This window comes from Prodigiosinella confusarubida (assembly GCF_002847015.1).
Lineage (GTDB): Bacteria > Pseudomonadota > Gammaproteobacteria > Enterobacterales > Enterobacteriaceae > Prodigiosinella > Prodigiosinella aquatilis.
In genome coordinates, this window is sequence record NZ_CP025085.1 from 1,614,646 (window position 1) to 1,672,316 (window position 57,671).

Here is a 57,671-nt window from a genome sequence, read left to right on the forward strand (position 1 = left end):
GGAAAGCAGATTGAAGTGTTGGAAAATCATGCCAATCTGGCGACGAGCTCGCGTTAGCTGGCTTTCTGACAATTGAGTCAGATCCTGCCCATCAACCAATACCTTTCCCTGAGTCGGACGCTCCAGCAAATTTACACAGCGAATCAATGTGCTTTTACCCGCTCCGGAAGCACCAATTACACCATATATTTGCCCAGCAGGAACGCGAAGACTCACGTCGTCGAGTGCGGTAATCGTTCGTCCGTTCTGCGGGAACGTCTTGGTAATATTAGAAATTTCTATCATAAATTTTATCGATAATAACGGTGGCCGGATAAATATCATTATATACAGGCCAGAATGTGGACGGGATGTTAAGGCGTCTAGACGTCTAAGTCAATGGAGATTGTCATGGCCGTCATTCTCTCTGAAGATGAAAACATGCGATACTACGCGGTAATTTACGTTATCAGGAGCAAATTTAAGTGGCACAAAGCGTTCCAGCAATCTTTCTTGACCGTGACGGTACCATAAATGTTGATCATGGGTATGTGCATGAAATCGACCAATTCCAGTTTATTGATGGTGTCATTGATGCCATGTCTGAATTAAAGCGGATGGGGTTTGCTTTGGTTCTGGTGACGAATCAATCTGGTATTGCACGAGGTAAATTCACTGAAGATCAGTTTATGCGGTTGACCGAGTGGATGGATTGGTCTTTGGTTGATCGTGGTGTTGATTTGGATGGCATCTATTTTTGTCCTCATCATCCTGATGTTGGCAGTGATGAGTATCGCCAGCAATGTGATTGTCGTAAACCTAAGCCAGGAATGTTGGAAGCGGCACAGCATCATTTAGATATCGATATGGCGGCTTCCTATATGGTGGGGGATAAAGCAGAAGATATGCAGGCGGCAATTTCTGCGGGTGTAGGCACCAAAGTTTTAGTTCGCACCGGAAAACCGATTACGGAAGAGAGTGAAAAACTGGCTGACTGGATAATTGATAGTCTTGCCGACCTGCCAAACGCGATAAAACAGCGCAGTAAATAAACGATGGGGTGAAAAAAAACGCACTTGTGATTTTTTTTGCAATTACCCCTTGTCAGGCCAGGAGAAGTGCCTATAATGCGCCTCCACTGACCCGGCGCTGGTGAACAACACAACGCAGAGTCAGGCCGGGAAAAACGAATTATTCGTTGACTCTGCAAGAGGATGGCGTAGTATACGCGACCTCACGTCGGCGGCAGCGCCGCGACGAACGCTCTTTAACAATATAATCAGACAATCTGTGTGGGCACTCACAGGACCCTATCGTAATCAATACGAAAAGACTTGAAGAGTGACTGACAGTAAATTCATTACGAATAAACAGTTATAAATTCTTTGAGCATCGCTTCTTCGGAAGCACATCAAACAAATCTTAAATTGAAGAGTTTGATCATGGCTCAGATTGAACGCTGGCGGCAGGCCTAACACATGCAAGTCGAGCGGCAGCGGGGGGAAGCTTGCTTCCCCGCCGGCGAGCGGCGGACGGGTGAGTAATGTCTGGGGATCTGCCTGATGGAGGGGGATAACTACTGGAAACGGTAGCTAATACCGCATGACGTCGCAAGACCAAAGTGGGGGACCTTAGGGCCTCACGCCATTGGATGAACCCAGATGGGATTAGCTGGTAGGTGAGGTAATGGCTCACCTAGGCGACGATCTCTAGCTGGTCTGAGAGGATGACCAGCCACACTGGAACTGAGACACGGTCCAGACTCCTACGGGAGGCAGCAGTGGGGAATATTGCACAATGGGGGAAACCCTGATGCAGCCATGCCGCGTGTATGAAGAAGGCCTTCGGGTTGTAAAGTACTTTCAGCGGGGAGGAAGGGGAGCACTTTAACAGAGTGTTTCATTGACGTTACCCGCAGAAGAAGCACCGGCTAACTCCGTGCCAGCAGCCGCGGTAATACGGAGGGTGCAAGCGTTAATCGGAATGACTGGGCGTAAAGCGCACGCAGGCGGTCTGTTAAGTTGGATGTGAAATCCCCGGGCTTAACCTGGGAACTGCATTCAAAACTGACAGACTAGAGTCTCGTAGAGGGGGGTAGAATTCCAGGTGTAGCGGTGAAATGCGTAGAGATCTGGAGGAATACCGGTGGCGAAGGCGGCCCCCTGGACGAAGACTGACGCTCAGGTGCGAAAGCGTGGGGAGCAAACAGGATTAGATACCCTGGTAGTCCACGCTGTAAACGATGTCGACTTGAAGGTTGTGGCCTTGAGCCGTGGCTTTCGGAGCTAACGCGTTAAGTCGACCGCCTGGGGAGTACGGCCGCAAGGTTAAAACTCAAATGAATTGACGGGGGCCCGCACAAGCGGTGGAGCATGTGGTTTAATTCGATGCAACGCGAAGAACCTTACCTACTCTTGACATCCTCAGAAGAGACTGGAGACAGTTTTGTGCCTTCGGGAACTGAGAGACAGGTGCTGCATGGCTGTCGTCAGCTCGTGTTGTGAAATGTTGGGTTAAGTCCCGCAACGAGCGCAACCCTTATCCTTTGTTGCCAGCGCGTAATGGCGGGAACTCAAGGGAGACTGCCGGTGATAAACCGGAGGAAGGTGGGGATGACGTCAAGTCATCATGGCCCTTACGAGTAGGGCTACACACGTGCTACAATGGCGCATACAAAGAGAAGCGAACTCGCGAGGGCAAGCGGACCTCATAAAGTGCGTCGTAGTCCGGATTGGAGTCTGCAACTCGACTCCATGAAGTCGGAATCGCTAGTAATCGTAGATCAGAATGCTACGGTGAATACGTTCCCGGGCCTTGTACACACCGCCCGTCACACCATGGGAGTGGGTTGCAAAAGAAGTAGGTAGCTTAACCTTCGGGAGGGCGCTTACCACTTTGTGATTCATGACTGGGGTGAAGTCGTAACAAGGTAACCGTAGGGGAACCTGCGGTTGGATCACCTCCTTACCAAAGATAGCCGTTGTGTGAAGTGCTCACACAGATTGTCTGATGAAAACAGAGCGCGCGTCAGCGAAGCCGACATGATGTGTCCCCTTCGTCTAGAGGCCTAGGACACCGCCCTTTCACGGCGGTAACAGGGGTTCGAATCCCCTAGGGGACGCCAAAAATGACAGTGGGTGAAAGGCACGGTCGACGATAACCTAAAGCTGATTAGCGATAGTCAGGTTTATGTTATTTGCTCTTTAACAATCTGGAACAAGCTGAAAATTGAAACGATACAGCGAAACCTGCCTTGATGGCGGGAGTTGGCTGTATCAGAGTCTCTCAAATAATCGCATCCCGGATATTCCGAATCGATGAATGAGCGAGCCCGATGAAGACAAGGCGTACCGCACGGAGGAAGCGCAGTGGACGTGATGTCCATGAGCATACCGAGTACGGCACAACGCAGTATTCATGAGGCGCAGCCATTCAGAAAAGAAGAAACACCTTCGGGTTGTGAGGTTAAGCGACTAAGCGTACACGGTGGATGCCTAGGCAGTCAGAGGCGATGAAGGGCGTGCTAATCTGCGAAAAGCGTCGGCAAGGTGATATGAACCGTTATACCCGACGATACCCGAATGGGGAAACCCAGTGTGTTTCGACACACTATCATGTCATGAATCCATAGTGACATGAGGCGAACCGGGGGAACTGAAACATCTCAGTACCCCGAGGAAAAGAAATCAACCGAGATTCCCCCAGTAGCGGCGAGCGAACGGGGAAGAGCCCAGAACCAGAATCAGTTTGTGCATCAGTGGAAGCGTCTGGAAAGTCGCACGGTACAGGGTGATAGTCCCGTACACAAAGATGCGCTTGCTGTGAGTTCGACGAGTAGGGCGGGACACGAGATATCCTGTCTGAAGATGGGGGGACCATCCTCCAAGGCTAAATACTCCTGACTGACCGATAGTGAACCAGTACCGTGAGGGAAAGGCGAAAAGAACCCCGGCGAGGGGAGTGAAACAGAACCTGAAACCGTGTACGTACAAGCAGTGGGAGCCCCACCACCAAAGCATTCTCTGGTGATGAAGGCACCGCAACAGCAGCATCGCGGTGGCGGCGCGTCTTTTGCGACGCCCAACACACAAGACAAGCGGTGAGTGCTTTGGGGTGGGGTGACTGCGTACCTTTTGTATAATGGGTCAGCGACTTATATTTTGTAGCAAGGTTAACCGAATAGGGGAGCCGCAGGGAAACCGAGTCTTAACTGGGCGTCAAGTTGCAAGGTATAGACCCGAAACCCGGTGATCTAGCCATGGGCAGGTTGAAGGTTGGGTAACACTAACTGGAGGACCGAACCGACTAATGTTGAAAAATTAGCGGATGACTTGTGGCTGGGGGTGAAAGGCCAATCAAACCGGGAGATAGCTGGTTCTCCCCGAAAGCTATTTAGGTAGCGCCTCGTGAAGTCATCTTCGGGGGTAGAGCACTGTTTCGACTAGGGGGCCATCCCGGCTTACCAACTCGATGCAAACTACGAATACCGAAGAATGTTATCACGGGAGACACACGGCGGGTGCTAACGTCCGTCGTGAAGAGGGAAACAACCCAGACCGCCAGCTAAGGTCCCAAAGTCATGGTTAAGTGGGAAACGATGTGGGAAGGCCCAGACAGCCAGGATGTTGGCTTAGAAGCAGCCATCATTTAAAGAAAGCGTAATAGCTCACTGGTCGAGTCGGCCTGCGCGGAAGATGTAACGGGGCTAAACCATGCACCGAAGCTGCGGCAGCGACGCTTAGGCGTTGTTGGGTAGGGGAGCGTTCTGTAAGCCGTTGAAGGTGGTCTGTGAGGATTGCTGGAGGTATCAGAAGTGCGAATGCTGACATAAGTAACGATAATGCGGGTGAAAAACCCGCACGCCGGAAGACCAAGGGTTCCTGTCCAACGTTAATCGGGGCAGGGTGAGTCGACCCCTAAGGCGAGGCCGAAAGGCGTAGTCGATGGGAAACAGGTTAATATTCCTGTACTGGGTGTTACTGCGAAGGGGGGACGGAGAAGGCTATGTTGGCCGGGCGACGGTTGTCCCGGTTTAAGCGTGTAGGTGGGTGCTCCAGGCAAATCCGGAGCGCTATTAACGCCGAGGCGTGATGACGAGGCACTACGGTGTCGAAGTGACAAATGCCACGCTTCCAGGAAAAGCCCCTAAGCATCAGGTAACATCGAATCGTACCCCAAACCGACACAGGTGGTCAGGTAGAGAATACTCAGGCGCTTGAGAGAACTCGGGTGAAGGAACTAGGCAAAATGGTGCCGTAACTTCGGGAGAAGGCACGCTGTGCGAGGTGAAGTCCCTGGCGGACGGAGCGTTGCGCAGTCGCAGATACCAGCTGGCTGCAACTGTTTACTAAAAACACAGCACTGTGCAAACACGAAAGTGGACGTATACGGTGTGACGCCTGCCCGGTGCCGGAAGGTTAATTGATGGGGTAAGCCGCAAGGCGAAGCTCTTGATCGAAGCCCCGGTAAACGGCGGCCGTAACTATAACGGTCCTAAGGTAGCGAAATTCCTTGTCGGGTAAGTTCCGACCTGCACGAATGGCGTAATGATGGCCAGGCTGTCTCCACCCGAGACTCAGTGAAATTGAACTCGCTGTGAAGATGCAGTGTACCCGCGGCAAGACGGAAAGACCCCGTGAACCTTTACTATAGCTTGACACTGAACCTTGAGCCTTGATGTGTAGGATAGGTGGGAGGCTTTGAAGCGTGGACGCCAGTCTGCGTGGAGCCAACCTTGAAATACCACCCTTTGATGTTTGATGTTCTAACGTGGGCCCGTGAACCGGGTTGCGGACAGTGTCTGGTGGGTAGTTTGACTGGGGCGGTCTCCTCCCAAAGAGTAACGGAGGAGTACGAAGGTTAGCTAATCCTGGTCGGACATCAGGAGGTTAGTGCAAAGGCATAAGCTAGCTTGACTGCGAGAGTGACGGCTCGAGCAGGTGCGAAAGCAGGTCTTAGTGATCCGGTGGTTCTGAATGGAAGGGCCATCGCTCAACGGATAAAAGGTACTCCGGGGATAACAGGCTGATACCGCCCAAGAGTTCATATCGACGGCGGTGTTTGGCACCTCGATGTCGGCTCATCACATCCTGGGGCTGAAGTAGGTCCCAAGGGTATGGCTGTTCGCCATTTAAAGTGGTACGCGAGCTGGGTTTAGAACGTCGTGAGACAGTTCGGTCCCTATCTGCCGTGGGCGTTGGAAGATTGAGGGGGGTTGCTCCTAGTACGAGAGGACCGGAGTGAACGCACCACTGGTGTACGGGTTGTGATGCCAATTGCATTGCCCGGTAGCTACGTGCGGAAGAGATAACCGCTGAAAGCATCTAAGCGGGAAACTTGCCCCGAGATGAGTCTTCCCTGGGCCTTAGAGGCCCCTGAAGGGACGTTTAAGACGAAGACGTTGATAGGCTGGGTGTGTAAGCGCAGCGATGCGTTGAGCTGACCAGTACTAATGACCCGAGAGGCTTAACCTTACAACACCGAAGGTGTTTTGGACGAGAGACGCAAAGATATTTTCAGCGATGTTCCGAGATTGGTTCTGATGGTTGCGCGGAAGTGTGACGGTCGGGATGAAACAGAATTTGCCTGGCGGCGATAGCGCGGTGGTCCCACCTGACCCCATGCCGAACTCAGCAGTGAAACGCCGTAGCGCCGATGGTAGTGTGGGGTCTCCCCATGTGAGAGTAGGGAACTGCCAGGCATTCAACAAGACGAAGCCCTCTGTGAAAGCAGAGGGCTTTTTCACGTCGGTAGTGTTGATGCAGCCGGCATGCGCGGTGGGATAACTGCCCAGCATGCTGCATGCTGTCGCCGGGTCAGTATCAAATAACGGCAAACCTTCAGTGGATATTGTGGGTTTTTGCTTTCAAATTTAGTACCTAGTCTACAGACGGCAAACAGTCAGAGATAAAAAATTAAAACCATTAACGTAATTTGGGATTTTTTCTCATGATTTTTAATATTTGCGAGACTTATAAATTAGATGCTATCTGGATTTATCCAAAATATTAAAGTGACACGGCAAAAATACGGGGAAGTTTGATTTCGTTTCTTTGTATATAAATAAACCCCGTAGATACGAGGTTTATTTATGGGCTAAAGGAGACGGCTAATCAGCTTGTCTATACGAACCCGGCGCAATCGCCGAATTAGTTTACGTACTTTAACCGGATATTGTGCAATGCCTTCGAGTTCTTGATAATGACGAACAATAGTCGAGTGAGAGCGAATACATTCCAGTTCCTGCATTCGTTGTTCTGACAGTAATTGGCAGGGATCATGAATAAGGATGGCATTCTCAAGATCAAGATGCCAAGCTCGGGGATTAAGGTTATTACCCGTCAGTAGTTGCCATTCATCATCGACCCACATACCTTTCAAGTGAAAACTGTTGTCCGCGTCTGTCCACAGGCGAACGACCAACTGCGAACTATCAATATATTTCTGCAGGCGGCTGAGGAAACGTCGCAAGTTGATTTCATACAGATATGGCAAGGCACCGATAATTTTAAAGGGTTGGTCTTCTGGAATAAAAAAATCGTTTGCGGTTTTGTCACCGATGATGATTTCTACCTTCTTACCATCACGCAGCAGCCGAATGATGTTTCTGACTAGCAGCGTTGGCAGATTAAAGTAAGGCGTACACATCACCAGATGCTGTTCACAACAGTACATCAAATGATGAATTGTTTTATTTAATGGACTGTTTTTCCCCAATCCTACCAGTGGTGTGACCGTTAGCGTATCGCCAGTATCGTTATAGGCTGGAATCCGATAAAACGCGGTGCGTAATGATTGACGGAATTGGCGGATTTCATTTTTGATTTCAATCGTTTTAGGTCGAGTTTCGTAATCAAGCCGTTGTATTGCCGGTGCCATCAGTAAATCGTTTACATAGTGGCTCATAGTGTCAGCAAGCGCAGGATTACAGATAAGCTGATAGCGGTCATAACGATATTTATCATGACTGTTCAGATAAACGTCGTTCAGACTAGCTCCGCTATAAAGTACGGTGTCGTCAATGATGAAACCTTTAAGATGGAGCACACCTAACGCTTCTCGAGTGTTCACCGGAACGCCATAAACCGGGAAGCTGGCATCAGTATTTTGCTGTGCCATCTCACAGTACCAATCGGCGTTGGTGTTAACTGCTTTGGCACCAATGCGCCCGCGTTGTGCGCGGTGCCAGTCAACCAGCACTCGAATGTCCAGTTCAGGACATTGCCGCTTTGCCTGATAGAGTGCAGAAAGAATTGCTTTACCACCATCATCATGTTCCAGATAGAGCGCCACTAAATAAACACGTTTCTTGGCGGCAAGAATCGTGTTTATGAGCGTGGTGCGAAAAAGTGCTGGACTATGAAGCGTCTGTACATTGTCAGCTGACTGGGGGATTTTAGGCAGTTGTGCAAGGTGTTGTTGGTATTGATTACGCTTTAATTTTGACAACATCACAGTGCGGTTCTTCTCTCATCGTGTTATGACCATGCCTGGTCATGGTGAACATTAACGTATAGTTGAATCGGGCGATAATACCATTACTTTCCGGCTGTTGTGAGCAAGTTTTACCATTGATAGCATATCGTTTGCTATACAAGGGGCTATATCACATTTGATGTGGTGTATTTAACAGCAATTCTAAAGAAACGATCCCTTCTTCCAACTGGACATCGAGAGAAAAACCCAGTTTCTTTGCCAGTGTCAACATGCCCTGATTATGGGGCATGGTAATGCCGGTAAGTTTCTCCAGCCCATGAACATCAGCATAGTGAATTAGCTTTTCCATCAGGTGTCTGCCTAATCCCAGTCCTTTTAAATCAGAACGAACCAAAACCGCAAACTCTGCGTCAGTATTATCGGGATCGGAAATGGCACGGCTAACACCGATAATTTCTGGTCCTGCATCAGTTGGCCGGAGAGCGACAAATGCCATTTCTCGATCGTAGTCAATTTGGGTCATATTGGCTAGGTCTTCATGGCTAAACTCATTGATTTCACTGAAATACCGGTAGTAAAGATCCTCTTTGGTCACTTTGCTGATAAAATTTTTCAGCAGCGGTTCATCTTCAGGCAGAATAGGGCGGAACAGGCAGGTCGTCTCATTTTTTAATGTGACGATTTCCTCTAGTTGCTGCGGATAAGGTCTGATTGATAGTCTTGATTGTGGATCGCCGCTAAAGGGCGAGATGTGTAGTGTCACGTCCAGTAACGTGAATTCGTCCCCTGAGGCCAACAAGGGATGGATATCAAGACGGGAAATTTCCGGACAGTCAAGAATAAGGTTGGATACCTGTACCAGCAGGCGACTCAATGAGGGAATATCTAACGGTTTGAGGGCGCTGTGCCCGCGTATTTTACCATTTTTCAGTGCCTGCATGATCAGGTAGCGGGCCAGTGTCATGTTTAATGGGGGCAATGCCACTGCAGCCTGTGTCTCATTGTGCCATTCCACACCACCTTCACCCAGCATGATCAGAGGGCCGAAAACGGCGTCTTGTACTACCGCGACCCTCAATTCCTGCGCACCGGCACGATTTGCCATTCTCTGCACTAGCAGACCGTATATTCGGGCCTGTGGATAGGTACGCTTAACCCGTTCCAACATTGCATCGGCAGCCTGCTGTACCTCGCGGGCAGTGCCTAAATAGAGCATGACTCCCTGTACTTCTGATTTGTGCGCAATGTCTGGGGATCTCAGCTTGATTGCGACCGGATAACCAATTTTTTCCGCGATGTAGACGGCTTCAGTACTGTCGCCAGCGATCCAGGTAGGCAGTGTATTCAGTCCATAGGATTTCAGTATAGGCTGTACTTCATGCGTATCGAGCTGTGTGGCTCCCTCTTTCAGAGCTTGGCAGATAAGCTTATGGGCTTCACCAGTATTGGCCGTGAGATCTTGTGGCAATACCGGTGTTTCCATCAGTTGTTTCTGGTTCCGCCGGTATTCGACAATATGCATAAATGCTGTCACTGCACCTTCGGGTGTCCGATAAGTAGGAATACCTGCCCTATTGAACAAACGACGTGCTTCCTGCGAGGAGAACTCGCCACACCAGTTGGTTAAAATTGTCATCCGTTTGCCGCGTGGATGCTGCTGGAGCAAATGAATCATTTTTTCTGCGCTTTCGGTACCTGGCGCGGCAGCACTTGGGGCATGAATGATCAGTAAGGCATCATAGTCATCATTATCCAACAGGATCGTCAATGCGGCCAGATAGCGTTCGGCAGTAGCATCATCACGTAGATCAAGCGGATTACCGACAGACACGGAATCAGGCAGCGCTTCTTGCAATGCCTGTTGTGTGGCTTCGTTTATCAGCGCCAGTTTTCCCTGTCGGCTGAGAAGTTGGTCAAGTGCTTGAGCCGCCGGAGAGGCTCCATTACTGATCAGTAGTAAACGCTCACCTCGTAGTGGTCGCAAGTGACTGAGGGTTTCTACTGCGGAAAATAGCTCATGTGTATCCCTGACGCGTAGTAACCCTGCACGTTGAATGGCTGCATCATAGGCAGCATCCAATCCTTGACGGGTACCGTGGAGAAGTTGTTGTGCCTGCTGACTACGCCCACTTTTGATCACCAAAATGGGCTTGTTGCGTGAAGCGCTGCGGGCAGCAGAAAGAAAACGCCGCGCATCGCTGATCTGTTCCAGATGTAGCAAAATAGCGCTGGTTTTGCTGTCACGGGCTAGAAAATCCAGCAAGTCATCTACGTCGATGTCGATGCTGTCACCTAGCGCGATGAAGTAAGAGAAGCCGATACCCCTCTGTTGTGCCCAGTCAAGAATGGTATTGGATACTGCCGCTGATTGCGAAATAAATGCCAGCTTTCCTTTTATTATCGGAACGGGTGAAAAACTGGCGTTAAGTCCCTGCCAGGGGGCCAGTAGCCCGAGACTGTTGGGGCCCAACAGTCGCATATGATACAGGGTGGCGCAGGCCTTGAGTTCACTGAATTGTACCGGAGGTGCCGACAGTATGATGACAGTTTTACAACCGTGTTTTCCCAAATCTTCCAACAAGAGCAGATTACGGTCGGCACGGGTACAAATGACAGCGAGATCCGGTGTCATGGGAAGACTGGCAACATCAGGATAAGCCAGTACGCCACAGACAGCGCGATATTTTGGTGTAACCGGTAACACCGGTCCGCTGAAATTACCATCCAGCAAATTGCGCATCATAAGAAACCCTGCCCGCCCCGGTTTTTCTGATGCGCCAAGAACGGCTATTGATTTGGGACGTAATAGTGCTTCTAACCCGCGCTGGCTCATAAATCGCTCCTGTCAGGATAAAGACCGGGCAGTGTTTCACGATGGCGAGTGATCTGGTGAGTTGTACATTCATTGTGATCACGTACTGCCTAATTAATAGATATTAAACGCTTTCTGTCGGTATTGCTGTGACAACTGGTGGAATTTCCCGTGGGGCATGATTGGCTTTACCGGCCAGATAATGTTTTCTGAAACGATCAAAATGTTCTGCCAACGCACTGGATGCCAGTGTATCGTCAGCTTGCTGCAACAATGCGATCGCGATTTCGGCGGTACAGTGCTGTCCGGCGCTGCTGGCCTCCCGTAGTTGATAGCGTGAGATTGCATCAACGTCCAATGACAATATCGGTAATGGATCCAGATAAGGGCTTTTACGAAACATCTTTCGCGCTTCTGGCCAGGTGGCATCCAATAGGATAAATAACGGTGGTTTACCTTGCGCCGGTAATTGATGAAGCACCTGTCTCCCTGTTTCATTTTTATCAGCCAGAAACACCAGATAAGGCTGATAGTCGGGGTTCTTGATTGCGTTTAGCAGAAGGGGATCCGGATCGGTACGCGACCAGAGAAAAGCCTGGGTATCTGGCAGAATATCGGCAATCAGGCGGCCGGTATTACTGGGTTTCAGCGGTTCGGTATCAAACATGACCAGACAAAAGCGGCTGCGGGATGATTGAGAATGAATGGTATGGCACAAACAGTTGGCTACGGGTAACAGACAGCGCTGACAGCGTATTACCCGACAACCACGCGCGCGGAAAGGGCGCGTGGCTTGCTCAAGACGTTGCTGGCGTAAACGAAGAACGGCATTCTCGGTCATAGTATCCCGCTTAAAAGCGTCATTCTAAACCACTGGCGAATGGACCAAAAGGCCCGGCATACCGAATGCACCGGGTTTACGGGAGAATCAGAGCGATTCACTCAGCCATTTTTCAAAAGGGGCTTTAGGCATAGCGCCATTCACCATGTCCACCAGCTTGCCTTGCTTGAAGAGCATGATTGTAGGAATACTGCGAATACGAAAACGGGCACCGAGTGCTGGCTCGGCTTCGGTATTTATCTTGACGAAGCGAACCTTGCTGCCATTTTCCTGGGCTACGCTTGTAAATACGGGCGCAAAGCTGACACAAGGACCGCACCAAGGAGCCCAGAAATCTACGACTATCGGTAGGTCGTCCTGCAATAATTTATCCAGTGTTTTTTCGGTTGCATTGATCACTTCGCCGCTGAACAACGGCATACCACATCGACCACATTTGGCATGATCGTCAATACGTTCTTCAGGTAGCCGGTTTGTTGTGTGACAAGATGCACATACCGTATTCATAACAAGGCCTCAAATGATAAAGGGCTGATTAAGCGAGCTGTTGATAAAAGTATGCGGTGGAGCAATAGAAGATCAACAACAGGTAACTTGGAGTAGGATAAGTATGGATAGTGGTCGCGGTATGAACAAGGTGGTTTATTCAATGGCTACAATAGTTGTTGGCTTTTATGACAAGCAGGTAGCTAAGCCGGTGTACATAAGGTAATCTTCGCGCCCAGCGCGTAGGTGGAGAAAGACATGAGTGATTCATTCAGTGGGAAAAACGGCAAAGTCCGTGTGATGTACGTCCGTAGCGATGATGGGGACGAAAAAAACAATAAAAACAAACGTCCGACAGACAACCGTCGTAATGATAGCGGATCGCGGGATAAAAATCCGCGTTCGTCGCGTGACAATGGACCGCGTGGTGCAAGTCAGGATAAAGGGCGTGAAAAGTGGCCTAGCGAGAAGAGCAGTGATCGCGAACGTCCGGCGCGTCGTGATGACAATACGGGTTATGATTCACCGTGGAAGACCGTCTCCCGTGCACCAGATGAAACACCGGATCATGGCGGTATTGGTGGTAAAAGCCAGATTGACCATGAGCAGATTCGTCGTCAACGGGCGGAAGAAACCCGCGTATATGGTGAAAATGCTTGTCAGGCGTTATTTAAAAGTCGCCCAGAAGCGATTATCCGGGCCTGGTTCCTGCAGGAAGTCACACCGCGCTTCCGTGATGCGCTGCGTTGGATGGCGGCGAATCGTAAAGCTTATCATGTAGTTGAAGAAGACGAGCTAACTAAAGCATCAGGTACTGAACATCACGGTGGCGTGTGTTTTCTGATCAAGAAACGTAATGGTATGGATGTAAGTGAATACTTGCACAGTGTGAGTGAGACCGATTGCGTACTGGCATTGGAAGATGTAGGTAATCCACATAATCTGGGTGGTATCATACGTAGTTGTGCGCACTTTGGTGTGAACGGTGTACTGGTTCAGGATGCGGCGCAGCTGGAGTCCGGTGCGGCGGTACGTACTGCGGAAGGTGGTGCGGAACATGTGAAAGCCATCAATGCCGATGATTTTATTGATGTGCTGTCTCAGTTTCGTCAAGCTGGCTATACCATTGTAACGACATCTAGCCATAAAGGGACGGCATTATCCCAAACAACGCTGCCGGCCAAAATGGTCATCGTGTTAGGGCAGGAAGGTGATGGTCTTTCTGACAGTGCCTGGCAGCAAGGAGACATGAAAGTCTCTATCGACGGTACCGGAAAAGTGGAAAGCCTGAATATTTCTGTCGCAACGGGTATTCTGCTGGCGGAATGGTGGCGTCAGAACCACCATTAGTTTGCTGGCAAAGCAGATAATAGCCAGGACACTGGAGTTAGCATCATTCACCTACCGCAGTAGATGACGCATGAGGATAGGCTCCCCCGAAGGAATGCCTTTCCTCATGCCAGATACTCGGAGTGCAACCTTGACTGATATCAAAGGAAGATATCGCTGTCAGTGCGCGCCTCCACCAGCTCCGACTCCACTGCTAAAGGGAGGACGGGAAAACCATACCAATACCGTTAGGGTCAGGAATACACCAGCAGCGGCCCAGAAAACTTCATTGGCGGCAATAATCAATCCTTGTCCTGTAATCTGATTGGCAATGTAGGCTGAAACCTGCTCCTTGGTTAATCCCATTGCTTCCAATTGCCGATAGGTTTCCTGTGCGATTGGATTGTAAGCGGTTATTGACTCGGTCAACTGAACGTGATGTAGCGACTCACGTCGTGCCCACAGAGTGGTCGTCACCGAAGTGCCAATGGAACCAGCCAGCGTCCTGCTGAAGTTAAAAAGACTGGAGGCGGACGCCATCCGTTCCGGCGGCAAACCTGACAAGGTAATGGTTGTCAACGGCATAAAAAAGCACGCGACAGCAAACCCCTGGAAGAATTGTGGCCAGGCGGAAGCGCCAAAATCCATGCCGGGCTCAAACGTATAGGCTCGCCAGTAAAAACAGACGGCATACATGATGAAGCTGAAAGTGACCAGCTTGCGCATGTCCAACTGCGACGAGAACCGGCCAATAAGCGGCGCTAGCAACACCGGCATTAGTCCTACTGGTGCGGATGCCAGCCCAGCCCAGGTGGCGGTATAGCCATACACTTCCTGCAATAGTAGCGGTAACAAAACAATTGCACCGAAGTAGAACATGAAGGCCAGACTGGTACATAGACAACCGATGGTAAAGTTACGTGATTTGAACAGTGACAAATCGACCACCGGGTTGTCATCTGTCAGTTCCCACACAATCAGGAACAGCAGCGCTATCACCGCGATTATTGCCAGTATGATAATTTCGGTGGAGTTAAACCAGTCTAGCTCTTTCCCTCTGTCCATCATCATCTGTAGGCTACCAACGCCTAATGCCAGCAGTACCAGTCCAATGGTATCAATAGGGCGGATCTCCGTTTTGGTTTCCCGACCACGTAGTACCTGCAATGTAATCAGTACGACGACAACGCCCAAAGGAACGTTGATGAAAAATATCCAGCCCCAATGGTAGTTATCACTGATCCAGCCGCCAAGGATCGGGCCAAAAATTGGTGCAACCACCACCGTCATAGCCCACAGCGACAGTGCTATACCACGTTTAGCTGGGGGATAATTATTGAGCAGCAGACTCTGGGACAGCGGAATAATAGGGCCGGCGACCAACCCTTGTAATATGCGGGCGAAGATCAGCATCTCCAGGCTGGTAGAAACTCCGCACATCCATGACATTAGTGCGAATAGTCCCGTCGACCAGACAAACAGCCTGACTTCTCCCAGGCGTTTAGCCAGCCAGCCGGTGAGTGGAATAGAAATGGCGTTTGCTACCCCGAATGAGGTAATAACCCACGTTCCTTGTGAATCAGAGGCACCAAGATTACCCGAGATAGTTGGGATGGCTACATTGGCAATTGTGGAGTCCAGTACTTGCATGAAGGTCGCCATGGCTAGCGCGAACGTCATGAAGGCCAGACTTATGCCTTCAAGCGGTTTTTTCTGCACACTCATCTCCTTATGCTTAACTGGCATTGTCCCTGATAATGTCATCGATCAGCTTGTTGACGGGGGCGAGGTTCAACTCCAATGCGTCACTTTGATAGGCTGGTTTACTGCGTCGCGTGTCAGACAACATTTTCCCTTCATCATTGGCCGTGTCCACAGTCACTTGTGTGGATAACCCAATCCGTAAAGGATGCTCGGCGATCTGCTTAGGATCCAGTTCGATACGCACTGGAAGGCGCTGTACCACTTTGATCCAGTTGCCGGTGGCATTTTGAGCCGGTAATAATGAGAAGGCGCTACCTGTTCCCATATCCAGGCCAACAACTTTGCCTTTATAGATAACATCATCACCGTAGATGTCACTGGTGACAGACGCAGGCTGACCAATACGCATATTGGCGAGTTGAGTTTCCTTGAAGTTGGCATCGATCCATAGCTGATCGGCTGGGACGACTGCCATCAGCGAGGAAGTGGTTGAAATGCGGGCACCTACCTGCACATTGCGGCGGGAAACGTAACCGTCGACTGGGCTGACAATGTGTGTACGTTTCAGCGCCAACCAGGCATCACGCAAATCAAGCGCCGCCTGCTGTACCACCGGCTGTTTTTCCAGTGAGGTATCCAGGATCATGGCCTGGTTGGCCGCGTATTGTTGCTTGGCAACTTCCAGTGAGTCTTTGGCGCTGGAAGCAGCATCACGGGCGTGCTGTACATCTTCTCGCCCAATGGCATTTACTTTACCGAGCGCTTCCCGGCGGTTTAAATCGCTGACGGCCTGATCCAGTGCGGTTTGTTTCAATGATATATTGGCCTGGTATTGCCTGCTATTGATAATGAGCTGGTGGGTTTGACGTACATTGGTGGCAAGCACGGCTTGTGCTCGTTCAAAAGCTTGTTGGGCATCCGTGGCATCCAACTCCACCAGTACATCACCTTTCTTCACTAAATCGGTGTTATCAACGTTGACTTGCGTTACGCTGCCGGTAACTTGCGCCATGATTTGGACTTGATTGCCTGCTACATAGGCATCATCAGTTTCTTGGTGATGTCTCAATACCAGATACCAATAAGCAAACCATACACAACCTAGAAAGATAAAGATGATGCTGAGCAGTGTTAAGATCCGTCTACGCTGCCTTTTTTTGTTTTTATGTGTTGATTGTGGAGCTTGATTTTCCACGTTGGTACTCATGATATTCTCCCTTTGATTATCTTTATTTTCCGTGTGTTGGCTAACCTGGTTGGTGATAACTATCTCGGTAACACATTCCGCGATAAGTATGGCGATTGTATCTACCGGTTTTCTTGGCCGGTTTGGCAGTACATCCGTTGCTGATAATCAATCAACCCTGATTGACAACGGAAAGTGAGAGCAATGGGTATGACTCTTCTGGGACATAAGCATACCTACAGACACGATGAGGTCCGCATGATTGAGATGACGATGGCCGTTGCTATGGAGTGATGCCGTGGATTAATGCGTTCCCTGATCCATTTCATCAAGGCGTAGCAATAATTTACGCATCAGGACTTCTAATTGCTTTTGCTCATCGTTTTCGAGTATCGAACAGAGGAAATGCAGGCTTCTGTATTGTGGTGGTAACAGCTCATTCAGAAAGGCTTTCCCTTTTTCCGTCATGAACAGATGCAGGCAGCGTCGGTCGCTATCACTTTCCTTCCGTTCAATCCAGCCACGTTTCTCCAGTTCGTCAGCAATGCGAGTCGCATTGGTTCGTGAAGACCCCAGAGCGGCACTGAGTTCTGACGGCTGAATACTGTAGTTTTCCTGGGCTTCCAGGGTAATCAACGCCATAAATAGCGTTTCGTTAATATCCTGTTCTTTCAGAATCCGATTTCGGTGTTCGAGAATTTTCGCTTGCACATGCATAAACAGCCTGAGGATCAGAACTTCCTGAAAAGGGAAATCCGGCCGACGATCTGCCCGCATGTGTAGCATCTCTTCGATTGGAGCAAATGAACTATCCATTAATGTCAACCTCATTAATCACGGCCAGTATAATAACTAATGTTACTAATTAGGTAAATGATAGAAAGCCATATGATTACGTTTATTCTGTGACAGAAAGTAAGTAAGTTTCTGTGCCGGGTTAGGCGTGGTTTCGATAATTAAAACCGATTATTCAGCGCAGCTTACACCGTATCAAATCATAGTGATAAAAAATTTAAAGGCAATTCCATAACATAACGCACCTGCCAGTGTAGCAACGATAATACTGCGGGTGGTATAGAAGCACAGCGTTAGTATGGTAAACCCGGCTAACGCTGGCAGAAATTTTTCGCTCTGTTTAAGCATATCTGGAACGCTGGAAACCACCAGTAAGGCACAGATGGATGCAATGCCTATACTATCCAGCAGAAGTCCCGTTTTGCCATGTTGAAGGCTACTGGAAACGCGTGAAGCACCTAGCCGTAAAGGCAGATATCGAAAAAGAAAATTCACCGTTCCAACAATCAAACCAATAAAAAAAATTGATGTATTCATGCTTTCTCCTCGGTTTGGATGTTGGATTGAAGCAGTGTCGCCAGGCAACCGGCACTGATGCCGATAAGTATCGCCGCAGGAATTGACGATGCCAGTAGTCCGAGTAATGCTCCACTTAACGCAGCGGCTACCACCAGACTTTGACGGCGTTTGAACGAGGCTAACAGGAAACTCAAAAATAGTGCCGGTAGCATGAAAGTGAGAGCAGCTTCAACGGCTGGATAGGCGACCAACGGGCCATTACCAAAAACAGCGCCTATCACGGTGCCTGCTATCCACGATAACCAGGAGCACATCGCTACCCCTAGCATCCATTGTTCTGACCAGCGCCGATTGTCCCGTGCCAATCGGGTGGTTGCTGCGGCAAAGACTTCATCGGTCAATCCGAATGCCCACAGTGCTGTTTTACCGGTTGGCAACCGTTGCAAAATACGGTGGCGCAGGGCTGGTCCGTATAAAATGTGCCGAACGTCCATCGCCATCACGGTAAAGGCGGCCACCCAGATGGATGCACCGGCGCTGAGCAGGGCGGTTATGACAAACTGGCTGGCGCCAGCGTAGATGATGCTGGACAGAAAGATGGCCTCTAGTGGGGTAAAACCAAGCTTGACAGCATTCATACCAAAGGCAAATGCTACCGGCAGGTAGCCGATAACAATTGGCAGGCTATCGAACAAACCTTCACTGAACGAGGCACTGGCTAGTGTTGCAATATTATCCGGCGTTAAGCGATCGGCATTGTCCATGGATATCACCGCTCATTGTGCTGTATTGTCAGAAAGAAGCATTATAGTTATCGATCCCATAGCGCAGTATGGAATGCCACCCATCAGTGATAGATGGGTAACACAAAAAATATCAACACGACGGGGCCGAAGAGTGAATATGTTCATGGTTGTGTCCCTGCCACCATACCAGCAGGTTTATGAGGCTCAGTGATACACCGGCTGCGGATACGCCAAGCCAGCCAAAATGCTGATAAGCAGATGCCGAGATAAGCGAGCCAAGCGCACCACCGATAAAGTAGCAAGTCATATAGCCAGAGGTAATACGGTTACGCGCTTCGGGCATCATGCGATACAACACAGTTTGATTGGTAACGTGTACCCCTTGAACGGCTAAATCCAGCAGAATAATACCCAGTAGCAACGCCACGATGGAATGTATACCGAAAGCGATAGGAATCCATGACACGGTCAATAACAGCAGCCCTGCTGTGGTGGTGGACGCCGCCTTGCCGCGATCTGCCCTGCGTCCGGCACTGTTGGCGGCAACTGCACCAGCAGCGCCGACCAGACCAAACAACCCGATGATACCTTCTGAATACCGATAGGGTGATGCGGACAGCAGGAACGCCATTGAGGTCCATAAAATGCTGAAATTGGCAAAAGTCAGCCCACCCAGCAGAGCACGAGTTCTCAGTGAAGGTGACACACTGAACAGTGTGAAAATCGACACTAGCAAGTGCGGATAATTGAGGCTACTGGGTTGATGGTAACGTGGCAATGCTCGCCACAGTATCAGCGCCATGACGGTCATTAATGCGCTGGCGAACCAGTAAACGGTACGCCAGTCTCCCAGCGAAGCCAATGCCCCCGCGACTGTACGGGCCAGCAGGATACCCAGCAACAGTCCGCTCATAATGGTACCCACTACTTTGCCGCGGGTTTCCGGTGTTGCCAGCGTGGCCGCTAGCGGAACCAGCAATTGTGCTACCACTGAAAACAGGCCGGTGAGCGCCGTTCCGACAATCATCAGCCACAGTGTAGGGGACGAGGCGGTAATCAGCATGCCTCCGGCGGCCAGTAATGTCATGATGACAATCAGGCTGCGGCGTTCCAACATATCACCGAGCGGCACCAGGAAGAGTAAACCGAAAGCGTAGCCCAATTGCGCCGCGGTAACGATAAACCCGGCTTGATTAACCGAGAGATTGAATGCGTTGGCTATGGCATCCAGCAATGGCTGGGCATAGTAATTACTGGCGACCGCAAGGCCGGTAGCGGCGGACATTACCAGGGTGAGCATCGGGCTTAACGCTGTATGCTGTTGTGTAGGCATAGTGGGGATAGTTAATATCGTGTTAAGAAAATAATGCTCAGTATCGAACAGCTTCGATAAAGATACCAGCAGATAATCGCAGGGCTTGCCATATATCCTGCTGTTTTACGACATATTATTATGCTTATAGAGAGTTGCATTGATCGGGAAGGGATGTGTGGATAAGCGAAGATTGAGCTGGTAAGGGAACCTGGATGTCCGTGGCTGATGCAAAAGGTTTTGCGTCAGCCACGGACATCCAGGGACTTTAAAAGGGCGTTATTTTGCTGCGCTGAGAGCGGTGCTGACCCAACCGTCAAACAGTTTCTGATGCGCGTGGATCCAGCCCTCTGTTTGGCGTTCAATATCCTGTTGAGACGCTTCCCCGTTGTGCATCCGCAGGTTTTGCGCATTCACATCGGCGATTGGTAATTTCATAATGGCGAAAAGTTTAGCCGCCGCCGGATTTTTTTCCGCCCATTTTTTGTTAGCGACAATACGCATGGTATTCACCGGGAAACCGTAATCCATACCATTAGGCAGTTTGGTGCTGACACCTTTCATTTCACCTGGCTGAGAAGAGAACGGTACCTGTAACCAGACGACATCACGTCCTGGAACCAAAACATCGCTCACCCAGTAAGGCGTCCAGGTGTAGTAGAGAATAGGCTTGCCTTCGTGATAACGAGCGATGGTATCGGCGATCAGGGCCGCATAGTTACCCTGATTATGTTCAACGGTCTGGTTAAGATGATATGCCTTCAGTTGATGATTGATCATGGCTTCACATCCCCAGCCAGGATTACAGCCTGTCAGGTCGGCTTTGCCGTCACCGTTGGAGTCAAACAATTTGGCTATCTTGGGATCTTTCAGTTGGGCGATGTTGGTTATCTTGTATTTATCCGCGGTTTTTTTATCGATCAGATACCCCTGGGCAGCGCCCGAGATATAGGCACCCTGGCGGTAAAATTTGGCGTCACCACCGGCGGCCTTGTATTGGTCGGCGTGCAGCGGGTCCCAGTTAACAGCCATGAAAGTGGCATCTCCGGCCGCTATGGCTGTGTAAGCGACGTTGTAATCCACTTCACGGATAGGCAGCACGTCGTATCCCAGTTTATCCAGAGCCTTGTTAACCAGCAGAGTTTGGAACGTTTCTTCAGCCAGGCTGCTTTGCAGGGGCTGAACCTTAATACCGTTGCCCGGCAGTTCTGCGGCCATTGATGAAGTACTGAGTACGGCACTCAGGGCAAGAATAACCATGCTTGTTTTGCGCATAATGCTTCCTCGTGGTGATGTGATGGGGCGCTGCGTGCGCCCTTGAACAGAGAGTATTGCGATTCACGTATGGCTGACGGTACGGCCATGGCTAACCAATCAGGATTTGATGAAAGGACGGAGCAATAGACCTAGCGGGCCTTTGACATACCAGCGCTGATTCCCTCGACTGCGTTGGTCTCGTCCCAGTGACTGAGTCAAACGGTCAAGAATAATAGCCAGAATGACAATGCCCACACCGCCGATGGCGGCCAGTCCCATATCAAGGCGACCAATGCCGCGCAGCACCATTTGTCCCAACCCGCCAACCGCAATCATGGATGCGATCACCACCATTGACAGTGCCAGCATCAGCGTTTGGTTGACACCGGCCATAATGGTCGGCATGGCTTGCGGCAACTGGACTTTAAACAGCATCTGGCTCGGACTGGCGCCGAAAGACTCGGCGGCTTCCACCAAGTCAGCCGGAACCTGACGAATACCCAGGATGGTCAGACGGATAATTGGGGGTAAGGCAAAAATAATGGTGACCACGACGCCTGGCACATTACCGATACCAAATAGCATGACGATCGGAACCAGATAGACGAAGGCTGGTGTCGTCTGCATAGCGTCCAGCAATGGACGAATAATTTTCGCGGCTTTCTCACTGCGAGCCAGCCAAATACCCATCGGCAAGCCGATAAGTATGCAAAAGAACAGCGCGGTAAGTACCAATGCCAACGTCACCATTGCCTGAGACCAGGCACCAATGGCGCCGATCACAATCAATGATATAAAAGTGGCTAATCCCATACCGAAGCTTGATATTTGCCAGGCTATCAGGGAAAACAGAATGATAGCCACTGGAGCAGGCATGCCCAGCAATAAATGCTGAAATCCACTTAAAATGAAGTCTACAGGTACTCGGATACCCTGAAACAGGGGGCGAAAATGCAGCACCAGCCAGTCAATCCCTGTCGTTACCCAGTGATCCAGTGGGATCAATGTGTGTTTGAAGGGATGAAGCAGGCTGAAATGCTCCGTTGGCGCATGAGGCACACTGTCAAGCCAGTTGGTGCTGCTGTCAGCCGCACCTGCGGGTGGTGTAGTGTTCCAGGCATTAGCGGCATGCGGTGTCGACACGCTTTGCGTGGTTGCCCAGGGGTCGGTTTGTGGTGGTGTAGTGACTTGAGAGGACGCATCCAGACCAGTGGTGGTGTCTCCCCAGGGATTGGTTGTTGAATCAGTCATTCAGAGCAGTCTCCTTATCCAGTGCCTGTAGCAACATCCCTTTGGATATGATGCCGATGTACTCATTATTTTCGCCAATGACTGGCACGGCACAGGGAGATTGAGCGACCTGTGAGATTAAATCGTTGAGTGACATATCAGCGGCAACGGGAGCGGGAACAGATAACAGCGCCTGTTCCAGTGGCTGTTGCTCTTTGAGCGCTTTTTTCAGTGACTCAATAGAGACGATACCGATGAATTTCTGACCCCGTTCCAGCACGTAGCCATAGTCGCGATCCTCTTCTTGCAGAATTTGTAGTGCTGAACGCGGCCCGACACCGGGGGTTTTGCGGATAATAGCCACTGGTCGGCGGCGGGCAATATCTTTGGCGCTGAACACGTGACTGATATCCACACCACGAAAAAAACTACGTACGTAGTTGTTGGCCGGATTGTTGAGGATTTCATCCGGGGTGCCGACCTGAATGACTTCACCGCTGTGCATGATGGCAATACGATCACCAATACGCATGGCTTCATCCAGGTCGTGTGAAATAAACACAATGGTTCGTTGCTGACGAGATTGCAGTTTAATCAGTTCATCCTGCATTTCGGTACGAATCAACGGGTCAAGTGCGGAGAAGGCTTCATCCATTAGCAGAATATCTGGATCATTAGCTAACGCACGGGCCAGACCAACGCGCTGGCGCATACCGCCAGACAGCTCATCCGGATAGGAAGCGGCATTGGCCTCCAACCCTACCTGCTGTAACGCGCTGATCGCTTTTTGCTCTCGCTCTGGCTTGGGTATACCTGCCAGTTCCATACCAAATGCGGTGTTATTCAGAATATCCAGGTGAGGCATCAGTGCAAATGACTGAAACACCATACTGATTTTTTTACGGCGGACTTCGCGTAAGGCGGTATCCGATATTTTGGCAATATCTTCACCGTCAATTAATACCTGGCCGCGAGTCGGTTCTATCAGACGATTGAGAAGGCGTACCAAGGTGGATTTTCCGGAGCCGGATAAGCCCATGATGACAAATATCTCGCCTTCTTCAATGGCCAGATTAACATTTTTGACGCCGACCGTCAGGCCTGTTTTTTCAAAAATCTGATCTTTATCTAAATCCTGATCAATTAGTTTGAATGCACGTTCAGTATGAACGCCAAATATTTTGTAGAGATTTTTTACTTCGAGTTTAATTGCCATGTAATTGGTTCTTTCCTATAGTGATTTATTGTCCTATAGCGTTGTCCTGATAATAATTTAAAGCGCCCTATACCCTACCATAATATGAGTCTGAGGCAACCTTTGTCTGCCCCGCGCTACTGACAGGCGAAAAAATTCCATACTATTAGTATAGGGTAAATTCGCGAAAGCCACTTGAAATTATTTTGCCCCGACACTGCCGATTTTCTATATTTAATATGTTTATTTTTCATGTAGTTAATCTTTAGTCATTGCAACGGATCAATAGCGATTATCCGGGGAGCATTTGTGTGGTGAAATAGGGTGTTTAAAACACGTATTTTGGCAGTGAAAAGAATTGTTAATAAACTTGCTGATTGATGGTTTTTCGGGGGAATAATCTGCATGTCAGGAAGGGTAATTAAATTATTATGGGCGGGTATATTACAGTGCCATGAAATGATCTTCTCCGGAATATAGCAGGGCAATCGGTGATGATACAGCGCGGATATTGCCTGATTTGCCGGGAGATATCGGTGGGAATAAAGCGGTTTGATACCGCTCTTTGTTGCAAAGATAAATGATTATAAATCCGAGAAATAAGTCACATAATTCAGCAGAAATATTTACCCGTTTCACCGGTTTTGAATGCTAAAGATCAACCCTATTCCATACTCCATATCATGCTATTGAACACATCGGATATGAGTGTCATCACTTTTTCCGGTACTCATTTTATCAATGGTTATCAATGTCACATTATTGAGTGGTATTACTGAAATGGTCATGGTGTCAGAATAAGGAATGCGTTATCCCAATATTGGTGGTACCCGCAGTTTTGGCGTTCTGACTGAATCCAATCTCGATCGGTCGTGTAGAGTAAATGCCTTGATTAAACGACGTGGCAGGTGCTCCCTTCAATGCGCAATGACAATATAAATGAATACAATGTGGCTAGCGGGTTAATCCGCGTATCCGTTCGGTGTTGTGGGCGGCGTCTGGCGTCTTGCCTGTTGTAAAAGGTGCAGCGTGATATTGCGAACTTCAGCCTTGCTGCTGGCAATATGTTCGCTGAGGATGCGTTGAGCGTCGACGGTGTGCTGCTGAAAAATGGCCAGCAGGATAGCAGAGTGTTCCTGATAGGTGGTGGCGATACGAGCCTGCTTGGTGAAGTCCAGACGACGGATAATACGGATTTTCTCTGTCACATCCCGGTGTACCCGCGCCATTTCGTGGTTCCCAGTGGTAGCGACCAACACCATGTGAAACTCTTCATCATGGCGGGAAACGGTAGCGCCATCATTAAGTGGCGGCTCGTCGATCCAGAACTGCTTCAGGAACCGGAGCTTTTCAGCGCCGAGGCCAGAGGGCAGCTCACACAGGCGGCGTATCGCTTCCCGTTCCAGCACGGTGCGCAAGTCGTACAAATCTTCAAAATAGGCAAAATCAAACGGACGAACCTGCCAGCCACTGCGAAAATAGACATCCACGTAGCCTTCGGTTTCCAGCCGGAACAACGCCTGACGTACCGGTGTACGGCTGACGGACATTCGCTGCGCCAGCTCGCTTTCTGTGAAGCGATCGCCAGGTAACAGTCGAAAATCAAAAATATCCTGCTTCAGTTGCTGGTAGATTTTCTCCGCCAGCACTGTTGGTCTGCTTTTTTGGCGGGTTTTATCCGCGCCAAAAGGGGAAAATTGCATCGTCTGGTTTCCTTTATTACCTGGCAGATATTTCACCACAGTTGACAATTGATCTGGTGGTAAACCTTGGTAAAAGACGCCTTATGATTGGGCTAAACTGGCGAGATAAGCGCGCCAGCCACCAAACTCGGTAATATCCCGTGCATCGTTCAACGCGGCGGGTTCACAGATAAACCCTTTCACCTGCCGATCATTCGCCAGTGTCAGCGTGCCAATACCGAGTGGTGCCGGGATCTCGGCCACAAACTCGCCAAAACGCGCCAATGGGATGTCCCACAGTTCAACCACAATCGGGCGACCAGCGGTGGTTTTTACCAATCCGGGTTTCGGTGGCTGGGTATTCGCCAATGCATATAAGCGGTAATCGTCGCTGGTGGTAGTCTGTTCCACCAACACGGCTTGGCGGGTCAGTAACTGGAAATTCAGCGGCATACCGGTGAGATGCGCACCCACTACGGCGATGCGCACATGGCGGGGTGATGGGGTGGCGACGGGTGCGTGAGGACTGAATGGTATTCCGGTAGCGCCTAATGACAGCGGGTTTGTGGCCTGCCAGCGCTGACCGAAAGTGGCCAGCGCCGCATCGTGCCAGGCCGGGGCAATCAGCGTGATTCCGGCGGGCAATCCATCGGCCCGGAAAGTGGCAGGCAGCGCCAGCGCGCACAAATCCGCCAGATTAGTGAAGTTGGTGTAAAGACCAAACTGGGCGTTATAACGCACGGGTTCCTGCGCCATTTCTTCAATAGTGCGGATGGTAGGGGTGGTCGGAACCACCAGTGCGTCGAACGGTGCCAAAACATCGTTGATCTGGCGTGCCAGTTCCGCCCGCAGATACTCCGCATTGAAGACATCACAGGCGCTGTAATCCACGCCATTTTCGATAATACCGCGGACCACCGGATCCAGCGCTTGTGGGTTATCCGTGAGCAGTGATCCCACGGCAACCGTCCGCTCCGCCACCCATGGCCCTTCATACAGTTGACGAGCTAATTGATTAAAAATAGAGAAATCGATGGGCTCCAGTGTCGCCCCCATGGCGCGCAGTTGGGTTAGCGTATGTCGGAATGCCTGTTCTGCCAGCGTGTCGCCACAAAACTCCAACACTTTCGGTATGGCAAAACGCAACTGGGGTGAAAAGGCGGCCGGGGTGGTGTTTGGGTGGGGGCGGGAGTAGGCATCCTGCGCATCATAGCCAGCGGCCAGCTCTGCCACCATTTTGGCATCGGCCACCGTCAATGCGAATACCGACACGCAGTCGTTGAGACGGCAGGCTGGCACGACGCCGCGGGTGGATAGCCAACCTTTGGTGGGTTTCAGACCAACGATATTGTTAAATCCGGCAGGAACCCGGCCTGAACCTGCGGTATCGGTGCCCAGTGAAAACGGGACGATACCACGGGCCACGACTGACGCGGAACCGGAGCTGGAACCTCCGCTGACATACTTCGGGTTGATGCTGTTGTGCACGGCACCGTGTGGAGAGCGGGTTCCTACCAATCCGGTAGCGAACTGGTCCAGATTGGTTTTACCCATCACGATAGCGCCGGCCGCTTTTAGGCGGGCGACAACGGCAGCATCCTGTTTGGCGCTATAGCTAAAAGCCGGGCAGGCAGCGGTTGTCGGCCAGCCTGCGACATCAATATTGTCTTTTACCGCAAACGGGATGCCATACAGTGGTAATGCAGAAGCATTTTGCTGCTGTGTCAACTGATCAATCTGTTCCTGTAACTGGGCTTCACTGGCGAGATAGATCCAGGCGTTGTCTTCCAGTGATAGATTATGTCGTAGTTGCAACAGGGTATCGGCTACTGACAGTGGCTGTTGTTGATAATGCTGTTGCCACTGGCATAGGGTAAAACCGGTAACGCTACTCCTTAAAGTCATAAGATAAATTCCATCTAGTACACAAGATTGAGTCCATTCATACAAACACCGTGCCATATTTTTAATTTATTGTTTTATATGATTTATTGATAATTTATAAAGTCAGGGCATAGCTCTTATGCATTGAGATAGCGCAGAGCCAGAACCAAAATGAAGCAAATGGATAACGCTACCAGCGGGGCTGACAGCGTTAGAAGGGGGAGACGAATATCAATGGGATCGAGCGATGTTCGTCAGGTCAGGCTTTTGTTGCAATGATAAGCGCTGTGTCTACGGTGAAACTCCCGTCACTGACAATATCAAAGTATTCAGTGACCTCGGCTCCCGCATGTTGCTGTAATGAACGGATGGCGACAATATGGTCAGTGTGCGTCTTCATGCGTTCCACCCAGGATGAAAACTCCAGGCGCAGACGAAACGTTTTTACCTCGCGTACCGCTAGTCCCGCCGCCGCCAATAATTGCTGCCACTCCTGTAGGGAAGCGTTGCGTACATGTGAAGGATCGCGCAGTAATTCGATACTTTGCAACCAGGTATCCAGTAACGAATCGCCGGGGGAGACGACATCCATAAACATACCCATGCCACCGGGTTTCAGGGTGCGCGCCATTTGCTCGATGCCGAGCGCAATATGCCGCCAGTGGTGAGCGCTGTAGCGAGTAGCGACCACATCAAAGGATTCCGACGGGCAGGATAATGATTCGGCGGCACCCTGTTTGGTCACAATATTGAGCAGATTACGTTTGACGGCTTCCTGTGCAACGGTATCCAACATGGATTGAGCGAGATCACAAGCGACGACGCGGTGTACCCGTGGTGCCAGTCGGAACGAAACATGTCCGCCGCCGCATCCCAGATCCAGGATGGTGGCATCGGGACGCTGGCCGATTCGTTGTGCCATCAAATCCAGATCATCTCCCTGAGCATGTACTGTACTGTTTAAATACGCCGTGGCTTGTGTGGCGTACTGGCGGGTAATAATGGCATTATGGCTTTCAGTTTTCATCGTTGATGTCCTGAAGAGTTAGAGAAGCCCTGATTCTCAGTTGAATGATTAACGACAACAAGGCAAGCACTTATCCTGGTATAAATTGCACTATGACGGTTTCTGATACGCGGCGTATTCTGGGCGCGTTTATTCGTGCCCACCGTGAACGACTTTCACCACCAGACAAGGCTGGGCGTCGTCGCACGCCGGGATGGCGGCGGGAAGAGCTTGCCGATGCCGCAGGGCTGGGCGTGACATGGATTACCTGGCTGGAACAAGGTCGGCATGTCGATGCTTCGGTTCCGGCGCTTTCCCGGTTGGCTGATGCTTTGCAATTGAATGCGGCCGAACGTGCTTCGTTGTTTGATCTGGCAGGCAAGCGTGACCGGCAATCTGAACCGGAAACCGCAGAGGCGCTATCGGACGCATTACTCCATTTACCCTCCATGTTATCCGCCCCCGCTTATCTGCTCGACCATGTCTGGACTGCTCGGGCCTGGAATCCTGCTGCTGCCGAGCTATTTATCGGTTGGCTGGATGAAACGGCGGAGACGCGTAACCTGTTGCGCTATGTGTTTCTTGTCCCAACTGCACAATCGCTGATTGTCGACTGGCAGGAACGGACGCGGCGACTGGTCGCTGAGTTTCGTGCCGATTTTAATCGTCGTCCTGGTGATACCCAAATGCAGGCGTTGGTGGATGATCTGTTGGGGCAAAGCCAGCGGTTTGCCGAGCATTGGCAAAATCAGGATGTTCTGTATCGTGAAGGTGGGGAACGCAGCTTCTGCCACCCCGAACAGGGGATCCTGCATTTTCAGCAAACAACATTACTGGTTGCTGCTCAGCAAACCATCAAGTTGGTATGTTTGGCACAAGTCTGAATCTGCCCGGTCCACTCTCAATCTGAAAAGTAGTGTCGTAATGTTCCATTTAATTCTGCGGTAAGGTGATTACCCTATCGGGTTTCCGGAAGGAGGCGAACGGCGGGTATCCTGGCTTCCTGATGGGCAAGTATTGCGGGGGAGTCGCCGTTTTTTACGGAACGCCCCCGTGGTTTTTATCCGTGCCGCTGAATATCAGTCCTTGCGCAATAACAACCCACGCATTGCAGTGGCGCTGGTTTTTACCGCGTGTTCATGACGCGCCAGATAACGATAGCAACTGGCACCCAGAAATGTGCCGATGAACCAACTGAAATTAGCTACTGCATGCCAGGCCGGGATGAAGCTGATGATCAAACCGATAGCGACCGCCGGGATCAGCGCCAGAACCGCATTGGGATTAAAGCCGTTGCGATACCAATAACGACCGGTCGGCGTAGCGTCGAACAGATCATCCACATGGATCTTGGCGCCTTTAATCAGGTAAAAGTCCGCCAGCAGAATGCCAAACAGTGGGCCGATAAAGGCACCGAGTACATCCAGCGTGTAGTGAATCAGTTCCGGTGACTGAAACAGGTTCCACGGTGTCAGCAGGACGGAACCCACGGCGGCGATCATGCCGCCGGTACGGAAGCTGATGCGTTGCGGTGAACAGTTGGAAAAATCAAACGCCGGGGAAACAAAGTTTGCCACGATATTGATGCCGATGGTCGCCACGATCATGGTCAGCAGACCGAGCGCTACCGCTACGCTATTGCCTACACGACTAACCGTTTCAATCGGGTCGGTAATCATCTGTCCGAACAGTGACTGGGTGCCGGAGACAATCACCACGGTAACGATGGAAAACAGCAAGAAGTTAAACGGTAAACCCCAGCGGTTACCGCGTCGGATTTCCTGCATGTTTTTGCCATAACGGGCAAAATCGCCGAAGTTCAGCAACGGGCCGGAGAAGTAAGAGACGACCAGCGCGGTCGCGGTGATCATTTGCCACGTCTGTTCTCCGGTTGTGAGGGTTTTGCTGGCGAGAGTAAAAGAGATATTTTCCAGACCGGTTTTGTAGATAATCCAACCGGCCAGCGATAGCATCACTATGTAGACCGCCGGACCGGCGACATCAATAAAGCGCTTGATAGCGCTCATGCCGTGCCAGAACACCATTGCCTGCAGGAACCACATGATGCCAAAACAGATCCAGCCCAGTGCCGACAAGCCAAGCCAGTGATTCTGCGTTAGCGGCGTGAGGGTCGGATAGAACTTCAGTAGCACCAGCATCAAGGCGTTGGCAGCCAGATAGGTCTGAATACCATACCAGGCGAAGGCGATCAGGCCACGAATAACCGCCGGGATGTTGGCGCCAAACACGCCAAAAGCCTGACGACAAACTACCGCATAAGGTACGCCGCTCATCTGGCTGGGTTTGGCTACCAGATTGGCGCACAGTTGTACGATACAAATACCTATCAGCAGGCATAACAGAACCTGCCAACTGGCCAGACCTAACGTGAAGAAGCTGGCGGCTACTACATAACCTCCCATGCTGTGTACATCCGACATCCAGAACGAAAAAATGTTGTACCAGGACCAGTTTTGGACGCGCGTCGGGGCCAGATCCGTATTACACAGTCTGGGGCTGTAATGTGCCTGGGTGTCATTGGCTAACGTATTATTTTCTGGCATGGAATCTGCTCCTCTTGACTGCGATCGTGAAATAGATGACCTCGGTGTATGTAATGAGATATTGCAGGAATTGGGCCAGAAAGAGATTTTTTGTATACAATTTATTATTTTTATGTATACGATTTAGCGATGACGTGGCGACGGGACAAACCTATGAATCAGACTTATGGACTTGAAAGAGATACGTTTTTTCAACAAAAAGATGACGTTATTTATCACGCGTTATTGAATGCCATTGTTGAGCATCAGTTATTGCCGGGAACGAAATTACCGGAGGAGGCGCTGGCTGACGTTTTTGACGTTAGCCGTACCGGGATTCGAAAAGTATTACAGCGTCTTGCGACAGTGCAAATGATCACGTTAACGCCCAAACGTGGTGCACAGGTAGCCACGCCTACAGTAGACGACGCGCGAGAGATCTTTCAGACCCGCAGTCTGCTGGAGTGTTCCAACCTGCCACAGGTAGTGGCGCACTGCCAACCCACGCATCGGGCGGCGCTGGAAAAGCTGGTGCAGTCCGAACAACAGGCTCATCAGGCGCAGAATGGACCGGAAGCCATACGACTCTCCGCCGCATTTCACATTCAACTGCAAGCGGTCTCGGGCAATACTGTGCTGACGGGTTTGGTGTCGCAACTTACCCTCCGTTCGTCACTGGTGATTGCCGCCTATGGCGCACCCTGGCAGCAGGGCTGCCGCTGTCATGATCACCACACTTTGCTGGATCTGTTACAGCAAGGGGATGTTCCGGCGTTGTCGGCAGAGATGCAGCAGCATTTCAGCGATATCGTTGCCAGCTTACGTTTTGATCAAGATAGTGAAAATGTGCCGGATTTTGCCCGTCTGTTTGGCAAAGTCGGGGAGAAAAAGGCATGAATGGGCGTGTCATTCAAGTGATCAACCCCAATACCAGCTTGGCAATGACTGAAACCATCGGCGCGGCGGCACGGCGAGTGGCCGCAATAGGTACTGAAATTATCGCCGTCTGTCCTTCGCAGGGGGCACCTTCCATTGAGGGCCACTTTGATGAAGCCATTGCCGCCATCGGTGTGCTGGAACAAATCAAACAGGGGAAAACCCAGGGCGTTGATGGTCATGTTATTGCCTGTTTTGGTGATCCGGGATTGCTAGCTGCGCGGGAACTGGCCAGTGCCCCGGTGATAGGTATTGCAGAAGCGGCTATGCATATGGCAACGCTGGTGGCGACGCGTTTTTCCATTGTCACTACGCTGCCGCGCACGTTGATTATTGCCCGCCATTTATTACAGCGTTACGGTTTTGAGCACCATTGCGCGGCATTGCATGCCATCGATCTGCCAGTGCTGGCGCTGGAAGACGGCCAGGGCCTGGCGCAACAGAAGGTCAGGGAGCTTTGTATACAATCTATGCATAAAGATGGATCCGGAGCCATCGTGCTGGGCTGTGGCGGTATGGCGGATCTGGCCATGGAGTTGACGCAGGAACTGGGGATTCCGGTGATCGATGGCGTCAGTGCCGCCATCAAGTTGCTTGAGTCACTTGCGGCGCTGGGACTGACCACCAGCAAACGGGGTGATCTTGATTATCCGCTCGCTAAACCGCTGACGGGCATATTCAGCCAGTTACAGTAACGCAGCAAATAGAGGAATAGCGTAATGAAGACATCACCAACGTGGATGACTGAGGGATTTGATGACCATTATCCACGGGATTTAATCGGTTATGCCGGTAAGCCGCCTCATGCCAACTGGCCGGGACAGGCGCGGATTGCGGTGCAGTTCGTGCTGAACTACGAGGAAGGTGCGGAAAATAATGTGTTGCATGGTGATGCTGGGTCTGAACAGTTTCTTTCCGATATCATTGGCGCGGCCAGTTATCCGGCGCGGCATATGTCGATGGACTCGTTATATGAATATGGCCCCAGAGTCGGTTTCTGGCGTATTCATCAGGAGTTTCAGCGCCGTGGACTGCCACTCACCATTTTTGGCGTGGCAATGGCGCTGGTGCGTAATCCGGCAGTAGTCGAGGCGATCACATCTGCCGGTTACGATGTGGTAAGCCACGGTTGGCGCTGGATCCACTATCAGGATATGGATATTGACATCGAACGTCAGCATATGCGGCAGGCGGTGGAAGTGCTGACCGCGCTATTTGGCCAGCCGCCGCTAGGCTGGTACACCGGGCGCGACAGTCCCAATACCCGCCAACTGGTGGTCGAGCAGGGTGGTTTTCTGTATGACAGTGATTACTATGGCGATGATCTGCCGTTCTGGATGCCGGTGGCGCGAGCCGATGGCGAGACTCAACCGCACTTGATTGTGCCTTATACACTGGAAACCAACGATATGCGTTTTGCCTCGCCACAGGGCTTCAACAGTGGCGACCAGTTCTTTACCTATCTGAAAGACAGCTTTGATGTGTTGTATGCCGAAGGTGAAGACGCGCCAAAAATGCTATCGATTGGTATGCACTGCCGTCTGTTGGGACGACCGGGTCGCTTCCGGGCGTTGCAGCGTTTCCTTGATTACATCCAGCAGCATGATCGGGTGTGGATCTGTCGTCGTCAGGATATTGCCGAGCACTGGCGTGATCAGCATCCGTATCAGGGCTGATTGCAGGAATATCGGTGTCGCTTTCTTGGCTTCAGGCAATTAATGTCACCAATAGGTGGCACTAATTGGTTTTTTTGCATTTTATGATACTTATAGGCGTCGTTAATTCTGGTGGTATTTATGAAACCTATAGGTAACGTTAAATGACATTTTTATAGATAATGTAACCTACTGGTATCTTTAATCGCCTTTATGGTATTTTATGTGTTGTATATCACGCATAAAGAGGGTGTATGGAGCGACTCACTGTACAGGTGTTTATTGACAATGTGTGGCAGGATATAGCCGAGATCGTGTTTCCCAGCAGCGGGCAGAATAGCTATCGTCTGACACAACTGGACTACGATTCCAATTATGCCATTGAGCACTTGGGCTATGATGACCATCATGCCGTTTCTGTGAATCATCCAGTCCAGATTTACTTTGATGATGGCGGTCACCCAGGATGGATGTGTTTTCTGGATGACATTATCCCTGCCGGAGCCAGCCGGCGCTATTGGGTGCAGCATCTCGATATTTCGAGCCTGACCCCTGATCAGCAAGACTATGTCTTGTTGAGACATGGCACCATTGCGCCGGTAGGGAATCTGCGAATCAAGGAATCGCTTCCCGACCTTCCGGTGGAAGACGGACGCCGATACTTTGCTCTGGATGAGGTTAAAAACCGGGCCTCCGATTTTCTGGATTATGCGCAGCAGCGCGGCGCGGCCGCTGGAGGGGCAACCGGTGCGGGAGGCGAGGCGCCAAAGCTCCTGCTGCGTTGTAATGGCGACGATCAGGTATGGATCGATACTTGGCAGAACGAGATTGACTGTCGGGATCCCGCCTATCTGGTCAAATTCCCGCGTGGTCAGCGCCACGAAATTGACTGTGACATTCTTCGCGCCGAGTTTCATTATTATCATGAATTGACGGACATGGGATTCGATACCATCCCTGTAGCGGGCATGCGTCTGGAAGAAGGTCGCTATTACCCGTCACTCTGGTTACCCCGGTTTGATTTGGTGTATACCGATAACGGTATCGTGAAACGTTATGGTATGGAGTCGGTGTATTCTCTGCTGCGGGCTGGATCGGGAAGCTTACTGCGGCATGATCAGGTTATCCGGGCGTTGGTTAAACAAATTTCTTCCAGCCATACGGTCAGGGAGCAGGGCAAGCCTTTTGATATTCAGTCGTTTGTTGTTGAATGGGTTCGTCGTGATTTGCTGAATATTGTGTTCGGTAATAGTGACAACCATGGTCGAAATACCGCGTTTCTTAAAGATGAACTGGGGATTCGATTGGCACCGATTTACGATTTTGCGCCGATGAAAGCCGATCCTGAAGGAATCGCCAGAGCGACGAAATGGCCGGAGCCGCTGGAAAGTGGTGGCGAGTACCAGTTTGGACGGATAGCGGAATTATTGTCCGATATGGTGCCTGAACAACGACTGATGGAAAAACTGCGTGAGACAGCCGTGCAGTTAGTTGGTCTGAAAGCGCGCCTTCGCCAGCGTGGCGTACCGGAGCAGATACTGAACATGCCCTCGATTGGGTTTGATTATATTTCTGATAAGCTGGCGAGATGGGGATTGTTATGAGCGGCAATACCAATGATACGGATGCGATTTATAAAACCATTCAGCAGATAAAACGGCGTGCTCTGGAACAATCTTCGGCTTCGACTACGATGACGGATGATAACATTGCTCCCGGACAGAAAACGTTACCGGGGAGAGTCTCCGTAACCGGGAAAGTTCGTGCGTCAAAACACAGTAAACCGCTGAATGCCAGCGAAAGGAAATCCGAGATGCGCGCGGTCATTCGCAAGCTGATTTACGGTGAGCTATCGCAAGGACAGGCGCTTCAGGCGTTGCGCATTCAGGTGCTGGGGCTTAGGCAGGACGCTTATGCCGGCATGGTCAGAGTGTCCCGTAAAACCTTGTCTGAGATAGAGAACGACAAGGGAAATTACACCGCTGACATCATCAATAAAGTGTTTAAACCCTTTGGGCTTAAGGTTGGATTGATGCCAGTGTCTCCCAGCCTGTTAAAAGAAATTATCGCCACAATTGTTTGATAGCAGGGCGAGTGGATGCAAAAGGTGAGGTGTTGTGACGTGAACCTCGCCCTGTGTATTTTCCCGCTTATCCTTCTGTCACGCCATCACACTCACATGTGCCGCTACAATGCGCCAGCCTTGTTCGGTTCTGATCCAGGTCTGCATCTGACGGCCAATCTTCTCTGTGCCTGCCCGGCGGAACTCCGTGCTGGCGACGGCCATATCCTGACCATAGGTGGTGATTACCGTATTTTGTAATTGTCGGTCCAGCCCTGCTGATGGGCGTGTGGCGCGAAAATCGCGAATCTGTTCAATACCGTACAGATTCTCGGACGCGCCGTAACGTACGGTGCGAGCATCGTGCCAGAATAATTCATCCAGCACCTCAACATCATTGCCGGTGAGGGCTTTTTCATAGCGATAAAAGGCAGTAGTGACGTCCATCAGTACGTCGGGGAGATTGATGTCATTCAACTTCATGGTGATATTCCGTGTTTATGATAATTGAGCCGCTGGGGGCAATACTTGTGCAATACCTTGTTGTTCCAACTGCCATGCCGCCCGTAGTGCTATATCTTCCCGCCAGGGGGCGGCAATTAGCTGTACGCCGATGGGCAGACCGCACGTGGTCGCCAGCGGTACGGTGACAACAGGCAGACCGAGAAAGGATATCGGTTGTGTGAGCATGCCCATGCTGGCGCGGATAGGTAAATCCTCGTTGTTGATATGCATGGTTTCCTGACCGATTCGTGTTGCCGGACAGGGTGTGGCCGGGGCAATCAGTACATCGGTATGCTCAAACAGCGGCAGTACCTGCTGGCGGAAGTGATCGCGAAAACGCTGCGCTTGTACATACCAGACCGCCGGGATCATCGCGCCGGCCATCAGTCGCTCCCGTGACAGCGGTTCAAACAGGTCTGGTGTGGCGCGCAGCGCTGGAAGGTACTGATTACCGCCCTCGCTGGCGGAGAGGATAAACGCGGCGGTACGTGCCAGAGCAGCTTGCGCCAACGTCACTTCATCTGCGGCATTGAGCGCATGCGCCACCTGTTGTACCGCAGTTTTAGCGTGATCGTCACACCAGTCGGCAAAATAACCGCCCAGCACCTTGCAGCGCAGCGGTTGGTCTGCGGACAATTGTCCGTAGGTGTTCAGCGAGGATTGTGATGCCTGAAAACGATCCGCGGCATCCGCGCCTTGTAGTACATCAAACACCTGAGCCAGGTCTTCGGTACTGCGGGCCAACGGACCGATGTGGTCCAGACTGGCGACAAACGGTTGTGTACCGCTGCGGGAAAGCCGGCCGAACGTGGGCTTGAGGCCAAAGATACCGCACAGTGACGCCGGGACGCGGATGGAGCCATTGGTGTCGCTGCCGAGGGAAAAATTGACCAGCCCGGCTGCCACTGCCGCCGCCGAGCCGCCGGATGATCCTCCCGCGATGCGCGTCACATCATGCGGATTGTGGGTTGCACCGTAGTGGCTGTTTTCGGTGGTAAAACCGTAGGCGTAGGCATCCATATTGAGCAAGCCGGAAAGTAGCGCGCCCTGTCCGGCAAGTTGGCGCACGGCAAACGCATCTTGTGTGGCGGGCGGGCGTTGGCTGAACAGTTTGGCACCCGCCAGTGTGGTTTCACCCGCGACATCAAACAGGTTTTTCACTGCATAGGGCACGCCGGCTAACGGTGGCAATGGATCCCCGTAACGCCGTTGCTGGTCGAGACGATCGGCTTCGTCCAGTATGCGCTGGTAGGTAATGTGGGTGTAGGCGTTAAGCGTTGGATTATTGTATTCAATGTTCGCCAGTGTCTGTCGGGCAATTTCCTGAGCCGACAGCTCACCGCGGACCAGCAGTTCACGCAACTGGCGAATGGATAACTGACCGGGATGATTCATGGCTGATACACTCCGGCGACTTCCTGCCGACCATCAAGGGGATAGTCCATCAATGGCTGCGCCATCGCCGCGATACGGCTGAACTGGCGTTGTAATTCCTGGCGACGGGCGTCATCCAGCGTCAACGTCAGCAGTGTTTCCATCTGTTCCAGATAAGTACAAAGTGCCGCGTTATCAATATGTTGATTACTCATGATTCGGTTAGCCTCCTGAGGATGATGCGATTAAAAGCCGGCGGCACTGCCGTTGCTCCGGGGATCAAATGCGCCTTCCAGCATGCCGTTAACGTGACGCACAATGGCGCCAGCGTGACCAACGGTTTCACTGAAACCGGGGAGTAGTTCCACGTCATGTCCCAGTGTGCGTAGTGCGTCTACTGTCGCGGGAGTAAAGCGGTCTTCCAGCTTGAGGGTATCGGTGGATTGACCCCAGGTGCGGCCGAGCAGCCAGCGCGGGGCGGTAATTGTCTGTTGCAGTGGTAAACCCTGCACGACATGACGGATAAACAGCGCGGCCTGCGTTTGTGGCTGACCGTCGCCACCCATTGAACCGTAAACCATCGTACGGCCGTCTGACAGACGGGCGGCGGCGGGATTCAGGGTATGGAACGGTTGCTTGCCCGGTTCCAGCGCCAGCAGATGATGAGGATCAAGGCTGAAAGACGCGCCGCGGTTCTGCCATAACACGCCTGTTCCTGGCAGCACTATGCCACTGCCAAATTCGTGATAAATGCTCTGGATAAAAGACACCGCCAGTCCGTTACGATCGCAAACCCCCATCCATACCGTGTCGCCAGGACCTTTCCCCTCGCCCCACGGTGCGGCGGCACGGGTATTGACTCGCTGGCTCAGCGTATTGAGATGGTGGCTTTCCAGCAGACTTTGAATATCCTGAGTGATGTAGCGTGGATCGGTAATAAAACGGTCACGCAGACCGAATGCCAGCTTGGTGGCTTCTACAATACGGTGCACGGTCTGGCTGTCGCTTTGATCTGCTATTTCCAGACGGTCGGTAATACCGAGGATCGCCAGGGAAACCAGTCCTTGCGTCGGGGGCGCGAGGTTGAAAATTTCTCCCCGGCTGTGTGCTAACCGTAATGGCGTGGTACGGCGAGCGTGATAGCCGGCCAGATCATCAGCAGTGATAGGCATGCCCAGTTGTGCCATTTGCTGTGCCATACGGTGCGCCAGAGCACCATGGTAAAAACTGTCCAGCCCGTCTTCGGCCAGCTGGGTCAGGGTGTGAGCCAGATCGGGCTGAATGAAGCGGCTACCGGTGCGAGGGATCGTTCCCTCGGGTAGAAACATCTGACAAAACGCCGGGAAATCGTTGAGTTCATGATAACGACTGGTCAATGCGTCTTCCTGCGACTGGGTGACAGGAATTCCCTCACGGGCATAGTGAATAGCATCGGCCAGCAAGCGTGACAACGGCAGCGGCTTGCCGCCCATTTCAGCTGAACAGGACAATGCTTCCTGCCAACCGCCAATCGTCCCCGCCACGGTCAGTGCTGCTTTCGGGCCTCGGTGCGGAATATGTGTTTCACCGGCATACAGTGCCCGGTTAGCCAGTGAACCGGCGCTTCCGCTGGCATCAATGGCGATAGGCTCGCCTTCTGGCGGCACAATCAACCAGAAGCCGTCGCCACCCAGACTGTTCATATGTGGATATACCACCGCGATAGCCGCAGCGGCGGCCACCATTGCTTCAATGGCGTTACCACCTTCCCGCAGAATGGTTTGCGCGGTGGTGCTCGCCAGGTGATGTGGTGTTACCGCCATCCCCGATGGGGCAATATTACTTTGCATCATTTTTTCTAATCTCACGGAGCGTTGTGGTTGTAGGGTGTCCGGGGTAAAGCAAAACCCGTTCCATCTTTTTCCACTTGCCGTATACGCAACGCTTTATGATATGGTGCAACAAGATGATACGGCTGAAACGAAAGTTACAGAGGCAGGCATGAAGCAGATTGATGAGCGGTTGCGCAGTCAGTACAGTGAACTCTCCCCGCAGGAACAACGGGTGGCCGCGTTTATTTTTGATCATTTCGATGACCTTATTAGCTATAACAGCGCGGAGCTGGCGCGGTTGAGCGGTGTGTCGAAAGCGACCGTCAGCCGGTTATTCCGCCGTCTGGGGTATCCCAGCTACCGGGAGATGCGCGATGAACTGCGTACTTTGCGCCAGAGCGGTATGCCGTTAACGGATAACCGTGATGCGGTACAGGGCAATACATTGCTGGCACGCCATTACAAGCAGGAGATGGCGAACCTGACGCAATGGGTGAACCAGATTGATCCAGTGCCGTTTGGCACCGTGATTGCCGCATTACAGCAGGCACAGCGCGTTTGTATTATCGGGTTGCGTAACAGCTATCCGGTGGCGCTGCATCTACGCCAGCAACTGTTACAAATCCGCCCGCAGGTATTGTTACTTACCCAACCGGGACAAACGCTCTCTGAAGAGTTGGTGGACCTGAATGCGCAGGATGTGGTGATTGTTGTCGCGTTTCGGCGGCGTCCACGCTTAATTCAGCCATTACTCAAGCAGTTGCAGGATAACCGGGTGCCGGTATTACTGTTGTGCGAACCCCAGGCTCATACGTTGCAGCCCTTTGCCAACTGGACGTTGTGTGCACCGCTGGACAGTGTGTCAGCCTTTGACAGCTATGCCTCCGCCATGAGTCTGGCGAATTTGATCAGCAATGCATTACTGCACGACATGTTGCGTGATGGTCGCCAGCATATTCACCAGATCGCGGATCTTTACCAGCGACTGGATGAACTGGAACAGCGATAAGATCGCAGCAATGATGAGCCATTTTGGTGCAGTTGTTTCATTGTAGTGCAATTATTTCCCCGTTTTGTGCTCCGTTATTGTGCGTGTCTTAGCCGGTTTATCTCCCGCTGGTATCAGCGATATCGCCTGAAGATAGGTTATGTCAGACAGTTGATTCACTGAGTCTCTACATATGTCCATGTCCGTTAAAACATGATGTTATATCAATTTTTACTACTGTCTCATGGCTATTCCGCGTTTTGGCGGAGCGCACTGACGTTATACGCTTTCCCTCTGTTTTATATCTGGCACACATATTGCTTTTCATTGTAACGATAGTTTCAGTTATTTATTTTTGAGAACCTTTTGTTTCATACTAACGTAACCAGGGGCAAACGCGATGAGCATCAAAAAACGTTTTTTAGCAATAGTAGGCGCAGCACTGTTGATGGCCCAGGCAGGCAGCGTAATGGCTGACCAGTTAAAGGATATTGAACAACATGGCGTACTGCGTGTAGCAATACCGCAGGATTTCCCGCCGTTTGGCTCTGTGGGAACCGATTTGCAACCACAAGGCTACGATATTGATGTTGCCCGTTATCTGGCCAAAGAAATGAAACTAAAGTTGCAGCTGGTGCCGGTAAGCAGTGCTAATCGTATCCCGTATCTGCAAACCAATAAGGTAGATCTGGTGATCTCCAGTCTGGGTAAAAATGCCGAACGGGAAAAAGTCATTGATTTTAGCCGGGCTTATGCGCCGTTCTTCCTGGGTGTCTTCGGCCCGAAAACCGGCGATGTCAGTTCACCAGCCACTTTGCAGGGCAAGAGTATCGGTGTTACCCGCGGCGCAGTGGAAGACATGGTATTGAGTAATATCGCGCCCAAGACGGCGACGATTAAACGTTATGAAGACAATAACACCACATTGTCGGCCTATCTGTCCGGGCAGGTGGAATACGTGGCAACCGGTAATCTGGTTATCGCTGCGATTGCCGAGAAAAACCCCACCAAGGCTCCGGTAGCGAAATTCATGCTGAAAGACTCGCCTTGCTTTATCGGTATGAGAAAAGGGGAACCGGCGTTGAAAGCCAAAGTGAATAGCTTGATTGAGAAAGCGATAAAAGATCACACCCTGAACAGCCTGTCAGAAAAGTGGATGAAGGCACCGCTACCAGCCAATCTGGGCGCGTAAGGAGGAGCCATGACCTATCAGCTTAATTTTGCTGCGCTGTGGCCATACTGGCCGGAATTGCTGGCTGGACTGTGGGTCACGATTGAGCTGACGGCCATGGCAACCGTAGGTGGGATCGCCATCGGTATCTGTGGTGCGGCGTTACGCAGTGGCAAGCCCAATATTGCCAGCCGTCTGTGGGGCGTTTACGTCGAAGTGATCCGTAATACGCCGTTTGTGGTGCAACTGTTTTTTATCGTGTTCGGACTGCCGGGATTGGGGCTTAAGCTCAATGCCGGACAGGCCGCGCTGTTGGCGATGTTAATCAATCTGGGTGCTTACAGTACGGAAATTATCCGCGCAGGTATCCAGGTTACGCCGAAAGGTCAGTGGGAAGCGGCGCGGGTATTGGGTCTGAGCCGCACCCAGACCTTTCTGCGGGTGATTCTGCCGCCCGCTCTGCAACGTATTTATCCGGCGCTGGTCAGTCAGTGCATCATCGTCATGCTGGGTTCCTCGGTGGTGTCCCAGGTGTCTTACGAAGAGCTGACCTTCGCCGCTAGCTTGATTCAGTCTCGAACCTTTCTCAGTTTTGAAGTGTATTCGGTGACCACGCTTATCTATTTGGCGCTGTCGATACTGATGCGTCAGTTGCTGTTGCTGGTCGGGAGACGTTTTTTGAGGAGTCCGGCCTGATGGCGACATTTACTGACTGGGACATCGTGCGCAATCTGCTGTTGGCAGCACGCTGGACATTATTGTTATCGCTGACCGCTTTTTTTGGCGGTGTGCTGGTGACACTCCCACTGTTGTTGTTGCGTTTGACTAAACGTGTATGGCCGTTGCGTCTGATTCGACTGTATACCGAGCTGTTCCAGGGAACGCCGTTGCTGATGCAACTGTTTCTGGCTTTTTTCGGCCTGGGATTGTTTGGCATTAACGTTAGCCCGTGGGTGGCTGCGGCACTGGCGCTGACGCTGTTCACCAGCGCGTTTCTGGTGGATATCTGGTATGCCAGCGTGCAGGCGCTGCCGAAAGGGCAGTGGGAAGCTTCTCGCTGCCTGGGGCTGACCTTTTGGCAGACGCTGAGCCGGGTCGTGGCACCACAGGCGATGCGTATCGCCATTGCGCCGACAGTCGGCTTTTCGGTACAGGTCATCAAAGGAACAGCGCTGGCATCCATCATCGGTTTTGTCGAATTGACCAAAGCCGGAACCATGCTGAATAACGTGACTTATCAACCGTTTGAAGTATTTGGTCTGGTGGCGTTGGGATACTTCCTGATGTGTTACCCCTTGTCTTATTACAGCCATTATCTGGAGAGGAAATTCAATGCCGCTCATCACCATTAATCAGGTTCATAAATATTATGGTCAGAACCACGTGTTAAAAGGTGTGGATCTGGATATCGACATAGGGGAGGTCGTTTTCATCATCGGTCGCAGCGGCTCAGGAAAAAGCACATTACTGCGTTGCATCAACGGGTTGGAAGGCTATCAGGAAGGCAGTATCAAACTGGGTGGAATGACCATCACGGATCGGGAGTCCCAGGCGCGAGACATCAGCCGTTCGGTTGGCATGATCTTCCAGAATTTTAATCTGTTCCCACATATGAGCGCGCTGGAAAACGTCATGCTGGCACCGCGTCTGGTGTTGGGTAAAAACGCGGCAGAATGCCGCGAGCTGGGCGCACAGATGTTGAATAAAGTTGGTCTGGGCGACCGGATGGATTATTACCCCGGCAACCTCTCCGGCGGTCAGCAGCAGCGGGTGGCGATTGCCCGGGCGTTGGCAATGAATCCGAAAGTGTTGTTGTGCGATGAGATTACCTCGGCGCTGGACCCGGAACTGGTGGGGGAAGTGCTGAAAGTGCTGGAGCAACTGGCTGCCGAAGGCATGACGCTGATTCTGGTCACGCATGAGATGAACTTTGCTCGTGAAATAGGCGACCGGGTGGTGTTTATGCATCAGGGCACAGTATGGGAACAGGGTAAGGGACATGAATTGTTTGCCCGCCCACAAACTGCCGAGCTTAAACAGTTTATCGCTTCCGTTCGGGGACTGAAGGAGGCCTGACACCATCGTCATTCCCGAAAGGCGAAGAACTAACCGCAAGTTGAGTACCGTGTTTGGGATGGATACCTGCCTCACGCAGGAGTGACGGAAATAGGTCATCCGACATGGCTGTTTCAATGAATTAAACGACATCAGGAGTTAATCACAATGAGTAATGACCTGTTTGCGCAGATCAATCCGCCACACCGTTTGCTGATGGGGCCGGGGCCAATCAATGCCGATCCGCGTGTGTTGCGGGCGATGGCCAGTCAGTTGGTGGGGCAGTACGATCCGGCGATGACAGAATACATGAATCAGGTCATGGTGCTGTATCGCCAACTGTTCCGTACCGAAAACCGTTGGACCATGCTGGTGGACGGGACTTCTCGTTCGGGGATTGAAGCGGTTCTGATTTCAGCCATCCGACCGGGTGATCGGGTGCTGGTACCGGTCTTTGGCCGATTTGGTCATCTGCTGTGTGAGATTGCTCGTCGTTGCCGCGCCGAGGTGCATACCATTGAGGCGGCGTGGGGTGACGTGTTTACGCCAGATCAGATTGAAGATGCGATTAAACGGGTGAAACCACGCCTGCTGCTGACGGTTCAGGGTGATACCTCCACGACGATGCTGCAACCGCTGATGGAATTGGGTGCGATCTGCCGTCGCCACGATGTTCTGTTCTATACCGATGCCACGGCGTCGTTCGGCGGTAACCCGCTGGAAACCGACGCCTGGGGATTGGATGCCGTTTCCGCCGGATTGCAGAAGTGTCTGGGTGGACCGTCCGGCAGTGCGCCGGTCACCCTTAGTTCGCGGATGGAAGCAGTGATCCGCCAGCGTAAATGCGTCGAACAGGGGATCCGTACCGCATCGCATCAGGATGGTGAGGATGAGATGATCTATTCCAACTATTTTGACCTCGGCATGATCATGGATTATTGGGGGCCGGAGCGTCTCAATCACCATACCGAAGCCACCAGCATGCTGTTCGCGGCCCGTGAATGCGCCCGCGTTATTCTGGAAGAGGGCTTGCAGGCGTGTATCGATCGCCATGAATTACAGGGTAATGCGCTGCTGGCGGGTATTCAGGGCATGGGGTTGGCACCTTATGGCGATATTCGCCACAAAATGAGTAACGTACTCGGCGTGGTGATCCCCGCTGGCATTCATGGTGAGCAGGTGCGCAAGCTGCTGCTAGAGGATTTCGCCATTGAGATCGGCACGTCATTTGGGCCGTTACAGGGTAAGATTTGGCGCATCGGTACTATGGGTTACAACGCCCGCAAGGATTGTGTGATGCAGACGTTGACCGCGCTGGAAGCGGTATTGAACCGGCTGGGTTTCAGCACGGTTCAGGGCGCGGCGTTGCAGGCCGCCTGGGATGTCTACGCCGGCCACGAGGACCGCGCATGAGTGCGGTACTGATGACGGTTACCGACGCTCAGGTTGCCGCGCAGCAGGTGATGTCCCGCTGTGATTCGCTGGCGGAAATCAGCGAAACCGCCGGGCAACTGACCCGGGTCTACCTGTCGCCGGAGCATCTGCGCGCTAATCAGCAAGTGGGCGAGTGGATGCGTGATGCAGGTATGCGGGTCTGGCAGGACAGCGTAGGCAATATCTGCGGCCGTTATGAAGGCGTCGTGCCCGGTGCCCCTGCATTGTTGCTGGGATCACATCTGGATACCGTGCGCAATGCTGGACGCTACGACGGTATGCTCGGTGTGCTGACGGCCATTGAAACCGTGCGCTATTTGTACCAACGTGAGATCCGGTTGCCGGTGGCGCTGGAAATTGTCGGGTTTGGTGATGAAGAAGGTACGCGTTTCGGTATCACACTGCTCGGCAGTCGAGGGGTGACCGGAACCTGGCCGGATGGCTGGCTGTCGCGTCCGGACGCGGAAGGTATTACGGTGGCGCAGGCACTACAGTCATCAGGGCTGGATGCTGACGCTATCGCGCAGGCGGCGCGTCCGGCGAGAGACATCATTGCCTATCTGGAGTTGCATATTGAACAGGGCCCATGTCTGGAACAGGCCGGGCTGGCATTGGGCGTCGTGACCGCGATTAATGGTGCCCGACGGTTAAACTGTACGTTTATCGGACAAGCAGGGCATGCGGGAACGGTGCCGATGTCGCAGCGTCAGGACGCTCTGGCCGCCGCCGCCGTCTGGATGGCAGAGGCTGAGCAGATCACCAAAGCCAGTGATCCTTATCTGGTGGCGACCTTTGGTACGCTGCAATGTCTGCCGGGAGCGGCCAATGTGATCCCTGGTGAAGTGCGGCTGACACTGGACATTCGTGGCCCGGAAGATAACGCGCTGGATGCGCTGTTACAGCGGTTGTTGATACTGGCCCATGATATCGCCCATCTGCGCGGCTGTGATTTTACCTCAGACGAGTATTACCGCATCGCGGCCACAGGTTGTGACGCACAATTACAACAGCGTTTATCTGCGGCGGTGGAGCAAGTACAGGGTACGACTCTGCTGTTGCCGAGTGGCGCCGGGCATGATGCCATTGCGATTGCCGAACGTTGGCCGGTGGGGATGCTGTTTGTGCGCTGTCGGGGTGGGATCAGCCATCATCCAGATGAATCCGTCATGATGGAGGATGTGGCGCTGGCGCTACAGGCGTTGCTGCAAACGGTACTCAGTTATCGATAAATGAATATTGTGGTTGATGCGATGAAAAGCGTGCTTTTCATCGCGATTTTTACGATGCAATCTGGTGTGTTTACAAACTGAACTTGTCGGCATCGCGCCAGGCTGGGAAGGTTTCGCGGTAGCTTTGAAGTGCCTCCAGCGACAGCTCGGCGTCAATACGGGCGGGCTGATTTTCCGGTGCGGAAGCCAGTATATTGCCTAATGCATCGATGACCAGACTATCGCCCTGATAATTGTGACCATTTTCATCGCTGCCGACACGATTACAACCGGCAATATAAGCCTGATTCTCAATTGCCCGCGCTGCCAGCAGTGTTTTCCAATGGGATGCGCGTGGCGCTGGCCAGTTGGCCACATACAGCGCCAGATCATAATCCTGATGGTTGCGCGACCAGACCGGAAAGCGCAGGTCATAGCAAATCAGCGGCATGATGCGCCAGCCGCGCCATTCAATAATTTCCCGATCCCGACCGGCATGATAATACTGATCTTCGTTCGCCATACGGAACAGATGGCGTTTATCGTACTGATAGACCTTGCCATTCGGGTCAGCCAGCAAAAAACGGTTCACCGCACCCTTTATCGTATTCACCGCCACACTGCCGCCGATCATGGCGTTATTGTGTTGTGCCCACTGTAGTAGCCAGCTTTCTACCGCTGTCTGTTCCAGACTGCTTTCCGCCGCTTCCATCGCGAAACCGGTGGTAAACATCTCCGGGAGAATGATCAGATCGCGTCCGGTAATCTCTCCTAGCAGCGTGTCAAAATGGTGCAGGTTGGCGGCACCGTCCATCCAGGCCAGGGGCTGTTGTAATAGTGTAATTTTTAAAGTTGACATAAGCGCTCCGCGGCAATATCCAATGTCATTTCCTGTTTAGCAAAGCATAGCCTAATCAACGTGTGAGGGAACGATTCGGCACAGAATACCGACAGTGGAATGGCGGCTACGCCAACATGTTCGGTTAGCCAACGGCAGAAGCTGACATCGTCCTGATAGGAAATAGCGCGATAGTCTGCCAGCAGGAAATAGGTGCCTTCACAAGGCAAAACGTCAAAACGACTGGCCGCAAGCGCGTTGATAAAATGGTCGCGACGATCACGGTAGAAATCCGACAGACTGCGCCAGTGCTGAGGTTGTTGTTGCAGCATGTCGGCAATCGCCAACTGTGCCGGCGTATTGACGGAGAACGTCAGGTACTGGTGAACCTTGCGCACTTCGGCGCTCAGCGCCGCAGGCGCGACACAATAACCGACTTTCCAGCCTGTCATGTGAAAGGTTTTACCGAATGAGGAAACCGCAATCGCCCGCTGACGCAGCTGTGGGTGTGCCAGTACGCTGGCGTGTCCTTCACGGGCAAAACAGATGTGTTCATAGACTTCATCACTCAATACGTAGATTTCCCGCGTGGCAATGGCCTGCCATAGTTGCTGGAAATCATCCCGCTGCCACACCGTGGCGGAGGGATTATGCGGCGTATTGAGGATGACCATTCGGGTACGATCACTTAACAACTGTGCAAACTGCATCCAGTCCACCTTGAACGTGGGGGGCTGCAAAGCCAGACGTTTTAGCACGCCGCCAGCCAGTGTTACGGCTGGCGCATAACTGTCGTAGCTGGGATCAAAGCAAATCACTTCATCACCCGGACGTACCAGCGCACTAATGGCCGCGAACAGCGCTTCTGTCGCGCCTGCCGTCACCGTGACTTCGTGGTCGGCATCCGGTTGCCAGCCATACAATGCGGCGGTTTTTTCCGCAATGGCCTGGCGTAATGGGGCAACACCGGTCATTGGCGCGTACTGATTGGCTCCCTGACTGACATGGTGGGCCAGACGCTGTTTCAGATAATCCGGACCATCAAAATCCGGGAATCCCTGTGACAGGTTAATCGCCTGATGTTGCTGCGCCAGGGCGCTCATCTGGGTAAAAATCGTCGTGCCAAGGGAGGGTAGTTTACTTTCGGGAATTAATGCGGCGCTCATGGCTGAAAAGGACTCCTGCAAACCGGATGCTTGTCACTCAAGTTTGTTATCGTTGTCACTATAGCACGATGCCGGCATTTGGCAATCAAGACGTTTGGACGTTTAAATGGCTAAATTCCATGGTCAACCAAGCCATAACCAAAGACGCTAAACAGACCAGGGATCTGCGGATAAGGCATTGGCAAACCCAGCGACACAAGATCCGTTATGAATGTTAATCAGCAGCTTATTGAATGGGCGGCAGCTTGTCACTGGATCGGACAGAAAGGCGAATGCAGTCAGTCTGATTCGGCGAGACTGGCGCGGGCGCGCCAGAGCGAGTCGTCATCTATTTCTTGCCTTTATCCAGCATGGCTTTCAGATCGGCGAACGGGTTATGGGTAGCGACGCCAATGTCTTTCTGAGGATCATCACCAGCAATAACCGTCGAACCATACAGGTGCGCATCAGTATATTTGGAATGTTCATTATCGTGGCAATACAGACAGAGCAACTCCCAGTTACTGCCATCTTCCGGGTTATTGCTGTGATCGTGATCGATATGGTGCACGGTTAATTCACGCAGATTGGAGTAAACAAACTCACGTGAGCAGCGCCCGCATACCCACGGGAACAGCTTCAGCGCTTTTTCACGGTAGCCGCTTTCCAGCTTTGTATAATTCTTGGGGATATAGGCCATAAGAGTATCGTCATAAAAAACCAGAATAGCGCTATCTTAGCGCTTTTTCTGTGGATGAAAAATGGAAATACCATTCATCGCAGGTGAAGCAAGGCAAAGAGGGATTGCCCCCTCACTGGCGACGGTGATAAACGCATCAGAATACAACGGTTATTCTGATCATGTGTCGATTCAGGCCATTTCTGCTCTGGACGGATCATGCCGGGTTGATGCCGGTTTCTGGCTGGCCAGCGCGTCCGGAGCAAAATCATCGACGTTGATGGAACGCAGACGGCTGATTTCCGCACGGTTGAGAATCTCGGCTTCTTCCTCTGAGAGTGTACCTTCAACCAGCCCTTGTTCTGCCAGCTTATCCAGCCGCATAAAGGGCAGACTATGGCCTGCCGTCTGGGACAGGCGCTGATGAATTGGCTCTGCGGCCAGAATATCCTGCAATGCTGATTCCAGCAGCCCGGCCGGATTATGCTCGCTGGGCGTCAGGTACTGGCCCCGTCCCAGACGGGAGCGTGTTGCTGACGGTGTTTGCAGGATTTTTGCCAACTGATGATCCAGACGATCTGACGGTGCCGGGCAGGTATGACCGAGCGGGAAAATCAACACCCACAACACACCCGCCACCAGGCGATTGGGAAAGTTACGCAGCAGCTCGTTCATGGCGTGTTCCGCCTGATGAAGGCAATCCTGTACCCCCCAGTGTACCAGTGGAAGGTCAGCGGGCTGGCGTCCCTCTTCGTCATAGCGTTTCAGTGTGGCCGAAGCCAGATAAAGCTGGCTGAGAATATCGCCCAATCGTGCTGATATACGTTCGCGGCGTTTCAGACTACCACCCAGTACGGCCATGGAAACGTCCGCCAGCAACGCCATATTGGCACTGAGCCGGTTCAGTTTCTGGTAGTAGCGGCGAGTGACATCGTTGACGGGGGCGCGACTGGCACGTCCATCGGTCAGGCCCAGCCACAGACTGCGGATTTTATTGCTGCCCACATGACCGAGATGACCAAACAGCGCCCGATCGAAGTTCTTCAGGTTGTTATCCTGTGCCGCCGTCATCTCTTGCAACACAAAAGGATGGCAGCGGATGGCGCCTTGACCAAAGATGATCATACTGCGGGTCAGGATGTTGGCGCCCTCTACCGTAATGGCAATCGGTGACCCCTGATAATGGCGGGCCACAAAGTTGGATGGACCCAGACAGATGCCTTTACCACCGGTGATGTCCATCGCGTCTATCACTGAACGCTGAGCACGGTGGGTACAATGATATTTCACAATCGCGGATAGCACGGCGGGTTTGGCACCCTGCATAATGCCGCTGGTGATCAACGTGGCAGCGGCATCTAACATATAGGCATTACCGGCGATGCGCGCCAGCGGCTCTTCAATTCCTTCCATCTTACCGATTGGCACTTTGAACTGGCGTCGGATATGGGCATAAGCGCCTACCGCCAGTGCAACGGTCTTCAGAGTACCGGTCGCGTTGGAAGGCAATGTGATACCGCGCCCGACAGACAGACACTCCATTAACATACGCCAGCCTTGGCCTGCCATTGGTGGGCCGCCGATGATGTAATCCAGCGGTACAAAAACATTGTCGCCCTGGGTCGGGCCATTCTGGAACGGAATGTTCATCGGAAAATGACGACGGCCAATATTTACTCCTGGCGTGTTGGTGGGAATCAGGGCACAGGTAATCCCTACGTCATCCACATCCCCCAGCAAATGATCCGGGTCGTACAGTTTAAACGCCAGACCCAATACCGAGGCTACTGGTGCCAACGTGATATAGCGCTTGTTCCAGGTTAGGCGCATGCCCAGAATCTGTTCGCCTTGCCATTGACCATAACAGACCACGCCGACATCCGGGATAGCACTGGCGTCGGAACCCGCTTCCGGGCTGGTAAGGGCAAAGCAGGGGATCTCCTCGCCACGTGCCAGACGAGGCAGGTAATAATTCTGCTGCTTATCGGTACCGTAATGCTGTAGTAGTTCTCCTGGACCTAGTGAGTTAGGTACCCCGACAATGATAGCCAGGATGTCGGAAATACCGGACAGCTTTTGCAGCACCTGGGCTTGTGCATAAGCGGAAAACTCCAGTCCGCCATACTTTTTTTTGATGATCATGGCGAAGAAACGGTGCTGTTTTAGATATGCCCACAATTCTGGCGGTAGATCGGCCCGTTCATGAGTAATTTCAAAGTCATTGGCCATACGGCAAGCTTCATCTACCGGGCCATTCAGGAATGCCTGTTCTTCCGGTGTGAGCTCAGGACGTGGGTAAGCATGCAGTTTTTTCCAGTCAGGTGAACCTTGAAACAGATCGCCTTCCCACCAGGTTGTTCCGGCATCAATGGCTTCTTTTTCGGTTTTCGACATGGGGGGCATGGCCTGTTTAAACCAGCGCAGCGCGGGAGCTGAAAACAGTTTTCGGCGCAGTGGAGGCAGCGTGAACGGTAACATCAGAATCACCACTGGGATCAGAGACCAGACAGACCATATGTTCAGCGCTGCCATGCTGGCAAAATAGGCTAATATCAGTGTGCAGCCCAGCCATAGTGCTAACCGGTGGTAAAACAGCACGCTGATAAGAATAAGTAGAAGTAGAATACTGACGGCGATCATAGTGGCGTCTCCAGATGGTGTCGTTGATCAGAAGATCAAGAGGTCTGACCTGCCCTGGTTTCCCTTTGGTTCTAGTTTATTTTGTTATTTTTATCAATCTGTTTACACCGCAATTACAATGTGACTCACAAACAACTTACCGGCGTTCCACACCTGATGTGGAATGCCAGCAATTGGCAATTGTCTGCTTCTCGCTGTTTAGGGGATCCGCTACACTGCTTGACGGACGATCATGATGTCACTGAATGAGAGGATTCCATGTATCAGGACTTAATCCGTAATGAGCTGAAAGAAGCAGCGGAAACGCTGGATACGTTTTTGAATGATGACGCCAACATCCAGGCGATTCAAAATGCGGCTATCTTATTGGCTGATGCTTTTAAAGCCGGTGGGAAGGTATTTTCCTGTGGGAATGGGGGATCGCATTGCGATGCCATGCACTTTGCGGAAGAGCTGACGGGGCGCTATCGTGAAAACCGTCCAGGCTATCCGGCCATTGCCATTTCTGACCCCAGTCATATTTCCTGTGTAAGTAATGATTTTGGTTATGATTTTGTATTTTCCCGTTATATCGAATCATTAGGTCGTGAAGGCGATGTTTTGCTGGGGATCTCCACTTCCGGTAACTCCGGCAATATTATCAAGGCAATCAGTGCCGCCCGTGCTAAACGTATGAAAGTTATTACTCTGACGGGGAAAGATGGCGGCAAAATGGCCGGTACTGCCGATGTGGAAATTCGTGTGCCGCATTTGAGCTATGCAGATCGCATTCAGGAGATTCATATCAAGGCTATCCATATTCTGATTCAACTGATCGAAAAGGAAATGGTTGGGAACTGATTGCTGGCTATTGCGTGGATGAAGTAAGGAATCAAACATGTGTGAGTTGCTTGGGATGAGCGCCAATGTCCCAACTGATATCTGTTTCAGCTTCACCGGTCTGATGCAGCGGGGTGGTCGGACGGGACCGCACCGTGATGGATGGGGAATTACGTTCTATGAAGGGAATGGTTGTCGCACCTTTAAGGACCCTTTGCCCAGCTTTACTTCACCCATCGCACAACTGGTGCAGAACTATCCCATCAAATCCTGTGCGGTGGTTTCCCATATTCGGCAAGCCAACCGAGGCAATGTGGCGCTGGAAAATACCCATCCGTTTACCCGCGAGCTGTGGGGACGGAACTGGACATTCGCCCACAATGGGCAGTTGAAGGGATATCGCGGTCTGAAAACCGGCCAATTTCGTCCGATAGGACAAACGGACAGTGAATATGCCTTTTGCTGGTTGTTGCATCAATTGTCGCAGCGTTATCCGCGAACCCCTGGCAACTGGCCGGCGGTATTTCGTTATATCGCCAGCCTGACGGCGCAACTACGGGAAAAAGGTGTGTTCAATATGCTGCTGTCGGACGGGCGCTTTGTGATGGGATATTGTTCCACTCATCTGTACTGGATTACCCGCCGAGCGCCTTTTGGCAAAGCGACATTGCTGGATGACGATGTGGAAATTGACTTCCAGCAGCAAACGTCACCCAATGATGTCGTTACCGTGCTGGCGACCCAGCCACTTACCGGTAACGAAACCTGGCATCAAATCATGCCAGGCGAGTTTGTCTTATTTCGTTTTGGTGAACGCATAATTTGACACTGGCTGGCTGGCTTGAATCGGTTGGTTAATGACATAGTGTCCGTTGAATACCGTGACAGCCGGTGGTTGATGATGCTGATTGAAATAGGCGTAACCCGGCTGCAATTGACGCCAAAAACTGATGTAAGCCGAGTCGCGATGACGTCGCATGTTCTGTTCCGTCATCCGAAATGGATAAATGTTCAAATCGACTTTTTCCTGACCATTACGCAATGCCTGCTCGACATAAGTGTAAATCTCATCGATATATTTGTTGGTCATGGCATAACAGCCAATGGAAACACACTCACCGTGGATCATCAGATAACGGCCGGAATATCCTTGTGCACGATCGTATTCGTTAGGGAAACCGACATTAATGGCACGATAGTAATGGCTGTCAGGATTTAGCTGATGCAAATCTATTTGATAAAAACCTTCCGGGCTTTTTAAGTCACCTTCGATCCGTTTTGGACCAAGTCCACCAGAATATTTACAAATTGGGTAGCTTTGTATCAAGTGATATTCATTACCCTCTTTAGCGTAAAGTTCTAACACTCTTTCTTCTTTAAAAATCTGGATATAAACCGGGGAGCCTAGCAACTGTTGTTTTAATTCTTTTGTTACCGGTATGGCTTCACTGGCTGTGCTGGTGACGGCAATAGATGGCAAAAAAAACAATATCGCAAATGACAGCGCGATCTTTAACATTGTAAATCCTGATTATTGTAGCGGTATTACATACGGTACCTATTAATGGTTCCGTATTCCCTTGTCTATAGCGCAATCACATTATCATTGCTTTCATTTTATTCAAGAGGGAAATAGTGATAAAAAAAGGCCGCTAATTTAGAAATAGACAAGAAGGGATTTATTCCTTGTCGAAGCAAATCTGCTGGTATGATGTCGCGATTAATTTTACAGCACTGTGCAGAGCAAGAAACAGATAGTGAGGGGAGTACGGTAAAAGTGCGAATAACGCTCAAAAACTGGCTGGGATTAGCAGCCATTGTCTGGATATTAACCGGGTGTGGCGGCCTTCAGCAGGAAAATCTGGAAGGCAAAACGATGGGGACATCTTACTCCGTCAAATATATCAGCAAGGATGATCAGCCATCGCCTGAAACTATTAAGGCTGAAATTGATAGTCGTCTGAAGACGGTTAATAACCAGATGTCAACTTATCTTCCTCAGTCCGAACTCAGTCGTTTTAATCAGAGCCGGGCTGTTAACCAGCCTTTTCCGGTGTCTCCTGCCACGGCAGAGGTAGTACGGGAAGCGATTCGGATTAATCATCAGATCGGCGGTGGACTGGATATTACCGTGGGGCCATTGGTCAATCTGTGGGGCTTCGGGCCGGAAGGCCGACCGGATAAGGTGCCGAGTGAGGCCGAATTAGAACAACGGCGTGCCCTGGTCGGGCTGAATAAGCTGGGTGTTAATGGTAATGCGTTAATCAAGCATATTCCGGGGTTGTACGTTGACCTGTCGTCCATTGCCAAAGGATATGGTGTAGATGTGGTGGCTGAATACCTGCAATCACTGAATATTGATAATTATATGGTAGAGATCGGCGGTGAAGTCCGCACCAAGGGTAGTAACGGTGAGAATAAACCTTGGCATATTGCGATTGAAAAACCTCACTATGGATCCGGACAAAGCGTGCAGGAAATTATCGAACCGGGAGAGATGGCAGTTGCTACCTCGGGTGATTATCGAAATTACTTTGAAGCTAATGGTGTTCGTTATTCCCATACTATTGACCCTAATACCGGGCGGCCTATCACTCACCGGCTGGTCTCTATTACGGTATTGGCCAATCGCTGTATGACGGCTGACGGATTGGCTACCGGTTTGGATGTCTTTGGCCCGGACCTCGGTTTGGAAGTTGCCAATCGGTTGAATATCCCGGTGTTTATGATTGTGAAAACGGACACCGGTTTTGAAGAGCGTTATTCGGAAGCATTCAAGCCTTATATGAAGAAGTAATCGCGCGTGGGAAGCGGTGCGGGTTAAGCGGTTGTCCGCTTGCTAACACTACAATGATACTGTATTTTTATACAGCATCATTGTAGAGGCCTGTATGCGCAAAATCATTCATGTGGATATGGATTGCTTTTATGCCGCGATAGAAATGCGCGATAACCCGCGCTTACGCGACATTCCCCTGGCGATTGGTGGCCGTGCCGATCGGCGCGGTGTCATCTGTACCGCCAATTATCCGGCCCGCCGCTATGGTGTTCACAGCGCGATGGCGACGGCTACCGCATTACGACTTTGTCCGCATCTGGTGTTGTTGCCTGGTCGGATGGAGGTGTACAAATCCACCTCCCGGCAGATTCGGCAGATTTTTTCCCGCTATACCTCATTGATCGAACCTTTGTCTCTGGATGAAGCCTACCTGGATGTGACCGATAGCCCATACTGCAACGGATCTGCCACCCTGATGGCGCAGGAGATCCGACAGATAATTTATGACGAATTACAGCTCACGGCATCGGCAGGTGTGGCACCGATTAAGTTTTTGGCGAAAGTCGCCTCGGAGCAGAATAAACCCAATGGGCAGTTTGTGATCGTTCCAGATCGGGTAGAGACATTTTTGCTGGCATTGCCGTTGGAGAAAATTCCCGGTGTAGGGAAAGTGACCGCCAGACGGCTTGAAGAGCGGGGGTTACATACCTGTGCGGATGTGCGTCGTTATGCCTTGCCTGAGCTACTGAAGGCGTTTGGCAAGTTTGGCCACATACTATGGGAACGGTGCCACGGTATTGATGAACGCCAGGTTTCCCCCGATCGTTTACGTAAATCTGTTGGGGTAGAAAAAACGCTGGCGGAAGATATTTATGACTGGGGTGATTGTGAAACGCTGATTGAAACACTTTATCAGGAGCTGGAGGGGCGTTTAAGTCGGGTAAAACCGGATCTGCATATCGCTCGGCAAGGTGTGAAGCTTAAATTTAATGATTTCTGTCAGACCACCCAGGAACATGTGTGGCCGGTATTGAATAAACAGGATCTGGTAAAACTGGCACGACAAACGTGGGAACAACGGCGGGAAGCACGTGGGGTTCGGTTGGTGGGATTACACGTGACGTTGATGGATCCGCAACTCGAACGACAATTGGTATTTGACTGGGAATAAGCGGGTAAACGGCGATGGAAACAGGCTTAAATCAATGTCTGGACGTTCGACGCTGCGGTTGGCGTTTCCGAGGTGTCGACGGTACGTTCAGGCAATGTTGCCTGAACGTACTAAAACATCATGGGTTACTGCTTCTCAGGAATGGCTTTCAGCAGTTCGGTTAACAATGTCCAGTACTGGCCTACGCTGGCAATGTGTACTTGTTCATCTGGTGAATGGGGGCCGGTAATCGTCGGCCCGATGGAGACCATATCCATATTCGGATACGGCTTTTTGAACAAACCACACTCCAGACCAGCATGGATCACCATGATGTTTGGCAGTCGGTTGAATTGTTTCTGGTAGGTTTCGCGCACCAGATGCATTATCGGTGAATGGGCGTCAGGTTTCCAGCCGGGGTAACTGCCTTTGGCTACGGTTTGAGCACCAGCCAACTGGCCCAGTGATGTCATCATGTCCACCACGTAATCTTTACCGCTATCTACCAGCGAGCGAATCAGACAACGCATTTCTGCATGTGTGTCGGTCATGCCCACCACGCCCACATTCAATGAAGTTTCAACCACGCCCTTGATTTCATCACTCATGCGAATGACGCCATTAGGCATCACGTTCAACAATGCGATGAAACGGTCACGACTCTCAGCCGTTAATGCCAGCGATGTGTTTTCAACGGGTTCCAGCAGGATGGTGAGATTTTTTTCTACCGCTGACAGCTCATTTTTCAGTACGACCAGATAATGCTGTACTGCTATTTTCAAGGTCTCTGCATTGGTTGCCGACACGGCCAGAGTGGCGAAACCTTCGCGGGGTATCGCATTGCGTAGGGTGCCGCCATTCAGGTCGATAAGTCGCAGATCCAGCGCACTGGCCTGCGCAGACAGAAAGCGGGCCAGCAGCTTGTTGGCGTTGCCTAATCCGCGATGGATATCACAGCCGGAATGGCCGCCTTTCAGCCCTTTAATCGTCAGTTTCAGGGTTTGATAGCCAGCCGGAACGGCTTCTCGCTGGAGTGGTAAGCGGGTGAGAAAATCAATACCGCCGGCGCAACCCATATAGATTTCACCCTCTTCTTCAGAGTCGGTATTAATCAGAATTTCCCCCTGTAACCAGTTCGGCTGCAGACCAAAAGCACCGTCCATGCCGGCTTCTTCCGTCATGGTCAGCAAAACTTCCAGCGGCCCGTGTGCCACATTACTATCCGTCAGCACTGCCAATGTCGAGGCCAGACCGATGCCATTATCGGCGCCGAGTGTGGTACCACGGGCTTTAACCCATTCGCCATCAACATACGGCTGGATAGGATCGGTGGCAAAGTCATGCACGGTGTCACTGTTCTTCTGTGGCACCATATCCAGATGCGCCTGGAGAACGACAGGTTTACGTTTTTCCATCCCGGCAGTAGCCGCCTTACGCAGCAGAATATTTCCGATCTGATCCCGTTCGGTATGAATTCCGCG

The 57,671-nt window shown here is 51.5% G+C and carries 47 protein-coding genes, 1 tRNA gene and 3 rRNA genes (2 of these 51 only partly in view); 23 read left to right on the forward strand and 28 right to left on the reverse strand.

What is annotated here, in order from left to right:
• Positions 1-285: the 5' end (the start) of a methionine ABC transporter ATP-binding protein MetN gene (gene metN / locus CWC46_RS07400; RefSeq protein ID WP_021017505.1), read on the reverse strand. 747 nt of this gene lie to the left of the window's left edge; 285 of the gene's 1,032 nt are visible here — the first part of the coding sequence; it begins with the start codon at positions 283-285; its stop codon lies beyond the left edge, outside the window.
• Between the two features lie 179 nt (positions 286-464).
• Here metN and gmhB point away from each other — a divergent pair, with 179 nt between their 5' ends.
• The 5 genes from gmhB (at position 465) to rrf (ending at position 6,679) form a co-directional block, all read left to right on the forward strand.
• Positions 465-1,031, forward strand: a complete 567-nt coding sequence (gene gmhB / locus CWC46_RS07405) for a D-glycero-beta-D-manno-heptose 1,7-bisphosphate 7-phosphatase (protein ID WP_021017504.1) — start codon at positions 465-467, stop codon at positions 1,029-1,031.
• 372 nt (positions 1,032-1,403) lie between these two features.
• Positions 1,404-2,946 (forward strand): 16S ribosomal RNA (locus CWC46_RS07410).
• 81 nt (positions 2,947-3,027) lie between these two features.
• Positions 3,028-3,103: transfer RNA gene (locus CWC46_RS07415), tRNA-Glu, on the forward strand.
• A gap of 339 nt (positions 3,104-3,442) precedes the next feature.
• Positions 3,443-6,452: ribosomal RNA gene (locus CWC46_RS07420) — 23S ribosomal RNA — on the forward strand.
• Between the two features lie 111 nt (positions 6,453-6,563).
• Positions 6,564-6,679 (forward strand): 5S ribosomal RNA (gene rrf / locus CWC46_RS07425).
• Together the 16S, 23S and 5S rRNA genes with 1 tRNA gene alongside form the textbook arrangement of a ribosomal RNA operon.
• A gap of 395 nt (positions 6,680-7,074) precedes the next feature.
• Here rrf and pssA read toward each other — a convergent pair.
• From pssA to trxC, 4 genes are all read right to left on the reverse strand, one after another.
• Positions 7,075-8,427: a CDP-diacylglycerol--serine O-phosphatidyltransferase gene (gene pssA, locus CWC46_RS07430; RefSeq protein WP_416354396.1), complete on the reverse strand. Its 1,353-nt coding sequence runs from the start codon at positions 8,425-8,427 to the stop codon at positions 7,075-7,077.
• Between the two features lie 157 nt (positions 8,428-8,584).
• Positions 8,585-11,248, reverse strand: a complete 2,664-nt coding sequence (locus CWC46_RS07435; RefSeq protein ID WP_021017502.1) for a bifunctional acetate--CoA ligase family protein/GNAT family N-acetyltransferase — start codon at positions 11,246-11,248, stop codon at positions 8,585-8,587.
• Between the two features lie 103 nt (positions 11,249-11,351).
• Positions 11,352-12,068, reverse strand: coding sequence for a tRNA-uridine aminocarboxypropyltransferase (locus tag CWC46_RS07440; protein ID WP_021017501.1), 717 nt, complete (start codon positions 12,066-12,068; stop codon positions 11,352-11,354).
• Positions 12,069-12,155: 87 nt separating this feature from the next.
• Positions 12,156-12,575 carry a thioredoxin TrxC gene (gene trxC / locus CWC46_RS07445; RefSeq protein ID WP_021017500.1) on the reverse strand — a complete coding sequence of 140 codons (420 nt, stop codon included), beginning with the start codon at positions 12,573-12,575 and terminating at the stop codon, positions 12,156-12,158.
• A 237-nt stretch (positions 12,576-12,812) separates the two neighbouring features.
• Between trxC and CWC46_RS07450 the strand changes: the two genes are divergently transcribed.
• Complete coding sequence (locus tag CWC46_RS07450) at positions 12,813-13,904, forward strand: tRNA/rRNA methyltransferase (RefSeq protein WP_021017498.1); 1,092 nt, start codon at positions 12,813-12,815, stop codon at positions 13,902-13,904.
• A gap of 159 nt (positions 13,905-14,063) precedes the next feature.
• Here CWC46_RS07450 and emrB read toward each other — a convergent pair whose 3' ends face one another.
• The 12 genes from emrB to CWC46_RS07510 form a co-directional block, all read right to left on the reverse strand.
• Positions 14,064-15,602 carry a multidrug efflux MFS transporter permease subunit EmrB gene (emrB, locus tag CWC46_RS07455; protein WP_021017497.1) on the reverse strand — a complete coding sequence of 513 codons (1,539 nt, stop codon included), beginning with the start codon at positions 15,600-15,602 and terminating at the stop codon, positions 14,064-14,066.
• A 16-nt stretch (positions 15,603-15,618) separates the two neighbouring features.
• Positions 15,619-16,794 carry a multidrug efflux MFS transporter periplasmic adaptor subunit EmrA gene (emrA, locus tag CWC46_RS07460; protein WP_021017496.1) on the reverse strand — a complete coding sequence of 392 codons (1,176 nt, stop codon included), beginning with the start codon at positions 16,792-16,794 and terminating at the stop codon, positions 15,619-15,621.
• A gap of 282 nt (positions 16,795-17,076) precedes the next feature.
• Positions 17,077-17,589 (reverse strand): transcriptional repressor MprA, encoded by a 513-nt coding sequence (mprA, locus tag CWC46_RS07465; RefSeq protein WP_021017495.1) that lies wholly within the window; start codon positions 17,587-17,589, stop codon positions 17,077-17,079.
• Positions 17,590-17,763: 174 nt separating this feature from the next.
• A complete protein-coding gene (ygaH, locus tag CWC46_RS07470) occupies positions 17,764-18,105 on the reverse strand; it encodes an L-valine transporter subunit YgaH (protein ID WP_021017494.1) in 342 nt (113 codons plus the stop codon).
• Positions 18,102-18,851: an AzlC family ABC transporter permease gene (locus CWC46_RS07475; RefSeq protein ID WP_021017493.1), complete on the reverse strand. Its 750-nt coding sequence runs from the start codon at positions 18,849-18,851 to the stop codon at positions 18,102-18,104. Before CWC46_RS07475 ends, ygaH begins: the two co-directional genes overlap by 4 nt.
• Positions 18,852-18,963: 112 nt before the next feature.
• Positions 18,964-20,166 carry an MFS transporter gene (locus tag CWC46_RS07480; protein ID WP_021017492.1) on the reverse strand — a complete coding sequence of 401 codons (1,203 nt, stop codon included), beginning with the start codon at positions 20,164-20,166 and terminating at the stop codon, positions 18,964-18,966.
• 258 nt (positions 20,167-20,424) lie between these two features.
• Positions 20,425-21,420: a glycine betaine/L-proline ABC transporter substrate-binding protein ProX gene (gene proX, locus CWC46_RS07485; RefSeq protein WP_021017491.1), complete on the reverse strand. Its 996-nt coding sequence runs from the start codon at positions 21,418-21,420 to the stop codon at positions 20,425-20,427.
• A 99-nt stretch (positions 21,421-21,519) separates the two neighbouring features.
• A complete protein-coding gene (gene proW, locus CWC46_RS07490; RefSeq protein ID WP_021017490.1) occupies positions 21,520-22,653 on the reverse strand; it encodes a glycine betaine/L-proline ABC transporter permease ProW in 1,134 nt (377 codons plus the stop codon).
• Positions 22,646-23,848 (reverse strand): glycine betaine/L-proline ABC transporter ATP-binding protein ProV, encoded by a 1,203-nt coding sequence (gene proV / locus CWC46_RS07495; protein ID WP_021017489.1) that lies wholly within the window; start codon positions 23,846-23,848, stop codon positions 22,646-22,648. Before proV ends, proW begins: the two co-directional genes overlap by 8 nt.
• A 941-nt stretch (positions 23,849-24,789) precedes the next feature.
• Complete coding sequence (locus tag CWC46_RS07500; protein WP_021017488.1) at positions 24,790-25,530, reverse strand: GntR family transcriptional regulator; 741 nt, start codon at positions 25,528-25,530, stop codon at positions 24,790-24,792.
• 81 nt (positions 25,531-25,611) lie between these two features.
• Positions 25,612-27,414, reverse strand: a complete 1,803-nt coding sequence (gene atzF / locus CWC46_RS07505) for an allophanate hydrolase (protein WP_021017487.1) — start codon at positions 27,412-27,414, stop codon at positions 25,612-25,614.
• 238 nt (positions 27,415-27,652) lie between these two features.
• Positions 27,653-28,420, reverse strand: coding sequence for a class I SAM-dependent methyltransferase (locus CWC46_RS07510; protein WP_021017486.1), 768 nt, complete (start codon positions 28,418-28,420; stop codon positions 27,653-27,655).
• 92 nt (positions 28,421-28,512) lie between these two features.
• On the opposite strand from CWC46_RS07510, the gene CWC46_RS07515 reads away from it, so the two are divergent.
• On the forward strand, positions 28,513-29,283 hold the full coding sequence (locus CWC46_RS07515) for a helix-turn-helix transcriptional regulator (RefSeq protein ID WP_021017485.1): 771 nt from the start codon (positions 28,513-28,515) through the stop codon (positions 29,281-29,283).
• A gap of 195 nt (positions 29,284-29,478) precedes the next feature.
• Here CWC46_RS07515 and CWC46_RS07520 read toward each other — a convergent pair whose 3' ends face one another.
• On the reverse strand, positions 29,479-30,963 hold the full coding sequence (locus CWC46_RS07520) for an NCS1 family nucleobase:cation symporter-1 (protein WP_021017484.1): 1,485 nt from the start codon (positions 30,961-30,963) through the stop codon (positions 29,479-29,481).
• A 153-nt stretch (positions 30,964-31,116) separates the two neighbouring features.
• On the opposite strand from CWC46_RS07520, the gene CWC46_RS07525 reads away from it, so the two are divergent.
• The 5 genes from CWC46_RS07525 to CWC46_RS07545 all read left to right on the forward strand — a co-directional run bounded on the left by CWC46_RS07525 (position 31,117) and on the right by CWC46_RS07545 (position 35,616).
• Positions 31,117-31,839, forward strand: a complete 723-nt coding sequence (locus CWC46_RS07525) for a GntR family transcriptional regulator (protein WP_021017483.1) — start codon at positions 31,117-31,119, stop codon at positions 31,837-31,839.
• Entirely contained in the window at positions 31,836-32,573 is a 738-nt protein-coding gene (gene hpxA, locus CWC46_RS07530; protein ID WP_021017482.1) for an allantoin racemase, read from the forward strand. Before CWC46_RS07525 ends, hpxA begins: the two co-directional genes overlap by 4 nt.
• Before the next feature lie 24 nt (positions 32,574-32,597).
• A complete protein-coding gene (gene puuE / locus CWC46_RS07535; protein ID WP_021017481.1) occupies positions 32,598-33,554 on the forward strand; it encodes an allantoinase PuuE in 957 nt (318 codons plus the stop codon).
• Positions 33,555-33,787: 233 nt separating this feature from the next.
• Positions 33,788-35,137 (forward strand): type II toxin-antitoxin system HipA family toxin, encoded by a 1,350-nt coding sequence (locus tag CWC46_RS07540; protein WP_021017480.1) that lies wholly within the window; start codon positions 33,788-33,790, stop codon positions 35,135-35,137.
• The gene (locus CWC46_RS07545; RefSeq protein WP_021017479.1) at positions 35,134-35,616 is read left to right on the forward strand and encodes a helix-turn-helix transcriptional regulator; all 483 of its coding nucleotides are present in this window, start codon (positions 35,134-35,136) and stop codon (positions 35,614-35,616) included. The genes CWC46_RS07540 and CWC46_RS07545 overlap by 4 nt, the downstream gene beginning before the upstream one ends.
• Before the next feature lie 78 nt (positions 35,617-35,694).
• Here the strand turns inward: CWC46_RS07545 and hpxZ are convergent, their stop codons facing one another.
• From hpxZ to CWC46_RS07565, 4 genes are read right to left on the reverse strand one after another with little or no spacing between them, the layout of a single operon-like run.
• Positions 35,695-36,078, reverse strand: coding sequence for an oxalurate catabolism protein HpxZ (gene hpxZ, locus CWC46_RS07550; RefSeq protein ID WP_021017478.1), 384 nt, complete (start codon positions 36,076-36,078; stop codon positions 35,695-35,697).
• A 15-nt stretch (positions 36,079-36,093) separates the two neighbouring features.
• Complete coding sequence (locus CWC46_RS07555; RefSeq protein WP_021017477.1) at positions 36,094-37,494, reverse strand: AtzE family amidohydrolase; 1,401 nt, start codon at positions 37,492-37,494, stop codon at positions 36,094-36,096.
• Positions 37,491-37,688 (reverse strand): oxalurate catabolism protein HpxX, encoded by a 198-nt coding sequence (gene hpxX / locus CWC46_RS07560; RefSeq protein ID WP_021017476.1) that lies wholly within the window; start codon positions 37,686-37,688, stop codon positions 37,491-37,493. The genes CWC46_RS07555 and hpxX overlap by 4 nt, the downstream gene beginning before the upstream one ends.
• A gap of 30 nt (positions 37,689-37,718) precedes the next feature.
• Positions 37,719-39,305: a gamma-glutamyltransferase family protein gene (locus CWC46_RS07565; protein ID WP_021017475.1), complete on the reverse strand. Its 1,587-nt coding sequence runs from the start codon at positions 39,303-39,305 to the stop codon at positions 37,719-37,721.
• A gap of 148 nt (positions 39,306-39,453) precedes the next feature.
• Here CWC46_RS07565 and CWC46_RS07570 point away from each other — a divergent pair, with 148 nt between their 5' ends.
• The 7 genes from CWC46_RS07570 (at position 39,454) to hpxK (ending at position 46,161) form a co-directional block, all read left to right on the forward strand.
• Positions 39,454-40,293, forward strand: a complete 840-nt coding sequence (locus CWC46_RS07570; RefSeq protein WP_021017474.1) for a MurR/RpiR family transcriptional regulator — start codon at positions 39,454-39,456, stop codon at positions 40,291-40,293.
• Between the two features lie 379 nt (positions 40,294-40,672).
• The gene (locus CWC46_RS07575; RefSeq protein ID WP_021017473.1) at positions 40,673-41,464 is read left to right on the forward strand and encodes a transporter substrate-binding domain-containing protein; all 792 of its coding nucleotides are present in this window, start codon (positions 40,673-40,675) and stop codon (positions 41,462-41,464) included.
• 9 nt (positions 41,465-41,473) lie between these two features.
• On the forward strand, positions 41,474-42,139 hold the full coding sequence (locus tag CWC46_RS07580; RefSeq protein WP_021017472.1) for an amino acid ABC transporter permease: 666 nt from the start codon (positions 41,474-41,476) through the stop codon (positions 42,137-42,139).
• Entirely contained in the window at positions 42,139-42,795 is a 657-nt protein-coding gene (locus CWC46_RS07585; protein WP_021017471.1) for an amino acid ABC transporter permease, read from the forward strand. The genes CWC46_RS07580 and CWC46_RS07585 overlap by 1 nt, the downstream gene beginning before the upstream one ends.
• Positions 42,776-43,519 (forward strand): amino acid ABC transporter ATP-binding protein, encoded by a 744-nt coding sequence (locus CWC46_RS07590; RefSeq protein WP_021017470.1) that lies wholly within the window; start codon positions 42,776-42,778, stop codon positions 43,517-43,519. The genes CWC46_RS07585 and CWC46_RS07590 overlap by 20 nt, the downstream gene beginning before the upstream one ends.
• A gap of 147 nt (positions 43,520-43,666) precedes the next feature.
• The gene (locus tag CWC46_RS07595) at positions 43,667-44,911 is read left to right on the forward strand and encodes a pyridoxal-phosphate-dependent aminotransferase family protein (protein ID WP_021017469.1); all 1,245 of its coding nucleotides are present in this window, start codon (positions 43,667-43,669) and stop codon (positions 44,909-44,911) included.
• A complete protein-coding gene (gene hpxK, locus CWC46_RS07600; protein ID WP_021017468.1) occupies positions 44,908-46,161 on the forward strand; it encodes an allantoate amidohydrolase in 1,254 nt (417 codons plus the stop codon). Before CWC46_RS07595 ends, hpxK begins: the two co-directional genes overlap by 4 nt.
• A gap of 70 nt (positions 46,162-46,231) precedes the next feature.
• On the opposite strand, the gene CWC46_RS07605 is transcribed toward hpxK, so the two are convergent.
• From CWC46_RS07605 to fadE, 4 genes are all read right to left on the reverse strand, one after another.
• Positions 46,232-46,999, reverse strand: coding sequence for an amidohydrolase (locus CWC46_RS07605; protein WP_021017467.1), 768 nt, complete (start codon positions 46,997-46,999; stop codon positions 46,232-46,234).
• On the reverse strand, positions 46,987-48,144 hold the full coding sequence (locus CWC46_RS07610; protein WP_021017466.1) for a pyridoxal phosphate-dependent aminotransferase: 1,158 nt from the start codon (positions 48,142-48,144) through the stop codon (positions 46,987-46,989). Before CWC46_RS07610 ends, CWC46_RS07605 begins: the two co-directional genes overlap by 13 nt.
• A gap of 328 nt (positions 48,145-48,472) precedes the next feature.
• Positions 48,473-48,823, reverse strand: a complete 351-nt coding sequence (yajD, locus tag CWC46_RS07615; protein ID WP_021017465.1) for an HNH nuclease YajD — start codon at positions 48,821-48,823, stop codon at positions 48,473-48,475.
• A 171-nt stretch (positions 48,824-48,994) separates the two neighbouring features.
• Complete coding sequence (fadE, locus tag CWC46_RS07620; protein WP_021017464.1) at positions 48,995-51,442, reverse strand: acyl-CoA dehydrogenase FadE; 2,448 nt, start codon at positions 51,440-51,442, stop codon at positions 48,995-48,997.
• Between the two features lie 258 nt (positions 51,443-51,700).
• On the opposite strand from fadE, the gene lpcA reads away from it, so the two are divergent.
• The gene (lpcA, locus tag CWC46_RS07625; RefSeq protein ID WP_021017463.1) at positions 51,701-52,282 is read left to right on the forward strand and encodes a D-sedoheptulose 7-phosphate isomerase; all 582 of its coding nucleotides are present in this window, start codon (positions 51,701-51,703) and stop codon (positions 52,280-52,282) included.
• Between the two features lie 37 nt (positions 52,283-52,319).
• Positions 52,320-53,087, forward strand: a complete 768-nt coding sequence (locus CWC46_RS07630; RefSeq protein ID WP_021017462.1) for a class II glutamine amidotransferase — start codon at positions 52,320-52,322, stop codon at positions 53,085-53,087.
• On the opposite strand, the gene dpaA is transcribed toward CWC46_RS07630, so the two are convergent.
• A complete protein-coding gene (gene dpaA, locus CWC46_RS07635) occupies positions 53,058-53,780 on the reverse strand; it encodes a peptidoglycan meso-diaminopimelic acid protein amidase (RefSeq protein WP_021017461.1) in 723 nt (240 codons plus the stop codon). The two genes, CWC46_RS07630 and dpaA, sit on opposite strands and share 30 nt — an antisense overlap.
• A gap of 258 nt (positions 53,781-54,038) precedes the next feature.
• Between dpaA and CWC46_RS07640 the strand changes: the two genes are divergently transcribed.
• Both CWC46_RS07640 and dinB read left to right on the forward strand, forming a co-directional pair.
• Entirely contained in the window at positions 54,039-55,058 is a 1,020-nt protein-coding gene (locus CWC46_RS07640) for an FAD:protein FMN transferase (protein WP_051391542.1), read from the forward strand.
• A 94-nt stretch (positions 55,059-55,152) separates the two neighbouring features.
• The gene (gene dinB / locus CWC46_RS07645) at positions 55,153-56,211 is read left to right on the forward strand and encodes a DNA polymerase IV (RefSeq protein WP_021017459.1); all 1,059 of its coding nucleotides are present in this window, start codon (positions 55,153-55,155) and stop codon (positions 56,209-56,211) included.
• 125 nt (positions 56,212-56,336) lie between these two features.
• Here the strand turns inward: dinB and pepD are convergent, their stop codons facing one another.
• Positions 56,337-57,671, reverse strand: partial view of a beta-Ala-His dipeptidase gene (pepD, locus tag CWC46_RS07650; protein WP_021017458.1) — the 3' portion only. Its footprint extends 126 nt past the window's final position; the window shows 1,335 of its 1,461 coding nt (coding positions 127-1,461); its start codon lies off the right edge, out of view; the stop codon is at positions 56,337-56,339.

Coding starts and splice junctions, on each gene's coding strand:
- hpxZ (WP_021017478.1), bottom strand. CDS start 36,078: ATGAAGTTGAATGACATCAATCTCCCCGACGTACTGATGGACGTCACT.
- yajD (WP_021017465.1), bottom strand. CDS start 48,823: ATGGCCTATATCCCCAAGAATTATACAAAGCTGGAAAGCGGCTACCGT.
- CWC46_RS07630 (WP_021017462.1), top strand. CDS start 52,320: ATGTGTGAGTTGCTTGGGATGAGCGCCAATGTCCCAACTGATATCTGT.
- CWC46_RS07500 (WP_021017488.1), bottom strand. CDS start 25,530: ATGCAATTTTCCCCTTTTGGCGCGGATAAAACCCGCCAAAAAAGCAGA.
- CWC46_RS07570 (WP_021017474.1), top strand. CDS start 39,454: ATGAAGCAGATTGATGAGCGGTTGCGCAGTCAGTACAGTGAACTCTCC.
- CWC46_RS07545 (WP_021017479.1), top strand. CDS start 35,134: ATGAGCGGCAATACCAATGATACGGATGCGATTTATAAAACCATTCAG.
- CWC46_RS07605 (WP_021017467.1), bottom strand. CDS start 46,999: ATGTCAACTTTAAAAATTACACTATTACAACAGCCCCTGGCCTGGATG.
- CWC46_RS07565 (WP_021017475.1), bottom strand. CDS start 39,305: ATGATGCAAAGTAATATTGCCCCATCGGGGATGGCGGTAACACCACAT.
- atzF (WP_021017487.1), bottom strand. CDS start 27,414: ATGACTTTAAGGAGTAGCGTTACCGGTTTTACCCTATGCCAGTGGCAA.
- lpcA (WP_021017463.1), top strand. CDS start 51,701: ATGTATCAGGACTTAATCCGTAATGAGCTGAAAGAAGCAGCGGAAACG.
- mprA (WP_021017495.1), bottom strand. CDS start 17,589: ATGGATAGTTCATTTGCTCCAATCGAAGAGATGCTACACATGCGGGCA.
- proV (WP_021017489.1), bottom strand. CDS start 23,848: ATGGCAATTAAACTCGAAGTAAAAAATCTCTACAAAATATTTGGCGTT.
- ygaH (WP_021017494.1), bottom strand. CDS start 18,105: ATGAATACATCAATTTTTTTTATTGGTTTGATTGTTGGAACGGTGAAT.
- CWC46_RS07450 (WP_021017498.1), top strand. CDS start 12,813: ATGAGTGATTCATTCAGTGGGAAAAACGGCAAAGTCCGTGTGATGTAC.
- CWC46_RS07440 (WP_021017501.1), bottom strand. CDS start 12,068: ATGACCGAGAATGCCGTTCTTCGTTTACGCCAGCAACGTCTTGAGCAA.
- CWC46_RS07435 (WP_021017502.1), bottom strand. CDS start 11,248: ATGAGCCAGCGCGGGTTAGAAGCACTATTACGTCCCAAATCAATAGCC.
- CWC46_RS07480 (WP_021017492.1), bottom strand. CDS start 20,166: ATGCCTACACAACAGCATACAGCGTTAAGCCCGATGCTCACCCTGGTA.
- CWC46_RS07515 (WP_021017485.1), top strand. CDS start 28,513: ATGACGGTTTCTGATACGCGGCGTATTCTGGGCGCGTTTATTCGTGCC.
- CWC46_RS07595 (WP_021017469.1), top strand. CDS start 43,667: ATGAGTAATGACCTGTTTGCGCAGATCAATCCGCCACACCGTTTGCTG.
- CWC46_RS07575 (WP_021017473.1), top strand. CDS start 40,673: ATGAGCATCAAAAAACGTTTTTTAGCAATAGTAGGCGCAGCACTGTTG.
- CWC46_RS07525 (WP_021017483.1), top strand. CDS start 31,117: ATGAATCAGACTTATGGACTTGAAAGAGATACGTTTTTTCAACAAAAA.
- dinB (WP_021017459.1), top strand. CDS start 55,153: ATGCGCAAAATCATTCATGTGGATATGGATTGCTTTTATGCCGCGATA.
- dpaA (WP_021017461.1), bottom strand. CDS start 53,780: ATGTTAAAGATCGCGCTGTCATTTGCGATATTGTTTTTTTTGCCATCT.
- proW (WP_021017490.1), bottom strand. CDS start 22,653: ATGACTGATTCAACAACCAATCCCTGGGGAGACACCACCACTGGTCTG.
- emrA (WP_021017496.1), bottom strand. CDS start 16,794: ATGAGTACCAACGTGGAAAATCAAGCTCCACAATCAACACATAAAAAC.
- CWC46_RS07555 (WP_021017477.1), bottom strand. CDS start 37,494: ATGAATCATCCCGGTCAGTTATCCATTCGCCAGTTGCGTGAACTGCTG.
- CWC46_RS07510 (WP_021017486.1), bottom strand. CDS start 28,420: ATGAAAACTGAAAGCCATAATGCCATTATTACCCGCCAGTACGCCACA.
- fadE (WP_021017464.1), bottom strand. CDS start 51,442: ATGATCGCCGTCAGTATTCTACTTCTACTTATTCTTATCAGCGTGCTG.
- CWC46_RS07590 (WP_021017470.1), top strand. CDS start 42,776: ATGCCGCTCATCACCATTAATCAGGTTCATAAATATTATGGTCAGAAC.
- hpxX (WP_021017476.1), bottom strand. CDS start 37,688: ATGAGTAATCAACATATTGATAACGCGGCACTTTGTACTTATCTGGAA.
- CWC46_RS07580 (WP_021017472.1), top strand. CDS start 41,474: ATGACCTATCAGCTTAATTTTGCTGCGCTGTGGCCATACTGGCCGGAA.
- puuE (WP_021017481.1), top strand. CDS start 32,598: ATGAAGACATCACCAACGTGGATGACTGAGGGATTTGATGACCATTAT.
- hpxK (WP_021017468.1), top strand. CDS start 44,908: ATGAGTGCGGTACTGATGACGGTTACCGACGCTCAGGTTGCCGCGCAG.
- CWC46_RS07540 (WP_021017480.1), top strand. CDS start 33,788: ATGGAGCGACTCACTGTACAGGTGTTTATTGACAATGTGTGGCAGGAT.
- CWC46_RS07585 (WP_021017471.1), top strand. CDS start 42,139: ATGGCGACATTTACTGACTGGGACATCGTGCGCAATCTGCTGTTGGCA.
- proX (WP_021017491.1), bottom strand. CDS start 21,420: ATGCGCAAAACAAGCATGGTTATTCTTGCCCTGAGTGCCGTACTCAGT.
- trxC (WP_021017500.1), bottom strand. CDS start 12,575: ATGAATACGGTATGTGCATCTTGTCACACAACAAACCGGCTACCTGAA.
- hpxA (WP_021017482.1), top strand. CDS start 31,836: ATGAATGGGCGTGTCATTCAAGTGATCAACCCCAATACCAGCTTGGCA.
- CWC46_RS07520 (WP_021017484.1), bottom strand. CDS start 30,963: ATGCCAGAAAATAATACGTTAGCCAATGACACCCAGGCACATTACAGC.
- CWC46_RS07475 (WP_021017493.1), bottom strand. CDS start 18,851: ATGGACAATGCCGATCGCTTAACGCCGGATAATATTGCAACACTAGCC.
- CWC46_RS07610 (WP_021017466.1), bottom strand. CDS start 48,144: ATGAGCGCCGCATTAATTCCCGAAAGTAAACTACCCTCCCTTGGCACG.